Source organism: Lysinibacillus sp. UGB7, from assembly GCF_049058285.1.
In the GTDB taxonomy this organism is placed as follows: domain Bacteria; phylum Bacillota; class Bacilli; order Bacillales_A; family Planococcaceae; genus Lysinibacillus; species Lysinibacillus sphaericus_B.
This window is the reverse complement of record NZ_JBMGUV010000003.1, coordinates 230685-288355: the sequence shown is the minus strand read 5'-3', so window position 1 is coordinate 288355 and position 57671 is coordinate 230685. Positions and strand designations below refer to the sequence as shown.

The 57671-nt window shown below is 38.6% G+C and carries 53 protein-coding genes and 1 pseudogene (2 of these 54 cut by a window edge); 6 read left to right on the top strand and 48 right to left on the bottom strand.

Annotated elements, in window-relative coordinates; genetic code table 11:
- The 9 genes from ACOMCU_RS05250 to ACOMCU_RS05210 form a co-directional block, all read right to left on the bottom strand.
- On the bottom strand, positions 1-829 hold the 5' portion of the coding sequence (locus tag ACOMCU_RS05250; RefSeq protein WP_010858533.1) for an acyltransferase family protein. It extends 281 nt beyond the left edge of the window; only the first 829 of its 1110 coding nucleotides appear in the window; the start codon lies at positions 827-829; its stop codon lies beyond the left edge, outside the window.
- 91 nt (positions 830-920) lie between these two features.
- Positions 921-2426 carry a lipopolysaccharide biosynthesis protein gene (locus tag ACOMCU_RS05245; RefSeq protein ID WP_421049589.1) on the bottom strand — a complete coding sequence of 502 codons (1506 nt, stop codon included), beginning with the start codon at positions 2424-2426 and terminating at the stop codon, positions 921-923.
- Positions 2427-2446: 20 nt separating this feature from the next.
- Entirely contained in the window at positions 2447-3496 is a 1050-nt protein-coding gene (locus ACOMCU_RS05240) for a glycosyltransferase family 2 protein (RefSeq protein WP_421049588.1), read from the bottom strand.
- A gap of 4 nt (positions 3497-3500) precedes the next feature.
- Positions 3501-4847, bottom strand: a complete 1347-nt coding sequence (locus ACOMCU_RS05235; RefSeq protein WP_421049587.1) for a hypothetical protein — start codon at positions 4845-4847, stop codon at positions 3501-3503.
- On the bottom strand, positions 4844-6025 hold the full coding sequence (locus tag ACOMCU_RS05230) for a glycosyltransferase (RefSeq protein ID WP_421049586.1): 1182 nt from the start codon (positions 6023-6025) through the stop codon (positions 4844-4846). Before ACOMCU_RS05230 ends, ACOMCU_RS05235 begins: the two co-directional genes overlap by 4 nt.
- Positions 6026-6085: 60 nt before the next feature.
- Positions 6086-7204: a glycosyltransferase family 4 protein gene (locus ACOMCU_RS05225; RefSeq protein ID WP_010858528.1), complete on the bottom strand. Its 1119-nt coding sequence runs from the start codon at positions 7202-7204 to the stop codon at positions 6086-6088.
- A 94-nt stretch (positions 7205-7298) separates the two neighbouring features.
- Complete coding sequence (locus ACOMCU_RS05220) at positions 7299-8054, bottom strand: tyrosine-protein phosphatase (RefSeq protein WP_421049596.1); 756 nt, start codon at positions 8052-8054, stop codon at positions 7299-7301.
- 40 nt (positions 8055-8094) lie between these two features.
- Positions 8095-8799, bottom strand: a complete 705-nt coding sequence (locus ACOMCU_RS05215) for a CpsD/CapB family tyrosine-protein kinase (protein ID WP_421049585.1) — start codon at positions 8797-8799, stop codon at positions 8095-8097.
- 2 nt (positions 8800-8801) lie between these two features.
- Positions 8802-9524, bottom strand: coding sequence for a YveK family protein (locus tag ACOMCU_RS05210; protein ID WP_421049584.1), 723 nt, complete (start codon positions 9522-9524; stop codon positions 8802-8804).
- A 592-nt stretch (positions 9525-10116) separates the two neighbouring features.
- Between ACOMCU_RS05210 and ACOMCU_RS05205 the strand changes: the two genes are divergently transcribed.
- Positions 10117-10803, top strand: coding sequence for a diphthine--ammonia ligase (locus tag ACOMCU_RS05205; RefSeq protein WP_421049583.1), 687 nt, complete (start codon positions 10117-10119; stop codon positions 10801-10803).
- 303 nt (positions 10804-11106) lie between these two features.
- Here the strand turns inward: ACOMCU_RS05205 and rny are convergent, their stop codons facing one another.
- The 22 genes from rny to ACOMCU_RS05095 all read right to left on the bottom strand — a co-directional run bounded on the left by rny (position 11107) and on the right by ACOMCU_RS05095 (position 36780).
- Positions 11107-12666: a ribonuclease Y gene (gene rny / locus ACOMCU_RS05200; RefSeq protein WP_421049582.1), complete on the bottom strand. Its 1560-nt coding sequence runs from the start codon at positions 12664-12666 to the stop codon at positions 11107-11109.
- Between the two features lie 778 nt (positions 12667-13444).
- On the bottom strand, positions 13445-14512 hold the full coding sequence (gene recA, locus ACOMCU_RS05195) for a recombinase RecA (RefSeq protein WP_010858522.1): 1068 nt from the start codon (positions 14510-14512) through the stop codon (positions 13445-13447).
- 158 nt (positions 14513-14670) lie between these two features.
- Complete coding sequence (locus tag ACOMCU_RS05190; RefSeq protein WP_421049581.1) at positions 14671-15930, bottom strand: competence/damage-inducible protein A; 1260 nt, start codon at positions 15928-15930, stop codon at positions 14671-14673.
- A gap of 17 nt (positions 15931-15947) precedes the next feature.
- Positions 15948-16526, bottom strand: a complete 579-nt coding sequence (pgsA, locus tag ACOMCU_RS05185; RefSeq protein ID WP_010858520.1) for a CDP-diacylglycerol--glycerol-3-phosphate 3-phosphatidyltransferase — start codon at positions 16524-16526, stop codon at positions 15948-15950.
- A gap of 47 nt (positions 16527-16573) precedes the next feature.
- Entirely contained in the window at positions 16574-17479 is a 906-nt protein-coding gene (locus ACOMCU_RS05180; protein ID WP_421049580.1) for a helix-turn-helix domain-containing protein, read from the bottom strand.
- Positions 17480-17504: 25 nt separating this feature from the next.
- Positions 17505-18293: a DUF3388 domain-containing protein gene (locus ACOMCU_RS05175; RefSeq protein ID WP_010858518.1), complete on the bottom strand. Its 789-nt coding sequence runs from the start codon at positions 18291-18293 to the stop codon at positions 17505-17507.
- 226 nt (positions 18294-18519) lie between these two features.
- Positions 18520-18777 carry a DUF3243 domain-containing protein gene (locus ACOMCU_RS05170; RefSeq protein WP_010858517.1) on the bottom strand — a complete coding sequence of 86 codons (258 nt, stop codon included), beginning with the start codon at positions 18775-18777 and terminating at the stop codon, positions 18520-18522.
- 44 nt (positions 18778-18821) lie between these two features.
- On the bottom strand, positions 18822-19550 hold the full coding sequence (gene ymfI, locus ACOMCU_RS05165) for an elongation factor P 5-aminopentanone reductase (protein ID WP_010858516.1): 729 nt from the start codon (positions 19548-19550) through the stop codon (positions 18822-18824).
- A complete protein-coding gene (yfmH, locus tag ACOMCU_RS05160; protein WP_421049579.1) occupies positions 19547-20848 on the bottom strand; it encodes an EF-P 5-aminopentanol modification-associated protein YfmH in 1302 nt (433 codons plus the stop codon). Before yfmH ends, ymfI begins: the two co-directional genes overlap by 4 nt.
- A complete protein-coding gene (gene yfmF, locus ACOMCU_RS05155; protein WP_421049578.1) occupies positions 20845-22116 on the bottom strand; it encodes an EF-P 5-aminopentanol modification-associated protein YfmF in 1272 nt (423 codons plus the stop codon). Before yfmF ends, yfmH begins: the two co-directional genes overlap by 4 nt.
- A gap of 176 nt (positions 22117-22292) precedes the next feature.
- On the bottom strand, positions 22293-23252 hold the full coding sequence (locus ACOMCU_RS05150; protein ID WP_421049577.1) for an ABC transporter permease: 960 nt from the start codon (positions 23250-23252) through the stop codon (positions 22293-22295).
- A gap of 1 nt (position 23253) precedes the next feature.
- Positions 23254-24300, bottom strand: coding sequence for an ABC transporter permease (locus ACOMCU_RS05145; RefSeq protein WP_421049576.1), 1047 nt, complete (start codon positions 24298-24300; stop codon positions 23254-23256).
- Positions 24300-25841, bottom strand: coding sequence for an ABC transporter ATP-binding protein (locus tag ACOMCU_RS05140; RefSeq protein ID WP_421049575.1), 1542 nt, complete (start codon positions 25839-25841; stop codon positions 24300-24302). The genes ACOMCU_RS05145 and ACOMCU_RS05140 overlap by 1 nt, the downstream gene beginning before the upstream one ends.
- Positions 25842-26393: 552 nt before the next feature.
- On the bottom strand, positions 26394-27476 hold the full coding sequence (locus ACOMCU_RS05135; RefSeq protein ID WP_421049574.1) for a BMP family lipoprotein: 1083 nt from the start codon (positions 27474-27476) through the stop codon (positions 26394-26396).
- A 53-nt stretch (positions 27477-27529) separates the two neighbouring features.
- Positions 27530-28258, bottom strand: a complete 729-nt coding sequence (locus ACOMCU_RS05130; RefSeq protein WP_010858509.1) for a GntR family transcriptional regulator — start codon at positions 28256-28258, stop codon at positions 27530-27532.
- A gap of 199 nt (positions 28259-28457) precedes the next feature.
- Positions 28458-30752, bottom strand: coding sequence for a DNA translocase FtsK (locus ACOMCU_RS05125; protein WP_421049595.1), 2295 nt, complete (start codon positions 30750-30752; stop codon positions 28458-28460).
- A 275-nt stretch (positions 30753-31027) separates the two neighbouring features.
- Positions 31028-32695, bottom strand: coding sequence for a ribonuclease J (locus ACOMCU_RS05120; RefSeq protein WP_010858507.1), 1668 nt, complete (start codon positions 32693-32695; stop codon positions 31028-31030).
- 415 nt (positions 32696-33110) lie between these two features.
- Positions 33111-34010 carry a 4-hydroxy-tetrahydrodipicolinate synthase gene (gene dapA / locus ACOMCU_RS05115; RefSeq protein ID WP_010858506.1) on the bottom strand — a complete coding sequence of 300 codons (900 nt, stop codon included), beginning with the start codon at positions 34008-34010 and terminating at the stop codon, positions 33111-33113.
- A gap of 13 nt (positions 34011-34023) precedes the next feature.
- The gene (locus ACOMCU_RS05110) at positions 34024-35061 is read right to left on the bottom strand and encodes an aspartate-semialdehyde dehydrogenase (protein ID WP_421049573.1); all 1038 of its coding nucleotides are present in this window, start codon (positions 35059-35061) and stop codon (positions 34024-34026) included.
- Between the two features lie 82 nt (positions 35062-35143).
- The gene (locus ACOMCU_RS05105; RefSeq protein WP_010858504.1) at positions 35144-35734 is read right to left on the bottom strand and encodes a dipicolinate synthase subunit B; all 591 of its coding nucleotides are present in this window, start codon (positions 35732-35734) and stop codon (positions 35144-35146) included.
- Entirely contained in the window at positions 35728-36507 is a 780-nt protein-coding gene (locus tag ACOMCU_RS05100) for an NAD(P)-dependent oxidoreductase (RefSeq protein ID WP_010858503.1), read from the bottom strand. Before ACOMCU_RS05100 ends, ACOMCU_RS05105 begins: the two co-directional genes overlap by 7 nt.
- 9 nt (positions 36508-36516) lie before the next feature.
- Positions 36517-36780, bottom strand: coding sequence for a hypothetical protein (locus ACOMCU_RS05095; protein ID WP_010858502.1), 264 nt, complete (start codon positions 36778-36780; stop codon positions 36517-36519).
- A 210-nt stretch (positions 36781-36990) separates the two neighbouring features.
- On the opposite strand from ACOMCU_RS05095, the gene ACOMCU_RS05090 reads away from it, so the two are divergent.
- From ACOMCU_RS05090 to ACOMCU_RS05075, 4 genes are read left to right on the top strand one after another with little or no spacing between them, the layout of a single operon-like run.
- On the top strand, positions 36991-37368 hold the full coding sequence (locus ACOMCU_RS05090; protein ID WP_421049572.1) for a GntR family transcriptional regulator: 378 nt from the start codon (positions 36991-36993) through the stop codon (positions 37366-37368).
- Positions 37369-38214 carry an ABC transporter ATP-binding protein gene (locus tag ACOMCU_RS05085; RefSeq protein WP_421049571.1) on the top strand — a complete coding sequence of 282 codons (846 nt, stop codon included), beginning with the start codon at positions 37369-37371 and terminating at the stop codon, positions 38212-38214.
- A complete protein-coding gene (locus ACOMCU_RS05080) occupies positions 38214-38840 on the top strand; it encodes an ABC-2 transporter permease (protein WP_421049570.1) in 627 nt (208 codons plus the stop codon). The genes ACOMCU_RS05085 and ACOMCU_RS05080 overlap by 1 nt, the downstream gene beginning before the upstream one ends.
- A 6-nt stretch (positions 38841-38846) precedes the next feature.
- Positions 38847-39467: an ABC-2 transporter permease gene (locus ACOMCU_RS05075; protein ID WP_421049569.1), complete on the top strand. Its 621-nt coding sequence runs from the start codon at positions 38847-38849 to the stop codon at positions 39465-39467.
- A gap of 225 nt (positions 39468-39692) precedes the next feature.
- Here the strand turns inward: ACOMCU_RS05075 and ACOMCU_RS05070 are convergent, their stop codons facing one another.
- From ACOMCU_RS05070 to ACOMCU_RS05050, 5 genes are all read right to left on the bottom strand, one after another.
- Positions 39693-40184, bottom strand: coding sequence for a pyridoxamine 5'-phosphate oxidase family protein (locus ACOMCU_RS05070; protein ID WP_421049568.1), 492 nt, complete (start codon positions 40182-40184; stop codon positions 39693-39695).
- Positions 40185-40195: 11 nt separating this feature from the next.
- A complete protein-coding gene (locus ACOMCU_RS05065; protein WP_421049567.1) occupies positions 40196-40978 on the bottom strand; it encodes an ABC transporter ATP-binding protein in 783 nt (260 codons plus the stop codon).
- On the bottom strand, positions 40978-41967 hold the full coding sequence (locus tag ACOMCU_RS05060; RefSeq protein WP_010858495.1) for a FecCD family ABC transporter permease: 990 nt from the start codon (positions 41965-41967) through the stop codon (positions 40978-40980). The genes ACOMCU_RS05065 and ACOMCU_RS05060 overlap by 1 nt, the downstream gene beginning before the upstream one ends.
- Positions 41968-41982: 15 nt before the next feature.
- A complete protein-coding gene (locus ACOMCU_RS05055; protein WP_421049566.1) occupies positions 41983-42975 on the bottom strand; it encodes an ABC transporter substrate-binding protein in 993 nt (330 codons plus the stop codon).
- A gap of 156 nt (positions 42976-43131) precedes the next feature.
- Complete coding sequence (locus ACOMCU_RS05050; RefSeq protein WP_010858493.1) at positions 43132-44355, bottom strand: M16 family metallopeptidase; 1224 nt, start codon at positions 44353-44355, stop codon at positions 43132-43134.
- Between the two features lie 538 nt (positions 44356-44893).
- Here ACOMCU_RS05050 and ACOMCU_RS05045 point away from each other — a divergent pair.
- Positions 44894-45172, top strand: a pseudogene (locus ACOMCU_RS05045) (transposase); the annotation flags it as partial.
- Positions 45173-45295: 123 nt separating this feature from the next.
- On the opposite strand, the gene pnp reads toward ACOMCU_RS05045, so the two are convergent.
- From pnp to ACOMCU_RS04985, 12 genes are all read right to left on the bottom strand, one after another.
- Complete coding sequence (pnp, locus tag ACOMCU_RS05040) at positions 45296-47410, bottom strand: polyribonucleotide nucleotidyltransferase (protein ID WP_010858491.1); 2115 nt, start codon at positions 47408-47410, stop codon at positions 45296-45298.
- Positions 47411-47647: 237 nt separating this feature from the next.
- Positions 47648-47917: a 30S ribosomal protein S15 gene (rpsO, locus tag ACOMCU_RS05035; protein ID WP_010858490.1), complete on the bottom strand. Its 270-nt coding sequence runs from the start codon at positions 47915-47917 to the stop codon at positions 47648-47650.
- Between the two features lie 131 nt (positions 47918-48048).
- Complete coding sequence (gene ribF / locus ACOMCU_RS05030; RefSeq protein WP_421049565.1) at positions 48049-48999, bottom strand: riboflavin biosynthesis protein RibF; 951 nt, start codon at positions 48997-48999, stop codon at positions 48049-48051.
- A 13-nt stretch (positions 49000-49012) separates the two neighbouring features.
- The gene (truB, locus tag ACOMCU_RS05025; RefSeq protein WP_421049564.1) at positions 49013-49924 is read right to left on the bottom strand and encodes a tRNA pseudouridine(55) synthase TruB; all 912 of its coding nucleotides are present in this window, start codon (positions 49922-49924) and stop codon (positions 49013-49015) included.
- 224 nt (positions 49925-50148) lie between these two features.
- On the bottom strand, positions 50149-50490 hold the full coding sequence (gene rbfA / locus ACOMCU_RS05020; protein WP_010858487.1) for a 30S ribosome-binding factor RbfA: 342 nt from the start codon (positions 50488-50490) through the stop codon (positions 50149-50151).
- A 201-nt stretch (positions 50491-50691) separates the two neighbouring features.
- Entirely contained in the window at positions 50692-50970 is a 279-nt protein-coding gene (locus ACOMCU_RS05015) for a DUF503 domain-containing protein (RefSeq protein ID WP_010858486.1), read from the bottom strand.
- Complete coding sequence (gene infB, locus ACOMCU_RS05010; RefSeq protein WP_010858485.1) at positions 50970-53264, bottom strand: translation initiation factor IF-2; 2295 nt, start codon at positions 53262-53264, stop codon at positions 50970-50972. The genes ACOMCU_RS05015 and infB overlap by 1 nt, the downstream gene beginning before the upstream one ends.
- Positions 53265-53278: 14 nt before the next feature.
- Entirely contained in the window at positions 53279-53587 is a 309-nt protein-coding gene (locus ACOMCU_RS05005) for a YlxQ family RNA-binding protein (RefSeq protein ID WP_010858484.1), read from the bottom strand.
- Positions 53584-53862, bottom strand: a complete 279-nt coding sequence (gene rnpM / locus ACOMCU_RS05000) for an RNase P modulator RnpM (RefSeq protein WP_036129949.1) — start codon at positions 53860-53862, stop codon at positions 53584-53586. Before rnpM ends, ACOMCU_RS05005 begins: the two co-directional genes overlap by 4 nt.
- 199 nt (positions 53863-54061) lie before the next feature.
- Positions 54062-55201: a transcription termination factor NusA gene (gene nusA, locus ACOMCU_RS04995; RefSeq protein WP_010858482.1), complete on the bottom strand. Its 1140-nt coding sequence runs from the start codon at positions 55199-55201 to the stop codon at positions 54062-54064.
- A gap of 24 nt (positions 55202-55225) precedes the next feature.
- Positions 55226-55702, bottom strand: a complete 477-nt coding sequence (gene rimP, locus ACOMCU_RS04990; protein WP_219364767.1) for a ribosome maturation factor RimP — start codon at positions 55700-55702, stop codon at positions 55226-55228.
- Positions 55703-55944: 242 nt separating this feature from the next.
- Positions 55945-57671, bottom strand: the 3' end of a protein-coding gene (locus tag ACOMCU_RS04985; RefSeq protein ID WP_010858480.1) for a PolC-type DNA polymerase III. 2605 nt of this gene lie beyond the right edge of the window; the window shows 1727 of its 4332 coding nt (coding positions 2606-4332); its start codon lies off the right edge, out of view — the gene reads right to left on this strand; the stop codon is at positions 55945-55947.

The window sequence follows — 57671 nt, the reverse complement described above, 5'->3', positions numbered from 1 at the left end:
TTCTCTGCAATTTACTCGCAATAAAAAATAACAGGAAAGCGACGCTCAATGTATACAGTATGACATCTATTCTCTTTGAGTGAATTTCAGTGATAAAGCCCCAAAATTGGATAGCTAGTAAACTACTGAGTGTAAAAAGGAATCCAACGAAAAGTTGATAACGAAAACGATGTAACCATGATAGGAAAATTTCATAATTTCTGCCGCAATAGTAGGCTGTTACAAAATAAGCTATCCATGCAGGAAAGGGCATCCTATTTAAAACGCTCCACTCCAGTTCTGCATATGGCAAATAGGAAAAATACTCGTACAAATCCAAAAAATTAAAAAAAGCTAAGTAACCAAAATTTATAAGAAATGCTGTTAGAATCACTTTATAGGCGGGGTATTTTGATACAATATATTTTACAAATAAGGGATGTAAAAAATAAAATTGAAAAATGATAACGATAAAATAGCCGTGAAAATCACCTTCGAACAAATTTAGAAATACTTTTTTTTCGAATTCACCACTATTTGTTCCAATCGAATGAAGAGCTGCATCTAGAATACCTATAAATAGAAAAGGGATAAAAATATACTTAATACGTTTGTCATAAAATTTTTTGGGCAATTGATTCGGATAAGAATATGCAATCACGAACTCGGAGATAAAAATAAAGAGTGGTGTGCCGAACATTAATGCCAATTGGATAGACGTCAGTACAAATAATAATGGACTTTCCTCCATGTCATACATATCTAATGCTAAAGTGACTCCGTGCATTAACACAATTCCCAAACAGGCAACGCATCTTAGTAAAAATATTTCTTTAACCACTGGTTTCATTTTTCCCACCTGCCATTTCTAAGCAATCGATCTTGCAAGTCAATTATGCTTTTAGCTTATCGGTCATACGTAAACACATAGGAAAAACTTTTTAGTCGTTGGAAATTGTGCGCTTTACATGCAGCAAAATATCACGCATCATTTTAGGTTCAAGTAAAAAATTCCCTAAAAGAACAATGGTAATTGTCCATAAAGAAACACATGTAGCTGCTACTAACCAAGAACCTGCACCTGTAATATGGAGTTCAATAAATATAAACGGAGAGGCTGCGATGCATGCTAAAATCGTATTGCTGGAAATTTTTTTGACTGTAACCAGCGCTGAATGTTTCAATATTGCATTTGACGTATACAAAATTAAATCACAAGTACGATAGACATATGAACAGAGCGCCCCTATCAATACCCCCTCAACACCCAAAAACTGTACAAAAATAATGGACGTCACAAGGTTAATGACCGCTTCAATAATGGCACGGTTTTTTGTCTCTTTAAAATGGCCAGCTGAGTTTACTAACGTATTGGAAGGAATACGAATCGTATTGGCAACACCTACAATAACAAATAGTGTCGCTAACCACGGTCGTATATAATTAACGTCTTCAATACCCACTGTATAAATCGTCATAAACGGTAAAATTAAAATGGCTGTACATGTATAACAGAAAGCGACGACTGCATAAAAAATGTACTCAAAATATTGAAAATGTTTTTGCAGATCGCCCCTATCCTCTTTTACAAGAATGTCACCAAATGCTGCTAACATCGCCCCCGAAAAAGCTGAAACAAATAAAGTGACGGCATTAAACGCCATATTGTACACCGTAAATACACTAACCTCTTTAAGGCCCAGAAAAATTGTTATCAAAATAAACGGTGTATTAAAGACAACTAATGAAGCGATTTGATGAATTAAAGCATCCCATTTCGCTTTAATGGCAAGTGTATGAGGTTTTACCCTTATATTAAAATATGAATATTTTTTTTGGACATAGCTTCTTAAAAAAAGAATATCTAGTAATAACAGGACACTTGAACTAGCAACAACAACAACGATGGAAAAGCCAAGGACTATAAGCGTCAATGATAATATCGTACTGGCAATTAGCAAGATGGTTTGGATACGAAAAATAACGTAACTTTTTTGATCCGCCGTCAGTAACACTAAATATTTCCCTATATAAAAATACTCCCACATGGTACTGATCCCTAGAATAAGTACCATGTAAAAGGCTGTACGCGGATTCACCTCATCGCCTACCACTAAAGGATAGAAGATAGCTAAAATTACGACTAACACAGTAAAGAAATAACCTGAACGTCTATAAAAATGATTGGTAGCAGCGAGTATACCATTTATTTGGTCTTTGTCGCTCAAAGACAAAGGCTTATAAAGTGCTGCAATAGACGCATTGCCTACACCTGCCTCTACAATCTTTAAATAACTTAAAAATTGCTTTATGGAGGAAATAAGTCCATTTGAAGCGGAGCCATACGTCGTCATAAATAATCGAGGTAAAATGAAATTAATGGCTGCCGAAACAATTTGAAGCATTATATTTGACATTAAATTCAATATCACTTTTTTCGTTCTCATGTTGGCAAACACCTTATCCTTCAGGAACAGTAGGATCGAAACTTTCTACTCCGGCTCAACCAAATCAAACCATAGAGTAAAAGAATCTGTTGTTTCCTTAATAACCAAATATAAACCTTTGATTTGAACGGTATTTTATTCATGTGCACCGCCTGTAACGCCTTCTTCATTTCCGCATGAGCTAACATTTTATCGATAAAGATTTTTTTCTCACGCAAGCTCTTTTGATTGTGGCGACTACATTCATTATTAACGGCGGCAATCACTAAATACGTAAAATAATATTGTAATTGTTCAGCAAAATTAGGAACCAAATGTTCCGCATCTCGTTTTAAATCATTCAATCGTTTCCACAAAATCATTATTTTTTCAAAGAATTTCTCATCATAACTCGCTGTCATAGAAGAAGGAATTTGACGATAATGGTAGAGATACTTATTTTCTAATATGAATAGATTGTTCGCCTCGAGCAAGCATGGATACGTACAAGCAACATCTTCTCCCAAACAGATTCTATCATCCACATCAAATTGACATTTTTCTATAAGCACTCTTTTAAATAATTTATTGGAGACTGAAGGAAATAATCCAAATTGATAATATTCGCCTGAAAACAGCATAATTGGATATACCTCTTGTTTCATCCTATCCTTCCCATACAGTCCCGGCGCGACAATTTGCGTTCGTTTCACTTCTTGCTCTGGATAATTTTCAACAATATCACAAATGACGATGTCTACATCAAATTTACGTGCGGCGTCACATAATGATTTGTACATATCAACTTCAATCCAATCATCACTATCCACAAAACCAATATATTGCCCACTCGCGACACTTAGCCCCGCTTTTCGCGCACTGACAAGACCCCCATTATTTTTATGGATGACGATAACCCTTGCGTCCAGCTCCGCGTATTCCTCACACATTACGGAGCAATTATCCGTTGAACCATCATTTACCAAGATTAACTCGAAATCTACGAATTCCTGGTTCAATATACTCTCAATACATTCGCGTAAATAAGGCTCCACATTATAGATAGGCACAACAACGCTTAGAAATGGCATCGCCTCATCTCCCATTCATGCAAAGTTCCTGACTTTTACTCATGGTTAATGCAAACATGAGTAATAAAATATGATAAGGAAAATAATCCATTACAAAGGAATCAAGTCCAATATTCGCAATTAACATGATATAAAGGGGTAAGGCGTTGACTGAAAGTACTTGAAAGCTCGTATTATCTTTTATACCAACATTATTTTTTAGCACTTTATATAAACTAAAAATGTAAAGTAAAGCGAGTACTACGCCCAATAAACCTAAATAATAGGGTGTCGATAAGTACATCGTATGGGCCATTTTCACTTTCGAAAAAGTTGTCCCAAAGCCCGCTCCAAAAACAAATATTTTTGTATTTTGCAAAATTTCACTTGCAAACATCCCCCAACTACTCACGCGTCCAGTAGTAATGGCATCAGTAGATATGCCTGCTCCAAAAAATCGAATCCAATAAATTTCGAATAACCTTTCGTAAAAAAAAATGAGTGATGTCCCACAAATCACCAATATGAAAGAAGAAAACTTTATAGCCGTTTTAACATTATTTTTAATGAACACAATAAACGTCAGCAAAATTAATACGATTAATGTGATAATAAACATTTTAGAATAAGTCAGTACGCCAAATGCCGCTAAGATAATGATAAGAACAATCGACTTTTTCTCCTTTTTGCCATTGTGATTAAACAGTACTAATAAACAAGACATGGCTATTAATATTTGCAAACTAAAATAATTAGGATCTAAATCTAAGCCAGTAAATCTAGTACTTATTGTGCTCAGCGTCCTTATCGTATTCACAACCGTCATAGATTGAATAAAATTATCAATCGTTGGAATAGAAAAGCTTATTAAGCGAACTGTTGCAGCTGCAAGTAAGCCTAACACATAGATATACGTATATCTTCGGAAGTAGTCTTTATGGTTAATGGCCTGAATAGCAAAAAAGATTACACTATAATTCAACACAAAGCCCAATACTTCAATCAGATTACCGCCACTTAAAAGTGTTACACCAACAGCATAAAATACAAATAGCAAATAGGTTAACATGAGTCTTGTTGACATACCTTCGTTTTGCAAAATAATCGTCAAGATACTTAAAACTATATAGAAAAAACTGAGGACGACAAAAAGTGAATAGCTCGTTAAATCAAACTTAATGACATACACCCATGAAATAAAAAATAATAGATAGTCAATTCTATGCTGTTGCTTATCCCACAGCATTGCCGTAGACGTTAAAAGAAAAAAAATCCAAAGAAATAAATTGCTACCTGTGTACATTTTTAACACAACAAATATACTGGAAATAATACAGATGAGAATACTGAAATACTTATTTTTCAATATCATTTTGCATCAAACTCCAATACTAGTTGCTCGTGTGCTTTTCGATTTGTATATGGTTTTTCTTCGATAAACTTTTTCATTCTTTGAAGCCTGTCAGCATTTTCGATGACACCGGCAATGACCGGATAAAGATTTTCCAAATTCCCCCCCGTAATAAAGCCATTTTGGCCATCACTAATTAGTTCCCTCGCAGCGGCAAAATTGGTGGTAATAACTGGCGTTTCTAATATCAACGCTTCCCCTACCACCATTGGATAACCCTCATATGCCGAGGTTAGAATGAGCACATCACTTTGTTTTATATAAGGATATGGATTGTGTAATTCTCCTACAAATTCAACTACATCAGCTACACCTAATTCAAAGGCCAATCTTTTATTGTGCAGTAAATCTGGCCCATCACCTACAATTCTCCAGCGAAAATTACTAATTGACGCGTCCTTTAATAACTGACATAGCTGTGGAATAAAATCGAATCTTTTCGTGGCATTGTCAATCCTCCCGATAGATAATAAATCCATCGTGCCTTTTTCAAATGGTGTTTCGTGCAATGCCAGTTCTTTTATGTCTTCGATTGGGAAAAAATTATAGACCACTTGAATTTTGTCTTTATATTGCGGCAGAAAGTGCATTAAATTTTGCTTACATGCTACAGAAACACAAAACAATCGATCAAAATTTTTATAGGTTTTGACACATGCATTATAGTTAAAGTTGGCCTTAAGAGGATCCGTATGTATCCACGCGAACTTCCTATTTGCCCTTACAAATTTATCTACAAATAGATTAGTACCCTGGTTAAAATAATTGTGTGGCACGTCATTAAAATAAGAAATGGCAATATCATAAAGCCTTTCTTTGCGATGTGTTTTTAAGATTATTGCATAAAAATTGTTAGACCCAATTAATCGAACGGCAATCATACATAACATACGTAGCGTTAGATGCCACACATTTTGCCTCTTTTTCACTTCGGCAAAAGGAGTAGCGATTAGTTGTAACAGTAAATTTCCTGTACATACATTAACATTAGGGGGAATGTCCTTCATTAATTCACCTTCACTAAATGTAAATACATCTATTTCATATTGCTTATAGAGACTAACTTCTTTGAGTGTGTTAATTAATGCCTTCTGAATACCGCCCATCTGAAAATTTTGTGCAACAAATAATATCTTCATAGAGTCCCCCTAGCAATCCAATATTATTGTAAATTTTCATATAGTTTACAAGTAAATCTGTCATAAGTTGCTGTATAGATCCGTTAACCTCTTTTCCATTTGGCACCAACTATACTGTTTTTCATATAGTACTTTCATTTTATGCGCAATTACTGGCCACTCTGTTTTACGCATTACCAAGCTGTCTATGGCTTTTTGTAAACTCTCTCTATTAAAATCAATTAACTCTCCAAGATCGTTGTCAGCTACCACTTCAGACATTCCTGTATTTTTTGCCATTATCAAGGGCTTACCGAGCATTAATGCCTCATAAAACTTATTGGGCGCTGCATAATAATGATTCGAAAGCTCCGGATCATAGATAGCTGTCATGATGTCGCAACTATTTTCTAACGCTAATGTCTGTTCATAGGGTAACTTACCGTAAAATAGTATGTTATCGCACTCTTTTGAAATCTGCGCTAGTTCATCAGCCAATTCTCCAAACCCGCCAATATGTAATTCGTAGTTCAAGTTATTCTTAACTACATCCACTAATTCCTTAATAAGTCTCTCTCTAGCCAATATGCCCACATAAACTATTTTCACTTTGTGGGGATTTAACTTTAAGTCATCTTTTAGATTTACATAAAGTGGGGTATTATAAATAACTTCTACTTTTTTGGGCGATGATTTAGCAATCTGTTCTTTCCGTTTCTCTGTACAAATGATTACTGCGTCCACATTGTTCATTAGCACAATATCTATTTTCTCAACAATTTTTCCAATACTCTCAGGCCCATTAAATGGTGCTGTAATCGAATCGAAAACATCATAGATTACTTTTTTATGAAGTATTTTTCCACAAATCGTCCCTACTAGTGCCGTATCAAAGTCACAAGCATGGATAATGTCATAGGTATTTTTATTTCGAAGAAGCCATTGAATTAGTTTTATTTGAAATTTCAACAATGGAAAGAAATTTTTTTTAAAACCTCCACCATACGTAGCCGGCAACCCAAATCTTGTTATTTTAATGGCATGTCTACGTTCCAATAATTGCTCTTTCGCCTTATACTTATCGTCTCTATCCCACGCTAAAATTTGTACAGGCCAATTATTTTTCACAAGGCTGTCCGCTTCCTTTTCAACCCTTGGATCTGGAGCAACAGGATTACTTCTCATTAAAACCACTCGCACATTGACTATCCCCTTACATATTTAATGCCTGCTATAACATTTTCGCCTTTATTTGTTTTTTTGACGTCCATACACAGGACGTTTTTTTGTTCTTTCAAAAAAACTTCCATCTTTTTTTTGTGAAAGTATCTTCCGGCTCATAACATAGTAAAGGCTGGTTGTTTAGTATTCTTGTGTTATTTTCAAGGAAACAATCTACTGCATCTAATTCTTTTTGTTTTTCTAGAAAGCGGAGTCCCTTTTCAAATAATAAGGGACGTGTTTTTAAGTTATGCACATCCGAACCATAAGTATGAACAAGGTTCGAACGCACTAATGTTATGGAAAGCTTTTGAATGGTCTTTCCGAACATACCAGCTAAACTTCCTGCTGTTATTTGTGCGAGTGCTCCCTCGCGTATCAGCTGCTCTAAATGACCTGGATTTTCGGCAATAACTCTATTTCTCTCGGGATGTGCAATGATGGGGGTGATGTCTGCTGTTAGTAAGCCGTAAATGATATCTTTTGTATACTTGGGTATGAAATTAGATGGAAGCTCTAACAGTAAATAGTTTGAATGTGCTAATGTATGTAGTTGCTTTTTTTCACAAAGCGCTAGAACATCCCCTGACAAACGTACCTCGTGTCCTGGGTATAGTGTTAATGGTAAAGTACGCCTATCAATTTCCTTTTGTAATCGCTTAATTTGTTCATTCACTACCTCAAAAGGAACATGATAGAGCGGATGTAAAACATGTGAGGTTGAAATCATTCCTGAAATTCCTTGTGCAACAGCTTGGTCAAATATGCTGAGTGTCTCTTCCAAGCTTTCGGGCCCATCATCGACATTAAATAAAATATGACTATGCATATCAATCACTGCGTTTCACTTCCTTATCTCCATCCTATAGCTATCTATAATATTCTTCATAGTATTGACTCCGCGGTAATTTATAGTTATTTAATACGACCCCTAAAATATTTGCTTGTGAGGATTCAAGGCTAGCCTTTGCCTTGATAACACTAGTATTTTCCACAGCACCACTATTAACAATCAACAGTGTGCCATCACATTTATTGGATAAGATTTGTGCATCAGTCACTGATAAAATCGGTGGTGCATCGAAAATAATGATATCAAATTCCTTCTTTAATTCTTCCATCAAGCTATCCAGTTTTTTAGAAGCAAGTAACTCAGCTGGGTTCGGTGGGATTGGTCCGCTCGTCAAGACAAAAAGATTAGGAATATCTGTACTATTGACGACTTCTATCACACTCAATTGCCTTGTGAGTATATTGGACAGACCTTTTGCATTTTGCAATAAAAACGTATAATGCATTGTTGGCTTACGTAAATCTGCATCCACAATGACTATCCTTTTCCCTTCTTGTGCAAACACTACCCCTAAATTAGCTACATTTGTTGACTTTCCTTCACCTGGTGTGGCAGAGGTCACTAAAATTGTTTTTATATCTTTATCTGGCATCGAAAAAGTAATATTTGTACGGACTGTCCGAAATTGTTCGGAGACAATGGAATGACTATTTGCAACTGTTACAAGCTTCCGGGCCATTTTTACACGCTTTTTTCTTTGCGCCTTTTTTTGTTGAAACATCGCTACTCCCTCCTCATTTTATGGGTTCGAACCCTAGCACTTCTGTTGACATCACTAATTTGACTAATTAGGCCAATAATCGGTAATCCGATCGTGTCTTCAACATCTTGTTCCGTCTTTATTGTCGTATCGAGGCTTGCTACTAAGATTGTGAAACTAGCACTCAAGGTAAAAGCAATAAATGAGGCTGCCACAATATAGAGGGTTTGGTTCGGTGCTACTGGCTCAGGCTCTTCATCCAATTTTGCTACTGACAAAATATTTACATTATCAACAGTCATTAAGATTTGAATTTCCTCTTGAAATACGTCTGCTATCGTATTAGCAATGTCGACAGCTAGGTCCGCTTGCTTATCTTCGACGTTAATATTCACGACTTGTGAGTTATTGGCGCTAGTTACAGTAATTTGTTCCATTAATATTTCTGGCGTCATATCCAAATTCAAATTATTAATGACTTTAGATAAGATAGCTGGACTTTTAATGATGATATTATACGTATTAATTAATCGTAAATCTGTCTCAACCTGTTGTACCCCTATATATGGTTGCTCCGTGTTTTTTTGATTTACTAAAAGCTGGGTTTCTGCTTCATAAATAGGCTGTAAAATAAAATAACTAATAAAGGCTGTCACTAGAGCTACTAATAGTGTAAAACTCATTATAAAAAGCACATGTCTTCGTACTATTGTCAATACATCTTGTAATGTGATTGTCTCTTTCAACGTCCTTCACCCCTTATCAAAACATATGCTTGTTATTATAGGTCTCACTACTGAACTGTTGAATTATCAAAAGCATCATTCAAAAATTTTATGTGGCTGGCTCAATACGATTTTATTTACCAATATATTGTTGCTCACTTTTATTTATTCAAAGAAAAGAACATGTGGATCTAGCATGGCCATAAAGTTTGATTAAAAATCCCTCGCAAACCCCTATTTGCCGACACAAAAAAAGAATCCATTGTAAAAAATGTTGATTATTATGGATTCTTATCAGGCAGATTTAAGTTTAGTTTTTATGAAAAAGTTAAATCATTTTTAGCTGCTAAACTAAGCAATCGTCCAAATCACTATTGCAGTAATGATTTCCAGATACTCCATTTTATCTGTCGAATGCTGCAATTTCTTTGAGATGAACTTTTCTTTCATCAACCTTAGAATTTCACGTTTTTTGTATCGGAATGCATTAATATCCTATCTATAAGGTTCAATCGTGATAAAATCTAACAAATAGAGCTATGAAATCTCATATATGAAATAGCTAATAGCATGCATCAAGTAAAAGTCATAAATATAAAGGGGAAAGATATGAATGGCAGAATTAAAGGATTGGAAAAATAATGCTCACGGACATAAATTTATTGCTTCTTTTAGCGGAGGCAAGGATAGTGTCTTAGCGCTATATAAAGCACAGCAGGTTGGAGAAGCGATTGGCCTAATCGTTATGATGGAGGAAGAAGGGAAACGTTCCAGATCTCATGGAATGCCTCCAGAACTCATACGTGCCCAAGCTAAATCTATAGATTTGCCTGTCTATACTGCAGCTGCAAGCTGGACAGATTATGAAAAAGTATTTATGCGCCTTTTAGAAAAAGCTAAAATCCAAGGAGCAGAAGTGTTAGTAACAGGAGACTTAGATATGCCTGCTCATGGCTGTTGGCATGAAAAGGTTACAAAGAATGCCGGATTAAAGCTTGGAATGCCTTTATGGGAAATGAACCATCGTGAAACTGTCGAAGAGTTCATAAACCTAGGGTTTGTAACGCTCATTGTAACGGTTAATTTATCATTAGGCATGCGAGAGGACGATTTAGGACGAACGTTAACTCATGAATACGTGAAGGAGCTTGAAGCTCGTGGTATTGACCCCTGTGGAGAAGGTGGAGAGTTCCATACGACAGTAATAGATGGTCCCATTTTTAAACAACCTATTGCAGTTCGTAAATGCGAGATTATTAAAACCGGAGAATACGCTTTTTTACCCTTGGAACTAGATTAGCGGGCGGGCATGACAGTTTCCACCCAGCATTACAGGATCTCGCCTCTGAATTTTCAGGTTATGACTGTTTGGAGTTTTTAGGCTTTACGCTTTACAACTAAAAGTTTTTCTTACATTGAATGATGTTTGAGCCCATATCAACCTAAACGGTCCTATGTTAAAACAGCATTTTGATCAACATTACTATCTAATTTACAATAGACTTTTCACAGTTTAATTGATAGTTTCTGTCATCTATGATGTACTGTTTAATCACAAAGAGGCTTCCCTGACCTAAGTCAAGGGAAGCCTCTTAATTATTTATTATTTCGCATACTCCACAGCACGTGTTTCACGAATAACTGTTACTTTAATATGTCCTGGGTAGTCAAGCTCGTCTTCAATTCGCTTACGAATATCGCGAGCTAGACGATGTGAAGCTAAATCGTCAATTTTTTCAGGTTGTACGATAATACGAATTTCACGACCTGCTTGAATAGCATATGATTTTTCAACACCATCATAGCTTTCTGAAATCTCTTCTAATTTTTCAAGTCTTCGGATATAGTTTTCAAGTGTCTCACTACGAGCACCAGGACGCGCTGCTGATAATGCGTCAGCTGCAGCCACTAATACCGCAATAACAGAAGTTGCTTCTGTATCACCATGGTGAGAAGCGATACTGTTAATAACGACCGGATGTTCTTTGTATTTCTTGGCAAGCTCTACACCGATTTCGACGTGGCTACCTTCCACTTCATGGTCAATTGCCTTACCAATATCATGTAATAAGCCTGCACGACGAGCCAATGCTACATCTTCACCAAGTTCAGCTGCAAGTAAACCAGCTAAATGTGCAACTTCTACTGAGTGTTTTAGCACGTTTTGACCATAGCTTGTACGATACTTCATGCGCCCTAAAATCTTCATTAAGTCTGGATGTAGATTATGAATGCCAATTTCAAATGTCGTTTGTTCCCCTGTTTCGCGAATTTGTTCATCCACTTCACGGCGAGATTTTTCAACCATTTCCTCGATACGCGCAGGGTGAATACGTCCATCTTGTACAAGTTTTTCAAGTGCAAGTCGAGCTGTTTCACGACGTATTGGATCAAAGCCCGATAATATAACCGCTTCTGGTGTATCATCGATGATTAAGTCAATACCTGTTAACGTTTCTAGCGTACGGATATTTCGGCCCTCACGACCGATAATACGACCTTTCATCTCATCATTTGGCAAAGTCACGACAGAGACTGTTGTTTCTGCTACGTGGTCAGCTGCAAAACGCTGCAGTGCCAGTGATAAAATCTCACGTGCTTTTTTATCAGATTCTTCTTTTGCACGTGTTTCAGATTCTTTCGTCATCACAGCAATATCAGTTGCGAGCTCTTTTTCTACCTCACCTAAGATGATAGCCTTCGCCTCATCTCTTGTTAATGCAGAAATACGCTCTAACTCTGTTTTTTGTGCGGCGACGAGCTCGTCCACTTTGCTTTCCATCTGTTCAATATGCTGTTGTCTTTCGGCAAGAGCTTGTTCCTTACGCTCTAAGCCAGCTTCTCTCTTATTCAGAGCATCATCCTTGCGATCAAGATTCTCTTCTCTTTGCAATAAACGGTTCTCTTGTTTTTGAAGTTCTAAACGACGATCACGAATGTCATTTTCGGCTTCAGTGCGAAATTTGTGAGTTTCATCTTTGGCTTCAAGTAGTGCTTCTTTCTTTAATGCCTCCGCTTCTCGTTTTCCTTCTTCAACGATTGTTTCAGCAACATGTTTAGCACCAGTGATTTTTGAGTCATTCACTTTTTTCATGTAGATATAGCTAACAGCGGCACCAACGATGAGTCCAAGCAAAGCGGAGATGATAGTAATTCCATCCATATGAACACCTCCTCTTGCTATTTGGGTAATACAGTTTCAAGTCGGCGCATACATCCATTTCGCCTTGGCATAATTGCGTCCGGATTTTGAATTGTGCTCAGGTCTGCACGATGCAGATCAGTTAGCCGTTTTCGCAGGATACGAAGATTTTAGGCTAACACCCTTATATTCATTCCTTTCAAAATCCATGACATCCGCCGGAGGCTTTGGGCCAACATAATGTTGGTCACTCAGTCGTTGCCACAGAACGTGGCGTTCTTAGACTGAGTTCCTCTATTTCAGTAGGTGTTTAAACCCACTAAAAGGAACCACCACCGCATTCATCTCACCACCTTCATAGGTGGGAGTCTTACACTGAATGAAGATAAAATGTACTGCCTATTTCAAAGTCATAATTCAGAAATTATACATATTTAATTGTATATCTAGCTTTTAGCTCTGTCAAGGATAGACGGTCACCTGTTCGCCTCGAACAAGAAAAAAGTAAGTGATATCCATCAGGACAAATTATTACCTAATACTTTCGTGCTAGTTATAAACACAAGCATTGTTTTATATTTTTACATATCCAGTCCAAAGGCTTCACTTCTTAATTGCTCAATTGAGTGAGAGAACAGTGTACCATTTCATGCTACCCATCAAAGCGCTTTTTCAATGCAAAGTTCAACACGAATAAAAAGAAAATATCGCAAATTTCCACAAAAAATGACATGCTCTCTAGCCATTAAAGCAAAAAAATACATCGTTCTCACTCATTAGAGCGAGAACGATGTATTTTTTATTTCTCTTCTTCAAGAAGAAGCATTAACTCTTCATCCATTTCCTCATTTTCATCATGTGCTGCAATTGTATATGAGGATGCAGCAATACCGTAGGAAGCACGGATTTTATTAGCAATATCATCTAGAACGGCAGGATTTTCTTTCAAGTATTGTTTTGCATTTTCACGACCTTGTCCTAAACGCTCATCACCGTATGCATACCAAGAGCCGCTTTTTTGCACGATATCTAGCTCAACACCTAAATCGACTGTTTCGCCCTCTTTTGAAATTCCTTCACCGTACATAATATCAACTTCTGCTGTACGGAATGGTGGTGCTACTTTGTTTTTGACAATTTTAATTTTCGTACGGTTACCCATAATGTCATTGCCTTGTTTAATGGCTTCTGCACGACGTACTTCTAAACGAACTGAGCTATAGAACTTAAGTGCACGACCGCCAGGTGTTGTTTCTGGGTTCCCAAACATGACACCGATTTTTTCACGAATTTGGTTAATGAAGATGGCAATCGTTTTTGATTTATTGATAGCACCAGAAAGTTTACGTAACGCCTGAGACATTAAACGCGCTTGTAAACCAACGTGTGAATCACCCATATCTCCTTCTATTTCCGCTTTTGGCACTAATGCTGCTACTGAGTCAATAACGATAATCTCGATAGCGCCACTGCGTACTAATGCTTCTGCAATTTCCAGCGCTTGTTCTCCTGTATCTGGTTGTGATAATAATAACTCGTCAATGTTAACACCTAATTTTTGTGCGTAGATAGGATCTAAAGCATGTTCCGCATCGATAAAGGCAGCTTGCCCACCCGATGCTTGTACTTCTGCAATTGCATGTAGGGCTACTGTTGTTTTACCTGATGATTCTGGGCCATACACTTCGATGATACGTCCACGAGGATAACCACCAACACCTAATGCTGCATCAAGTGCTAGCGAACCACTTGAAGATGTTGCAATTTCTAAATCTGTTTTTTCGCCAAGCTTCATGATAGAACCTTTCCCAAAATTCTTTTCAATTTGCTTTAACGCCTGTTCTAAGGCAGCTTTACGATCACTCATTGTTTTTCCTCCTTCGAAACTGTTCACTGTTTTATCTATCTCTACTATACTTGTTTTTGAGAAAACACGCAAGAAAAAAGCGAACATTTATTCGATTTTTCTCCAAAATAAAAATTTGGGTATGTTTTCTCCACCCAAATTTCTATTTTAACTTCAATTTAGTAACGTTTCATAAAGCCTCGTTCTTCTAATAATTGCATTAAGTAATGGCATGTAAACTTCACCGCACGCAAACGATTTGTATTGCGCATACCCGATAAATGCAGTAAATACGTTATCGGTTCTTCGTCACCTATAGCAATTCCGATCCAAACCGTTCCTACTGGTTGGTGGTCATGTGCGGTAGGGCCAGCAGCACCAGTAAGACCAATACCAATAGTAGTGCCGAACTTTTCACGTACAGTACTAGCCATTGCTGCAGCACATTCGCTGCTAACAATGCCGTATGTATCTAATAATTCCTGTGAGATACCAAGTTGCTTGACCTTCGCTTCTTCTGTATACGTGACAATGCCACCAATAAGCGCAGTACCTACACCTGGTATTTCAGCCAGCTCCGACTGAAATAAACCTGCCGTTAAACTTTCAGCCGCAGAAATGGTTAAGTTATTGTCTAACAGCATCTCCACCGTCTTAGAGGCAAGGGAATCATCATCAATTCCATATTGATAGTCTCCAACTATTGCCTGGATTTCAGCCACTTTCGCTGCAATAAGCTGGCGGGCTTCATCCTCTGTTTCTGCCTTTGCTGTCACACGCAATGTGACTTCACCGTCAGAAGCGAGCGGTGCAACAGTTGGATTTGTCTGTGTATCTAGAATATCTTGCACACTTACCTCGAGCTCAGCTTCCCCGATGCCATAAAAGCGCATCACATGAGACACAATTACGCCACCGTCATTGAGCATTGCACCAAGTTTGGGTTTTGCTTCAAATTGGAACATTGGCTCAAGCTCTTTTGGAGGACCAGGAAGTAACATGTACGTACGTTCATTCTTCGTCAGAATCATACCAGGTGCCATACCATGATGGTTTGCCAGCACTTCACTACCAGCTAATACAAGCGCCTGTTTACGATTATTTTCCGTCATTGGTCGTCCTCGTTTGGCAAAAAACTGTTCGATATAGGACAGGGCTACTTCATCAAAAGTTAAATCGATACCTAGATGACGTGCAATGGTTTCCTTTGTTAAATCATCCTTTGTAGGACCAAGGCCACCTGAGAAAATAATTAAATCAGCACGCGATTCTGCTACCGCTATTGCCTGTTGCAATCTTTTTGAATTGTCTCCAACAACAGTATGGTAAAATACGTTAATCCCTAGCTCAGACAACTGACTTGAGATGAACTTCGCATTTGTATTTGTAATCTGTCCAAGCAATAACTCTGAGCCAACTGCAAGAATTTCAGCATTCATGATTCACAAGACCTTTCTTATTTAGACTCCAGCAGTACACGACGATTTAGATAGAAATAATCCCATCCTGACCAAAGTGTAAAGAACAATGCAATATATAACATAATTGTATCGAACGGGATACCGATAAGTGTAAAGATGGTATTGTGTAGAAGTGCAGCAGCAATAGCGACAATTTGCGCCCAAGTTTTAATTTTACCAAGTTGGTTCGCCGCTACGACCTCTCCTCCACCAGCCAAAATTAAGCGTAGACCAGTTACGGCAAACTCACGGCTTATAATTATTATGATCAACCAAGCCGATGCCATGTCAAGCTCTACCATTAATATAAATGCGGCTGATACAAGTAATTTGTCCGCTAGTGGGTCTAAAAATTTCCCAAACGTTGTCACAAGATTGTACTTACGCGCGTAAAAACCATCTACCCAATCGGTCGTTGAAGCAAAGATAAAAATAAGCGCTCCTACAAAATGATGGACTGGCATCTCTGCACCAAATAACGTCATTGTTCCCCAACCAAAATCAAACATCATAACAATAACAAAAAATGGAATAAGTAAAATTCGCGAGATGGTAATTTTATTTGGAATGTTCATTTTTCTAACACCTTTCATGAAGAAAGAAAGTAGTCATCACAAGACGACTACTGTTCTTTATTGAAATTGATGACGATGTTTTGCGTTACGATTTGCTGAGCATACGTTAAAAGCTCGTCATTAATATATATCTTAGCTTGTGTCGAATTACCAAGACGGATACGGGCATAATTTTGCGCCGTTGCGTCAAATTCTACTACTTCGCCTGCGTTATACACGCGTGTATCCGATAGCAATTCTTGTTGCTGTTGGTTACGAATACCGATAAATGTAGGACCTGCTACCTCAATGCGTACTTTAAATGTCTCTGAACCTGTCAATGTATAAGAAGTTGTCGCACCATCTGCTTCTATTGTACCCGTTGAAATGGTTTGCTTAACTTCTTCAACTTTATTTTCATCTGGTGTTTCTTCTTTTGAATCACCTTTTAAATCATCCTTATTGGCATTCTCTTGTTCTTTTTTGTCTTGTTCCTCTTTATCTTTTTCACTATCAATCGGTTTAACTTTTGTATCGTACTCCATCTCTGGTGACGTATCGTCAATAACAGGTGTCCCGGCATTATTTTTAGATTGCCATAATACCCAAATTGCAACAATAATAACGATAATAAATAAACCGACAATTATTTTGGGCATTGCTTCCATCATTTTATTAGATGGAACTTTCCTTCTGCTTGGACTTTGTGTCATCGATTGGCTTACTTGTTCGTTTTGCGTTCCTGGTAATTCACTCTTATAAGTTTCTAAAATATCCTCTGCATTTAAACCAACAGCCTCTGCATACTGCTTAATAAAAGCACGCACATAAAATGAACCAGGCATAATCGAATAATTGCCCTCTTCAATACCTACTAAATAACGCTTTTGAATTTTCGTTATCTCTTGTAAATCGTCTAAGCTGTAGCCTTTAGACAGTCTCGCCTCTTTCAGTCGAGTCCCTAATTCTGCCACTCATAACACCTACTTTAATATCAAATTAAAAATTAAATCCTCCAAATGAATCGGATTCGGACATCATATGATTTTTTTCCATTATTTCATAAGTAATTTCTTCATCTGGGTGGTGACGTAGTTCAATGATATAATCAAAATCCTCAATCTTATATTCTGAATGCTGAACAAACATATCTGGATGCTCTACGACCTTGACGGATGACATATTCATCATCTCACGTACTAGTTGCAAATGTCGCTCATCTGTCGAACGACGTGTTACAATGCCGTCTAATATAAAAATATTATTGTCACTGAATTCATCGCCAGCTAGCTTATTACGAACAGTTTGCTTGATCATTGTAGAAGATAAAAAAATCCATTTTTTATTGGCGCATACACTTGCCGCGACAATAGACTCAGTCTTACCAACACGAGGCATGCCACGTATTCCAATGAGTTTATGACCATCCTTCTTAAATAACTCTGCCATAAAGTCCACTAAAATACCAAGTTCATCTCGCACGAAGCGGAAGGTATTTTTTTCATCTGCATCTCGAGGAATATAATGACCGTGCCTAATGGCTAAGCGATCACGGAGTTTAGGTTGTCGAAATTTGGTAACGTGGATATGTTCCATTGTCGAAACAATTGTACGAAAACGCTCAATCGCCTCATCATTGTCTGTATGTACTAGCATACCACGACGGTCCTCATCGACACCATTTATTGAAATTATATTGACACGAAGCATCCCTAAAAGTGAAGCAATATCTCCTAATAATCCAGGGCGATTCACCTGAATCTCATATTCAAAGTACCAATCGCTCAAACTCACTCGTTCCCTTCCTATTAGTTAACGTAAAAAATCTTTTATAAGTTCCATCATAGCTGATTTTTTATGTAATGGAAAGTTCGAATACATGGAATTACAGCGTTATTTTAAAAAACTTACTATTTTTTTTCTGCTTACTCCAAATAGGCTTACATACGTTCCCTTTTCCTGACGGATATTAATTTTTGATATAGAAAAAAGAGGAGATAAACTCTCCTCTTTCTTATTGCACAGTTTTATTTTGAACAAGTTTTACGACACAATTCGCCAATGCTTGTTTCTCATCTTCAGAGGCAACGCCCCATAAATCCGACAGCACTCGCTCTTGCTCGTTTTTAGGATCGACATTTGTCGCCAAATAATCGCCGATTTGCATAGCTGCTTGTTGAATCATTTTTTTCGGCATACCACTTGATTCAGCCTGCATTACGTTTTGTCCTAAAAAAGATGTCCATTTTTGCCAGTTTTCTAAAATGGTCATAAGATCCTCCTCCTTTACACAGGTAGTATGTGCAAAAAAAAATCTTATATGTACCAGCCACCATTTAATCTTATTATTTGTCCTGTTACATAATCAGCCTTTCCTGAAAGATAGAAGCGAACCATTTCAGCTACATCAGTTGTTTTACCGACAGTACCAAGTGGAATTTCCTCTAATATAGTAGTTAGCTCCTCATCATTTAAATGACTGTTCATAGTAGTCTGGATAAAACCAGGAGCAATAGCATTCACACGAATATGCGACAATGCCGCTTCTTTCGCATAGGACTTCACAAAAGCATGTTGTGCACCTTTTACCGTCGCATAAAGTGTTTCACCAGCTGATCCTGCCTCGCCCCAGATGGAGCCAATAAAGAGCACATAACTACTAGCATGAGCACGTAACTTTGAGGATAATAACGCTGTTAAATGTATTGGATTTTGCACATGGACACGCCATAATGCGTCCATATCCTCCACTGTAGTATCTTCCAACAGTGCATAATGAGCTTGACCACTCGCAAAAACGATCGCCTGCACAGTGAAAATTTGTGAGGCAATCGTTTTTGCTGCTGTTATTTTTGAAAAATCCCCCTGCACAAGCATGAATTCCTGTGTAGGGAAATTTTCAGAAAGAGCATTAAATAAAGTTTGAGCTGCTTCCTTATTATTCGAATAATGCACATAGAGTGACCAACCGTCCTCTGCCAGGCTCTGACAGATGGCACGGCCAATCTCTCCTGAAGCACCTAATACAAGCGCAAATTTCTTCACTGTTCGCCCTTCTCTGTTGGTAGAACTTGGAATACTGTTTGTTGCGATTCACCTTGAATCGTTACAAATGCGGTAGTTAAATCTGCAATCGTTAATTCTTCTAGTACTGGTACAACATCAAATAAATTCATGTCGTTGAACGAGTAACGTGTGAATTGATTGGCAATAAACTCTATAGAGTTCAGTGCACGTAAGAAGAAACCGATTTTTTTTCTTTTAATGCGTTCTAAATCGGTACTTGCAAATTGAGCATTCCCCTCATATTTCGCTAACTCTGCTTTAATAGCCTGCTCTAATGCAGCTGGTTCTGTTGTATCAGACCCAATCATGGCAAAGCCAAAGCCATTTTCTAATGTAAAGTCAAATGCATACGATTCGTCAATTAGCCCTTCATCATAAACACGCTCATAAAAATTAGATGTACGTCCAAAGATAAGCTCTAAAGCAATTTGTACTGCAAGCTCATGCTTTAACATGTCGCGGCCAGAAAGCCCTGTCTCTTTTGCCTTTAAGCCAATATATAACTTTGGTTTTTGAACATCCATATGCAATGTACGTTCTTTTATGGCAACATCTGTCGGTTCTTCGTCAAAGAAACGTTGTATTGGCATTGGTTCAGGGAATTCTTTTTTGCCTTGATTTTCTCGAATGAATGCCATCATTTCCTCTGGGTCTACAGCTCCGATGGCAAATAACAACATGTTTGAAGGATGGTAAAAAGTATGATAGCACGTATATAAATGGTCTGCCGTAATACCGTCAATCGATTCGATAGTACCTGCAATGTCAATTTTCACAGGATGATTGTGATACATATTTTCAATTGTGCCGAAATACAATCGCCAGTCTGGTTGATCATCATACATCGTGATTTCCTGACCAATAATACCCTTTTCCTTATTGACCGTCGCTTCAGTAAAGTACGGCTCTTGCACAAAATTTAATAACGTTTCAGTGCTTTTATAAATATGGTCTGTTGATGAAAATAAATACGCTGTACGTGTAAAGGATGTAAAAGCATTTGCAGAAGCGCCATATTCACTAAATTTTTGGAATACGTCACCGTCTTCTTTTTCAAACATTTTGTGCTCTAAAAAGTGTGCGATGCCATCTGGCACAGAAATGCTTTCCGTTTCACCGATTGGCATAAATGTACGGTCAACAGAACCGTATTTTGTCGTGAATGTCACGAATGTTTTTGAGAAGCCCTTTTTTGGTAAAATATATACATCTAAGCCATTCTCTAGCTTTTCATAGTAAAGTGTTTCATCTAATTGTTTAAATTCAATTGTTTTCATTGTGCGGCTTGCTCCTTTCCACATAAGAAATAGACCGCTTCTAGCTGCACTTGTTTTGCCATTTCGACAACATCTTGCTTCGTAACAGCCTTCCATTTATTTGCCCAGGTTTCAAAAGAAAATTCCTCAGGTAAATCCTTGTATTGGTCGTAAATTTCTATTTGTCCACGTGCAGAATCTAGGGATTCCTTTAGCTGGTTTGTCAGCATCGCCTTTGTTTGCTCCAGCTCTAAATCAGAAATATCACCTGCCTGCATGACAGCAAGTTGCTCTTTAATAAGTGAAAAGGCTTTTTCTTCATTTTTAGCTTCAATGCCCGACACAACAAATAGCAAGCCATAATGCGATGCGTATGAACTAGATGCATAGTAAGCTAAACTTTCTTTTTCACGAACATTCATAAATAATTTGGCATGTGGATAACCACCGAATACGCCGTTAAAAATTTGCATTTTGGCAAAGTCTGCATCGCCAAATTTTACAGGTGTACTAAAACCAATATGCAATTTCCCTTGTTTCATGTCATGCTGCTCACGCACATAATCATTTTGTGGATGTTTTTGCGGCAATATAGCAGGAATTTCAACGGGTGTACGATCCTGAAATGGTAGGGCCTGTTTCAGCTTCGCTACCATTTCGTCTTCATTAATATCGCCGGCAACATAGATGTCAATTTTATCGTTTGCTAGCATGGATTGGTAAGCTGCGAATAAAGATGCCGACGTGATGCGCTCGATATCTTCTACCGTACCATTGGCAGAAATTGAAGCAGGCTCATTCGGACGTAAAATTTGTTGTAAACGTAGTTGTGCAAAACGAGATTTGTCATCAAAGATGGATTCAATTCGCTGGATGACCATTTTCTTTTCGCGTGCCACAATGGATTCTTTAAATAGAGCGTTTTCTAAATTCGGCTCAAAAATTGCTGTGTGCAGTAATCCGAGCACTTCATTTAAAACACTCGTATTAGCCAAATATTGATCATTCACGGCTTCTACATTCATCAACACGGTATGCTCATTCCCACGCTTAGACGTGTCAAAATACAACACTGTCCCGTATAAGTCGTCTAAAGAGCTGCGAAATGCAGCTGTAGTTGTATATTTTGCATTACTGTGTTGCAATACATTTGTTAACACCGTGCGTTCTGACGCACTTTCGGCCGTTAAAGGTCTTCTCCATTTAATTGAAAAATTTACGGTTTTAAATTGGGTCGTTTGTCGGATATGCAAATTGACACCTTTTGCAAAAGGTATTGTTTTAAACATATGAAACCCTCCTATCTTTCTTAATATAACAATGTACTACAAATACTATACATGTCTATTGTCTATAATTGCAAAAAGAATCCAAAGTATGTATATGAAAAGTGTAAAAAATAATTGCTGAGTAGAAAATATATAAGGAAAAAAGACTGAGCTTTTATCGCCCAGTCTTATACCTTTTAACGTTTACCTTTAATGTAAGGCTGTCCACTCGCTTTTGGTGCATTTGCTTTTCCGATAAATCCTGCTAATGCAAGGATAGTTAATATATACGGTAATATTTGTAGGTAAACTGCAGGAATATCTTGAATGTAAGGAATATGGTTCCCTGCAATACTTAACGTTTGCGCTAATCCAAAGAATAGTGCTGCACCTAGTGCACCAATTGGATGCCATTTCCCAAAAATCATTGCCGCAATCGCCATAAATCCTTGCCCAGCAATTGTTGCATGTGAGAAATCACCTGTAATTGTTTGCGCATATACTGCTCCACCAAGACCACCAAGTGCTCCTGAGATGACTACAGCGATATAGCGCATTTTATTAACGTTTACTCCCATCGTATCTGCTGCCATTGGGTACTCACCAACAGCACGTAAACGTAACCCAAAAGGTGTTTTATAAATGATAAACCATGCACCAATAGCTACTGCAAAAGCTAATATTGATGTACTGTAGACGTTTTGGAATAATAATGGACCGAAAAACGGAATATCCTGTAAATAAGGGATACCGAAACGGCCTATTGGTCGGGTAATCATATCTGTTTGACCTTTATCATAAATCATTTTTACTAAAAAAACGGTTACCGCTAAACCTAGTAAATTAATGGCAACCCCTGATACCGTTTGATCGGCACGAAAGGAAATGGAAGCAACAGCATGGAGAAGTGAGAAGATTCCCCCAATAATGACAGCTGCCAGCATTGCCACCCAAATTGTTGCTGCACCGAGTGTTGAAGCAAATTCTAAATTGACATAAATACCAACAAATGCACCAACAATCATTAAACCTTCTAGTCCGATGTTTACAACACCAGAACGTTCAGAGAATACACCACCGATTGCGGTGAAAATTAAAGGTGTTGCATAAAGAATCGCAGAAGGGATGATGAAATATAACATTTCTAAAAAGCTCATGTTATTGTCCCCCCTTTTTCTTGCTCAACTTTTGTAACCCTACTCGAATAATATAGCCTGATGCTACGAAGAAAATAATTAACGCGATAATAATAGAGACGATTTCCTCTGGAATACCTGCAGCATTTGGCATATTTAGCGCTCCGTATTTAAGTGAGCCGAATAATGAAGCCCCGAACACAACCCCTAGTGGCGTGTTGGCACCAAGTAAAGCAACGGCGATACCATCGAAACCTATACCTGTAAATCCTGTTTTAATAGAAGCATTTTGGAAAGTACCTAGCGCCTCCATCGCACCACCAAGACCAGCGAACATACCTGAAATCGTCATAGCTAAAATAATGTTTTTGTTAACGCTCATCCCAGCATATTCTGCAGCATGCTTGTTAAAGCCTACCGCTTTTAGCTCATATCCACGTGTTGTTTTTTCTAAAATGAACCACATAACAACTACCATTAACAGTGCAATAATGATCCCATAGTGAAGACTTGAATTGTCTGTAAGCTCTCTTAAAAACGGAGAACGTAAAGAAGCTGATTCATGAATTCGTTCTGTTTTAAAGCTGCCATCCGACAAATTATTAATCACTGCATTGGCAATATGAAGAGCAGCATAGTTTAACATAATTGTCGCGATTACTTCATGAACTTTAAATTTCGCTTTTAAGAAACCTGCAATAAAGGCCCAAAATGCACCTGCAGCTGCTGCGGCAAGTAACGCTAAAGGTAAGTGAATAATTTTAGGTAGCTCAAATGCATAGCCTACCCAAGCAGCTGCTAGCCAACCTAAAATGAGCTGACCTTCAACACCGATGTTGAATAAACCTGTGCGGAAGGCAAATGCCACAGCAAGACCAGACAACAGGTACGGTGTTATTTGACGGATTGTGTTCCCGATTGAATATGAATCTCCAAAAATACCTATCCAAAGAGCGATATAACCTTGAACTGGGTCATAGCCGCTGACTACCATCACGATAGCACCAACAATTAAACCGATAATGATTGAGATGATAGGAACGAGTATATTAATGACACGATTTGACATTAGTCGTTCCCCTCCTTACTCGTACTTTTTTTACTACTTTGTCCTGCCATTAATAGACCAAGTTCTTGCTCTGTTGTTTCTTTTGGATTGAGCTCGTCCACAATTTGACCGTCGTAGATAACTGCAATACGGTCTGAAACATTCATAACTTCATCTAATTCAAAGGAGATTAACAGTATTGCTTTTCCTTTATCACGTTGCTCGATAAGGCGGGAGTGAATAAATTCAATAGCACCTACGTCAAGACCACGTGTTGGTAGTGCGGCAATCAATAAATCTGGATTACGATTAATTTCACGACCGATAATCGCTTTTTGCTGGTTGCCACCTGAAAGGGCACGTGCTGGTGTCATTTCACCATTACCAGTACGTACATCATATTCGTCTATGATTTGACGTGCTTTTTCAGATACTTTCTTATAGTTCATGACAAAGCTCTTAGCGATTGGAGGCTGGTAATATGTTTGCAGTGCGATATTATGGCCAATTGGGAAATCTAATACTAGACCGTGCTTATGGCGGTCTTGTGGGATATGTCCAACGCCTTCCTCCGTAATTTTTCGGGGTTTCATATTTGTCATATCTTTGCCATTTAATTTAACGCTACCACTTTTTATCTTACGTAGACCAGTAATGGCTTCGATTAACTCGGATTGTCCGTTGCCATCGATACCCGCAATACCAACAATTTCACCTTTGCAAACTTTTAAGCTTAAGCCTTTAACTTTATCGATATTACGGTAGTCTGTAACGACTAAATTCTCGATCGTTAATACTTCCTCCGTAGGGTGTGCATCCGTTTTTACCGTTTTGAACTCCACCTGGCGACCGACCATTAATTCTGCTAATTGATTTGGGTTCGTTTCAGCCGTTACAACTGTGCCTACGCCTTCGCCTTTACGGATAATCGTTACACGGTCAGAAACTTCCATAATTTCTTTCAGCTTATGCGTAATTAAAATAATCGATTTTCCCTCTGCGATTAAGCGACGCATAATTTGGATAAGTTCTGTAATCTCTTGTGGTGTTAATGATGCGGTAGGTTCATCGAAGATTAAAATTTCCGCACCACGATATAATGTTTTTAAAATCTCAACACGTTGCTGCATGCCAACTGTGATGTCTTCGATTTTTGCATATGGATCTACATCTAGGCCATATTTCTCAGAAAGCGCTTGCACTTTCTTCGCAGCATCTTTAATATTGACAATCCCCATTTTAGTAGGTTCTGAACCTAAAATAATGTTTTCTGTTACTGTAAAATTTTCTACCAACATAAAGTGCTGATGCACCATGCCAATTCCTAAATCATTGGCAACATTCGGGTTTGTAATCTTTACAGCATTCCCACGAACACGAATCTCGCCCCCCTCTGGTTGGTATAAACCAAAAAGGACGTTCATTAAAGTCGATTTCCCGGCACCATTTTCACCTAGTAACGCGTGGATTTCGCCTTTTTCTAGTTGGAGGGTGATATTATTATTTGCTACGAAATCACCAAATTCTTTACGGATTCCAAGCATCTCAATCACATATTCCAATATAGTCACTCCCTTATTAGGCACTTTTGTAATATCAAGTTCGCCTTGGCGTATTTGAGTCCTGATTTTGAATTGTGATTAGGCCTGCACGATGCAGGTCAATTAGCCATAATCACATAGATGCGACGCAATACCAGCTAACATCCCCTTTATCATTTCTTCAAGATCTGTGACCTTCGCCAGAGGCTTATCTACGTTCAGCGGGGGTTAAATACCCAAAGAACAAAAAATTCATTCGCATGCATCTCTCATCTATAGAGGTAGGCGTCTTCTATAGCTGTCGCTACACTTTTGGTACATAACATATCTGCTGAATGAAGATAAATTAATACAGGAAAGGTCATCGTTAGAAACCTTTCTTCTATTAACTTGTTACCATCATTATCTTAAGCTAACGATATACTCATATGAAAATTCTACCCCTATATGGGAAATCATGTCGAAATATAAATTTAACCATATAGAGTATTAAAAATAGTCGAAATATAACGATAGATTGAAAAATCATCATAAGGGCCTGCAAAAAGCCCCTTATGATGATTGAGAGATGAATTATTTTTCCACTTTTTCTGGAACTACGATTTCACCGCTAGCAATTTTTTCTTTATATTCGTCAATAACTTTTTGTACATCTTCTGGAATCGCTCCACGAGAATCTGCAAGTTTCACTCCGTCTTCAGCTAAACCATAAACAAGAGTTTCTCCGCCTGGGAAGTCACCGTTTTTCGCTTTATTTGAAATATCTACTACTGCTGTGTTAACACCTTTTAACATAGAAGTCAAAGTTACGTTTGTTTTGTCGTCCACTTTACCTTCTTCGTATTGGTCAGCATCTACACCGATTACCCAAACATCTGCTTTAGGGTCTTTTGCTTTACGCTCTTTTGCCTCAGAGAACACACCTTTACCAGTTGCACCAGCAGCGTGGAAGATTACATCTACACCTGAAGAGTACATGCTATTTGCAGTAATTTTACCAAGATCTGCTTTATCAAAAGCTCCTGTATATTTTTGTTGAATTTCAATATCTGGGTTAACAGCTTTAGCACCTTCAACGAAACCAGCTTGGAAACGGTTGATTACTGGGATATCCATGCCTCCTACGAAACCGATTTTACCTGATTTTGACATTTTAGCAGCAGCAACACCAGCTAGGAATGCACCTTCTTGCTCTTTAAATTTTACTGATACGACGTTATCAGCAGCTACTTCTTCATCAACTATTACGAAATGGTTATCTGGGTTTTCAGTTGCAAGAGCTTCAATAGCGTCTTTCAACATATAGCCGATACCGTATATTAAGTTAAAATCACGACGTAATAATAGGTTTAAATTTGACTCATAGTCTGCGTCTGATTTTGATTGTAAGTAGTCGAAACCACCATCACCTCTTGATAGGCCATGTTCTTTACCGTAGGCTTGAACACCTTCCCATGCAGATTGGTTGAATGATTTGTCATCAACGCCACCTACGTCAGTAACCATTGCAATTGAGAACGCTTCTTCTGTGTTTGTATCTCCTGTTGAAGCATTGTCATTTTCTTTGCCTTTGTCTTCTTTCGTACCACATGCACCTAGAATCGCACTAGCAGCTAATACTGAAGATAATACTAAACCAAATTTACGTTTTTTCATTGTGTTAACCCCCCAAAGGTATTGTAATTAGCAGGAAAATATTTAGAAATGTTCTACACCCGTTTTCGTACTACGTGGAAGCTGAATTTATCAGCTCGGAAATAATTTTTTGAATACAACACTACTTGATCATGGTCATCGTAATGCAGCTGCTTCAATACTAAAAGTGCTGTTTCACGACCGCAATTTAAAATCGGTGATGCTTGTTCATGATACCCAACTGGATCAATGTAAGTCACAGCATAGGCAACGTGAATTTTACCCGATTGTTCAAGTGCAGAAAAAAGTGAAACTTCTTTTTTGTCTACAAAGTCAGTAGGCAGGAAGCTAGCTGGTAGTTTATCTATACAATAAACTACTGGTTCACCATCCGCTGTTCTGACACGTTCAATCGTGAGTATTTTATCTTCGCCATCACATTGGAAGCGTTTTAAATCTTCCTCAGAAGGTACGGTTTCAGTTGCTTTTAAAAAACGCGATCCTGGTTCCATCCCTGCCGTTTCGATCATAGAAGAAATACTGGATAAATGCTCGATGCCAGATGTAAACAACGGCTTGGGATTAACAAATGTACCAACCCCATGTCGACGCACAATCACATTTTCCTCTTCCAACAGTCGAAGCGCTTCTCTAAGTGTTGCTCGACTGACTCCTAGTGATTTCGATAATTCAAACTCTGAAGGCAATTTTTCATTTTCTTTGAAAACGCCGGTCTCAATATCAGATTTTAAACGATCAATTACTTGAAGATAGAGATGACGATGATCTGCTTTAATAGTCACATATATCACCACCAAAATCAGAGATCAGACATCTGATGTACAACATTCCTACTAATCGTTCATAAATATAACATTTTTGTAGAATGAAATAAACTGTTTTGAGAAAAATCTGTAATAGAATTCGCCCTTTGTCCTCAATTATCGCAAACAAATGGACAAAAATGTATATATCATCCAAAATTTAGTCTTACCACAAGCGTTAATTATCGTACTGGTGAATGAGTACCTGACGAGGTTTACTTCCCTCTGAAGGCCCGACAATACCACGTTGTTCCATCTGATCAACGATACGAGCTGCACGGGAATAGCCAATGCGGAAACGACGTTGCAGCATTGAGACTGAAGCCGTTTGCATTCCAACGACTAATTGTACAGCCTCATCAAAAAGTTCATCCGTTTCTTCTAAAACGGTTTCCTCTTCTGTTGGAATCATCTCTTCTTGATATTGTGCTTTTTGCTGTTCTATAACAAATTCTACGACTTCTTCTACCTCTTGATCTGATAAGAATGCACCTTGTACACGTTTCGGCTTAGAAGCACCTGCTGGTAAAAATAGCATGTCCCCTCGACCAAGTAATCGCTCTGCCCCCCCCATATCTAAAATGGTTCTAGAATCAATCGCTGATGATACCGCAAAGGCTATGCGAGAAGGAATATTAGCCTTAATAACCCCAGTCAATACGTCGACACTCGGTCTTTGTGTCGCGAGTATTAAATGGATACCTGCTGCACGAGCCATTTGAGCTAAACGTGTAATAGAATCCTCTACATCATTGGATGCAACCATCATTAAATCCGCTAACTCATCCACAATCACCACAATATATGGTAATTTAGGGTGCTTCTCAGCAGTTTGTTCATTTACTTTTTGTACATGACCGTTATATCCCTCTATATTACGAGTGCCCGTATGAGAAAATAAATCATAGCGACGTTCCATTTCTGATACCACTTTTTTTAGTGCCTGCGATGCCTTACGTGCATCTGTCACAACAGGTGCTAATAAATGTGGAATCCCGTTATAGACATTTAACTCCACCATTTTCGGATCAATCATCATCAGCTTTACCTCATGTGGTTTTGTTCGCATTAGTATGGATACGACAATGCCATTTATACACACACTTTTTCCACTACCAGTTGAACCAGCAACTAGTAAATGTGGCATTTTATTTAGCTCGGCTAACACAGCTTGTCCCGTAATATCACGACCAAACGCCACTTGAAGTAATGCATCTGGTTTTGCGCCATCTTTAGACTCCAGCACTTCCCTCAGTGTAACAATCGCTACCTCACTATTTGGCACTTCAATGCCAATGGCTGATTTCCCAGGAATCGGTGCTTCCATACGAATATCTTTGGCTGCCAATGCTAACGCAAGGTCATCTTGTAAGTTAACAATTTTACTTACCTTAACTCCAATATCGGGTAAAATTTCATATTTCGTCACAGCTGGCCCTAGATGAACTTGTGTCACCTTTGCTTTTACGCCAAAGCTCTGCAATGTTTGCTCAAGCTTTTTCGCATTTGCTTGAATCACTGAATATTCACCACTTTGGTCATGCTGTGGTGGCATTTTTAATAGATTAAACGATGGAAGCTGATAATCTGCATTTTCAATCGCAGCGGTGTCCTCAATATGAACATCATCTACCAACTCTCCTTCTTCTATGCCCACATTCTTAGGGGCCACAGACGTCTCCTGTCGTTCATGTGAAACATTTTGAGTAAAGGCTGAGATAATCGGCTCATGGGAAACTTCCTCTTCTACTTGTACTGTTTGACTATAATCCTCAGCTGCAATCTCATCCATGCTCTCTGCTCTTGTGCGACGATTCGTTTGTTTTTTCTTTGGTGCATTATTCTTCTTATCTTGCTGTTTTTTTTGCCATTTTCCAAAAAGAGCAGGCATTTTTTCCGCTAAATATGGAACAAGTGCTTTTCCAGTCACTAGAATCAATCCGATAAAGAAAATGACCCATGCGACAACCTTCGCACCTGTTGCCTCAAACAGCACATGAAGTCCACTAAAAAGCAATGCACCAACCATACCACCGCCAAGTGAATTACTACGATGTACCACGCCATCAGTATCAATTAATATTCGCCAAGACTCTCGTAGTACGGAGTCTGATAATAAACCACCTGATTTGGATAATTGCTCAAATAGAATGCTATGACTAAAAATTGTTAAACTCATAATAATAAGTAGCATGCCTAAAATCAGTCGGTCCTTCATGCTTACTTTTTTACGGCCAATCATTAGTATTAAAGCAATAAATACAAGCATAAACGGTACAGCAAAATGTAAATTACCTATAAAAAACATTGCAATTGTTTGGAGTATACGCCCGATCATGCCATATTCAAAAATCATAATGACCGCAAGTGCAATTAGGACGAGCCCTAAAATTTCAAACATAAGCGGGTGCATTTCTTTATTGTCTGCTGATGATTTCCCTTTAGTTACTTTTGTCTTTTTTCTTCTAGTCATTTTTTCACCTTCTTTTGCAATCCATTTTATATATGTAGCGAATGATATCATGTAGTACTCCTTTGTTTCAAAAAAAGGATTTTCCACCGTTACGTCGGCTAGAAAATCCTTTTTCATTCGCTACTTATCCTCAACATTCGCTATGCGTTTTCATGTCATAGGCCAACATGATGCTGGTGACTTAGGCATGACCACAAAAGTGGCATCTTAGCATAGGTTCATAAAGATATCGAGGGAAGGGTGAACAATACCCTTCAGTGTAGTTTTACTTTGTTTTAATACTCCATAATGATTGGGATAATCATTGGGCGGCGCTTTGTTTTTTGGAATAAATAAGTATTTAATGTATCACGAATTTCTTGTTTAATATTTGTCCATTCAAACGTTTCTTTACCAACGTATTTTTCTATCACATTCTTAGCAATTTCAGATGCTTCTACCATCAATGCTTCTGATTCACGAACATAAACGAAACCTCGCGATAAAATTTCTGGACCTGACGCGATTTTCTTTTGTGCACGGTTTAATGTTACCACGACAATGAAAATACCATCCTGTGATAATAATTTACGGTCACGAAGGACTATATTACCAACATCGCCTACCCCAATACCGTCAATTAAGACATTACCTGCTTGTACACGGCCGCTCATTCGCATTTTACCGTTTTTGTATTCGACAATATCCCCTTTATCAGCGATGAAAATTTGTGACTTTTGCATACCTAGTTGTTGTGCAAGCTTAGAGTGTGCAATAAGCATACGATATTCACCTTGTACAGGGATAAAATATTTCGGTTGCATCAAGTTAAGCATTAATTTTAAATCTTCTTGGCTACCATGACCTGAAACATGCACATTTTTACTAGATGTCAGAATTTCAGCTCCCGCTTTTGCAATCGAGTTCATCGTATTCGCCATTTGTACTTCCATACCAGGAGAAGGTGTGAACGTAATCAGCACTGTGTCATCCTTTTTAATCTTAATGTCTCTGTGATGCTTACGGACAATCTTTTCTAGGGCGTCTAGTGGCTCGCCTCTATTGCCAGTTGCAATAATAATAATTTCATCATCTTGATATTTTTGCATATCAGAGATTGGGATAATTGTGTCTTCTTCGAGTGTTAAATAGCCTAACTGCACACCTAAATCAACAGCTTTTTCTAAAGGCTTACCAACAATCGCCACTTTACGGAACGATTTTTGAGCTTGCGCGAATACTTGTTGAATACGAATAAAGTTTGATGCATACACAGCGACTAAAATACGTCCTGGTGCTGAATGGAATGTTTTTGATAATTGTTCTTCAATTACAATTTCAGATGTCGTATAACCTGGTCGTTCTGCTTCACACGATTCCGAAAGCAATATAAATACGCCTTCTTCCCCTAATTGAGCCATTTTTGCCAAATCTGGCTTGAACTTACCAGTTGCAGATTGATCGAATTTAAACTCTCCAGTATGAACGATTGCTCCTTCAGATGTATGGAACACTACCCCTAATGAATCGGGAATACTATGTGTTGTATGGAAGAATGTCACATACGTTGAGTTGAAATTCATACGGCTACGATTTGTTACTTCAAAGAACTTCACCTGATGTGGTGCAGGTAACTCCTTCAAATGTTCCTTCGCGAGTGCAATTGTTAGTTTAGACCCGTACACAGGGGCTTTCACTTTTTGTAAGATGTAAGCAATTGAGCCAATTGCATCCTCATGTCCGTGCGTTAAGAAAATTCCCTTCACACGCTCTTTGTTTTCTTCTAAATACGTAATATCAGGGATGACGATATCAATGCCCAGCATCTCGTCTTCTGGGAACATTAAACCACTATCAACTACAAATAGCTCTTCGTCAATTTCTACTACGTACATTGCTTTTCCAATTTCGCCCACGCCACCCAGTGGAATGATGCGAATTAATTCATTTTTCTTTTTTGTCAATTTGTTTCCTCCTAAAAGATATCCCGAACAGCAACCACTTAATTTTCATTATACGGTTTGCAAAGCTTTTGCACAAATTAAAAATACATGTTTCATGTTAGAAACATGTATTTTATTTCTACTAAAATTAAATTGAGGCAAGAGTTACCCATCGATTATAGGGACTAAGGAGGTAAAGACTAGATTGGATGAGGAAGTTAGTTGTTTATTGCCTTAGTGGTATTCGGGGCTGACTCTGTGTTTTGCTATCTTAGGAGCAGTGTAGGGGGGAACTGTCGAAGTGCGTGGTTACCCGAGCGGTTCTTCTCTTCAACAGAGCGTGGTATGTAGACTACATGCAAATGAAACTCTGAATCATTCAAATCTCCGCTCAAAAAAAAAGGCGTTGCTGATTTTCATCAGCGACGCCACACGGTTATCTAAAACGCTTTGCTTTTTCATGATACGTTTCCCAAATTTGGTCAAAGTTCGCTTTTTCTTCATCTGTCATCTCCACCATAGGTAGACGGACATTCAATGTGTCAAAGCCTAATTTTGTCATCGCATATTTAACAGGCGATGGATTCGGCTGTGCAAACAAAGCACGTACTAGTGGTAATAATGCTCGATGAATTTGGGCAGCTAGCTGATGATTTCCTTCTTTAAAAGCTTTAATCATTAACTGCATATCATTACCGACAACGTGAGATGCCACTGAAATAATGCCGGCCCCACCAATTGCAAGTAATGGTAATGTTAAACCATCATCTCCGCTATACACAAGGAAATCATCTGTAGCGTCAACGTTCTCAATAATATCGCCCATTTGGTCTAAATTTCCGCTCGCTTCTTTAATCCATGCGATATTCGGAATTTTACTTAATGCAACAGAAGTTTCATAGGCCACATTAATGCCTGTGCGACCTGGTACATTATAGAGCATCACTGGCAGCTTCGTTTCCTTGGCAATCGTTTCAAAGTGCGCAAAAATACCTCGTTGGTTTGGTTTATTATAATACGGTGCTACTAGCATAATGCCATCCGCACCGTTTTCTTCAGCTTTGTGTGTCATTGCAATAGAATATGCCGTTTCGTTATCCCCTGTACCTGCAATAACTGGTACACGACCGGCAACTTTTTCTACTGTAAATCGTACAACTTCAATTTTTTCTTCTGTGGTCATCGTTGGGTTTTCAGAGGTTGTGCCACAAGCAACAATACAATCAGTACCATTTCCTATTAAATGATTAATAATACGCTCTAGTTCTGGATAATTAATCGTGCCATCTTCCTTAAACGGCGTAATCATCGCCGTTCCAATTCGACCTATATTCATCCTTACACCCCTCTTATAGTAAGTTATCCTCAAGCATTGCTTCTGCAATTTGTATCGAGTTTAATGCAGCGCCTTTTAATAGATTATCTGATACGATCCATAGGTGGAATCCTTTTTCATTGTCTAAGTCTTGACGGATACGTCCTACAAAAGTAGCGTCTTCCCCTTCTGCATAAATTGGCATTGGGTAAGTTTGTGTTGCGATATCATCTTGTAATTCAATACCTGGTGCATTCCGTAATACTTCAAAAATTTCTTGAACCGTTGCCTCTTTTTCTACTTCAATATAAACAGATTCAGAGTGTCCCGAAACGACTGGCACACGTACGCAAGTTGCAGCTACTTTTAGCTCTGGTGCATGCATGATTTTCTTCGTTTCATTAATCATTTTCATTTCTTCGTATGTAAAGCCATTGTCTGTAAATTTATCGATTTGTGGAATGACATTACGAGCAATTGGGAAATGACGTTTGTCGCTACCAGATGGTAAAATATTTGCTTCTACTTCCTTACCTGCATCCCAGTTTGCGCTTTGTGCTTTTAATTCTTGAATCGCAGTAATACCTGCACCTGAAACTGCTTGATATGTCGATACTAATACCTTCGTTAAGCCAAATGCTGCACGAATTGGTTCAAGGGCCGCCACCATTTGAATTGTAGAGCAATTTGGATTTGCAATAATTCCTTTATGCTTAGTAAGATCGCCGCGATTTACCTCAGGTACAACTAGTGGTACCTCTGGATCCATACGGAAATGGCTCGTATTATCAATGACCACCGCACCTCGTTTTGCCGCTTCTGGCGCAAGCACCGCTGATACCGAACCACCCGCTGAGAATAAAGCGACATTGACGCCTTCGAAAGCTTCTGGTGTCGCTTCTTCAATTGTATATGTCTTACCATTAAATTCGATTGGTTTTCCTGCTGAACGTGCAGAAGCTAAAAACTTAATGTCACCAATAGGAAAATTTCGTGTTATTAGCTGCTCCATCATTTTAGACCCTACTGCTCCTGTTGCACCTACAACCGCAACTGTTAACTGCTTTGTCATCTGTCATCTCTCCTTGAATACAAGTTCCATAATGTGTGCTATTGTATCACAAAATTACTGAAAATTGTGTGTAATCAATGATTTATTTGAAATATTGTATCAACAGCGGTTGTAATTGCATTTTCTGCGTAATTGCTGCATAAACGGTATCTACCATTTTATCAAAATCAGCAATCAATGAGTTCGGTTTTCCATGTGGTGAATCCTGACCGAATGGAATAAAATATATATTTTTAGCATTGAGCAGTTTCATAATATTCATGCCATTTAAGCCGAGAGCATCATTGGTAGAGATGCCCAGGATGACAGGTGAGCCATTGCGTAAGGTTGCCTTTGCTGCCATTAACACTGGGCTGTCTGTGGCTGCGTTGGCAAATTTACTAATACTATTGCCTGTCATCGGTGCTATAACCATAGCATCCAGTGGATTTGATGGTCCAAATGGTTCCGCCTCTTTAATAGAAGTAATGACTTGTTGTCCTGTTAAAGCCTCGATTTTTTCAATCCACTCCTCACCTGTGCCGAAGCGTGTAGCTGCATGTAATACAGAGTGGGTAATAATCGGAATAACCGTCGCTCCTACATCGATAAAATTTTGAATTTTTGGCACAACATCTTCATACGTACAATGTGAAGCCGTTATACCTAATCCAATTCGTTTCCCCGTTAGCAATTTTCTTCCTCCTCTATTGCCTTGCACAATATTTCTGCGGCATCATGTGCAAAGTATTTCCCAGGTAATGATGGCAATAGTACATACGTTTGTAACTGATTAGCATCTATATCTAAACAGCCTGGCTCCGAAGCTAAATCATATAGTACTGCAGGTACATGATCTTGGAATGTTTCCGTAATCCACTTGGCCGGAATTGTATTAATAAATATGCTGTCATGGACTGACCATTTTCGATCATCTAAATTTGTCGCTTTGTAACCATAGGCCTTTGCTTCACTTACTTGCACAACCGACCTTGCTACAATGTGCACGTTAGCACCCATCTTAACGAGTAAAGACGCGAGCATTTTGGCTATGCGTCCGAAACCCGCGATAGTAAAGTTTTGTCCGTAAATACATTTTTGCTCTAAACCGTAAAACGTAGCGATAAATCCCTCTGCTGTTAAACGAGCATTTTGCCATATAAAAGACTCTTGCTGTAAATAGCAATTCGTTTCATTTTTTTCAAGCAAGTGCTTCCAATGCATCGTCAGTCGCCCCGTATAAAACTTAACTTGAGATATACCGTATAATTGTTCAACCTCAATCTTTAATGGAAGAATGGGTAGAATAATTTTATTGGGCTGGAACTCTAAAACCAGTTTATTTAACTCCTCATTCCAGACGGTTGTTCTTTTATAAAATACTGTACGTGATGGACTCCTCAACATTGTCGCTAATTCCTTTAATCTCGAGTCTTCTCCGATCACGAGCCATTTTTCGTTTTCCAAAAGCTCACCTCACTGTAAAAATTCTGACTGTACCGTCGTTGTTTTGTTAAATAAAATTCGATCTTCGCCAATTAGTATAATTTCATGCCATGGGATCATTTCACTAACTTTTACTTTCTTTTTTTGGAATGGCATCTTATCTTTAATAATCTCAAAACCATGGATTTTTCCTGTTTGTACATCTAATAGGCATTCTGTGTGTGCCAGTATGCCAAAATGTACCCCACCTTCAACCTGAATTAACTCTTTATCCACCATTTCTGATAGTAGCATGCCTCATCTCCCTCCTTGAGCCGTTATCCCAATATATGCCGAGTTTCTGCAATTCGTGCCCATCATTAAGAGTCTTCTAGGTTGCATCTTTCGCCCTGTCTGTATATAGTGTATATATACGGTTAAATATTTCGGCGTATGTCTTATGTGTCAAAAGTACAATGGCAACCATAAATACACCTGCGTCATTAAATCTGTGAGGTGAAAAAAGTGCATATTCATTTAAGTAACGCCAGCGATAAGCCAATTTACGAGCAAATTACGATGCAATTAAAAGAAGCAATCTTGGCCAATAAATTACAGGCCGGTGATGCATTACCTTCTATTCGTATGCTTGCGAAGGAGTTAAAAATTAGCGTGATGACAACGAAACGGGCCTATGCTGATTTAGAGCGAGATGGTTTTATAGAAACCGTCGCAGGCAAAGGGAGCTTTGTTACGGAGCGCAATCAAGATTTTCTTCGTGAGGAATTACTACGTCAGGTTGAAGAACATTTGCAAAAGGCCGTTAAAACAGCAAAAACAGCAGGGCTTACAAAAGAGGAAGTACTAGAGCTTCTAACATTAACTTTAGAGGAGGACAACTAAATGAATGCCATTGAAATTCATGATTTACATAAAAGCTTTGTTGGCTTTTCACTAAAAGATGTGAGTTTTTCTGTACCCCAAGGAACAGTCATGGGCTTTGTTGGAGAGAATGGTGCGGGCAAGTCAACAACGATTAAATGCATGTTAAATCTACTTAAAAAAGAATATGGCGAAATTTTGCTATTTGGCAAGGATGCTGTCGAACATGAAATTGCGATAAAAAACGACATCGGTGTCGTTTTTGACGATTTACATGTACCCGAGACGCTAAATGCGACGCAACTCGACAAATTTATGAAGAGAGTATTTAAAACGTGGGATTCGCCCTATTATTATGAGCGGCTAGCGCAATTTAAAGTGCCTGAGCGAAAAAGGATTAAAGAGTTATCCCGAGGAATGAGGATGAAGCTGTCAATTGCACTAGCCTTGTCACATCATCCAAAATTATTGATTTTAGATGAACCAACAAGTGGGCTCGATCCCATTATTCGTGAAGAAATTCTCGACTTGTTTTTAGATTTTATGCAGGATGAAACACATAGTATTTTATTTTCTTCACACATTACGAGTGATTTAGAAAAGATTGCGGATTATATTACATGTATCCATAATGGTGAAATTTTATTTAGTGAAAGTAAGGATGTAATGCTTTATGAATACGGCATTTTTAAAGGAAATAATGAGGAAGTAAGTGAATTACCTGAACATGCTGTTATCGGGAAGCGCAACGGTGCTTTTGGTGTTGAGGTACTTGTCCGTAAAAACGAAGTAAGTACGGCATTTAGTCTTGAAAAGCCGACTATTGAGGAAATTATGCTATTTTATGTGAAAGGTAGTGTTGTGTGATGACTGCACTGCTAGTGAAAGATTTAATGACTTTCCAGCGTCAATTGAAATCTCAGGCTATTTTTCTCATTGCCATTTTAATCATGTCTGTTTTCATGCAACAGGGTGCAATACTTTTTTCATTTATTGTCTTGATCGTAACCATTCAAGCTATAACTGCTCTCACATACGATGAGCTATGCAACTGGGATAAATATGCGAATACGCTTCCTATTTCAAAAGGCGAAATAGTGCTCAGCAAATATATACTAAGTATCATTTTGATGATCATTGGACTTGTGATTGCGTTACCTTTTGTCATACTTATTAATCGCTATACAAATAACATTTCGACAACCGATTTTTTTCTGATTTTCAGCCTAATTGTGACAGTTGCTTTTTGTATGCTGGCAATGTTATTACCAATATATATTAAATTCGGCTCAATCAAAGGAAGAATGGTTGTTATTGCATTATGCTTCATACCAGGCTTTTTACTAGGTCTATTAGAAGGATATGTGACCAATTTTTTCGTGATACTATCCAAACTGAAAGATTATAGCTACCTTGCACCTTTTGTTGGGCTTTTTATCTTATGGCTATCTTATCTTATTTCAACTGGTATTTATAAACGTAAAGATTTTTAGGAGGCGATGCGGATGAAAGCACTATTTTGGTATAGAATTTCGATGCAAAAATTCTCAATAGTTAGCATATTAATTATTTGTATTATTATTAATTTCATCAGTATACAATATTTTGATAGTTTTTCTATGCTGTTTTTCATCGTTATATTTTCACTTAATATTGTCAATAGTTTTTATGAGCAGGACAAGAAGGCCAACTGGGAACTATTTGTAAATAGCTTACCACTAGCAAAAAAAACACAGTTAAAAACTGATTTTCTATTTTGTTATTGTCAAATTTTACTTCTTTTTATTATTACTGCACCTTTTTATTTTATGCATATTACTATATACAGTAATTTTTCTGAGCATTTCGCTTTGTACTTCGCAAATATTAGTTGTGTGATTTTACTTATCTGTATACAATTTTACATACTACACGTTCAAGATACGAAGAGTATGAAAAATTTAAGGCTGTTTACGGCTGTTTTCCTTATTTTTCTAATCAACTATCCTATCCATTATTATCTATCGTTAGTGGCGGGAAATTTATTAGTGATCCTTGTTCCGACCATTATCAGCACTATGATTAGCATTTTTGTCTTTCGAAAATGTCTCGCTTTATTGGCAGCAAAGGAGATTTTTTGATAGAAACGACTACTTTACTATTTTTATTTGCAATAATGGTGTAAATTGTTATGCTCAATGATAGCGATTTATTGAAACACCTACATCTGTTGCTGTATACGATCTCAATAATCGTTGCAGAAAAACTACAAAAAAAATCAAAAGGTTTCGGGAATGATAGGCATTCCCGAAACCTTTTGTCTTCACATCTGTAGGTTAACTGGTAAAAATGAAAGCGTCAAATGTTTACTTATCAACGACTACATGTATTAACGTATCATTGACTAAATCGATATCAAATGCTTTACCAAAACCTACAACATAACGGCCTTCTATTGGTGTTAGCTCAAATAGTGAAAAATCAAGCGTACGTAACAGCTTCATCATTGGTGCGCTATGTACCTCATCGAATTTAGCAAACACTTCCTCATACCCTTCATTACCTAAATGCTTAGACGTACATTGCCAGCGCGCGCGCTCAGCAGCAAAGCTATTAGACGTCACAGCTTCATCTGCAACACATAATACATCGACAAATTGTGCCTGCTCGAGTAGCTGGAAATGCTCTGCGATACGACTAATATAAATATAAAACTTGCCGTTTATACGTACAAAAGGTGTCGTGCTACTAAATGGCTTTCCTTCACCGTTAACTAGACTTAACACACAACTTTTTTTCCCTTGAATAAACACTTCATAATCTTGTTTAATTTTTTCAATATCTATTGTCTTTTTCATGATAAAGCCTCCTAACATTTAATAGTACTTTTTAATTGAATACGTGGGGCTGAATCCCATTCAACATGTTGAATTTCTGCCTCCATTTTATAAATGGTCTGAATCATTTGTTCTGTCATGACATAATCTGGCGTCCCAATTTGTGCACGATAGCCATCTTTTACAACAACGATACGGTCACTATAACTAGAAGCCTGATTCAAATCATGGAGTACCATGACAACGGTCATTCCCATATCACGGTTCAACTCACGTACTAGCTCGAGCACCTCATGCTGATGCGCAATATCTAAATAGGTTGTCGGCTCATCTAGTAATAATATTTGTGGTCTTTGTGCCAGTGCCATTGCAATCCAAGCACGCTGTGATTCTCCGCCAGATAGTGCAGCAATCGATTGATCTTTGTAATGAGTGAGCTGTGTTTTTTCTAGGGCCCAATCGACAATCGCATAGTCTTCATCATCCAAACGTTCAAACCATTTTTTATGAGGATACCGTCCGTAACATACTAAATTACGTACTGTTATATCGGCTGGGGCTTGGTTGCGCTGACTCAATACACACATTTTCTTTGCAATTTCCTTTGATGACAATTGGCGCATATTTTCTCCGTCAAACGTAATAGTTCCCGCTTGATAAGGTAACATACGCGACACTGCCTTTAAAATCGTAGACTTTCCTGAGCCATTTGGACCGATGATGGACAATACCTCTCCCTTTTTGACATCAAATGAAAAATCATGGACAACTTCTTTGTGCTCATAGCAAACGGAAAGCTGCTCAATTTTTAACATTAAAACGCCCTCTTTCGCATTAAGTATAAAAAGTATGGACCACCGATAACCGCCATTAATATACCCGCTGGAATATCCAATGGCGCAAATAAAGTCCGACCACCCGTATCAGCTAGCAGTAATACAATAGCCCCCATTGCCATACTCATTGGCAACATATATTTATAGTCCGAGCCGACAAGTAATCGTGCCATATGCGGAACGATTAAGCCGACAAACCCAATCATGCCAATCGCTGCCACAGAAATGGCTGCTAAAAAAACAGCTAAGATAGATAAAAGTATTCGAATACGCGTGACATTTTCACCTAAGTTCACAGCGACTTGATCGCCCAAACGAATAATGTTAGCCTTGCGGATTGCAAAAATCGATAAAATCCAACCGATAATGGCGTACATATAAATCATTTGCAATGATGCATAACCTTTTGCTGCTAAGCTACCATTCAGCCATTGCACCGCTGAAGGTAAACGGTCGCTATATATAATGGAAAGGAAACCTATTACCCCACCGCATAAAGCGTTGACTGCAACCCCTGATAAGATAATCGTTATTGGCGTGATGCCAGTCCGTCGCCAAGCAAGTGCGTAGACAATTGTAGCGGCTAGTAATCCGCCGACAAATGCTGCTAGCGGGATTAAATGTGTGTACTCAGGATTGGCTAACATAATGAGTAGAACAAATGCTGCAGCTCCACTCGTTACACCAGTAAGTCCGGGATCTGCAAGTGGATTGCCCATCACTGCTTGTAGCAAAGCACCTGAGATAGCAATATTGGCGCCAATAATAAGTGCCAATAAAACACGGGGCAGACGAATATCCCAAATAATCGTTGTATAGACCCCTTCTTCACGTCCATTAAAAATGGTCTTTAAAATATCTGGAACGGCAATATGCACACTGCCTAGTCCTATTGCTACTATCGCAGCTATCAGTGTGAGCGCAAAAGTTATAATAACAATTGTGCGACTTCTTGTTGTACGAATCATGTGAAGCACCTCACGCTATTCAAGGAAATAATCAGCAATTGTTGTTAACGCTGTATCGACATTTGTAATAGATGTTACACCAAATATACTATAATCTAGTATATGAATTTTATCGTTTTTATAGGCTGATAATTGTGTCCAAGCACTATTTTTAGCCACTTCTTGTTTGAACTTATCTTCATTTGCTCCGTGATCCCCTGACGCCAATACAAAAATCATATCTGGATCAGCGACAACAATATCTTCCAAGTTAATTGCTGAGTATGTGGATTCCGTTTTTAAGACTGACTTAGCTATATTATTTGCACCTAGTTGTTCTACTAAACTTCCTAAATACGATTTATCGTTCATAACCATGAAGTCATCCGATGTTCCAATCACCAACATAACTGACGGCAGTTCTTTGCCTTGCGCAAGCTTCGCTAATTCTTGTTCCTTTTCTACAATATTTTGTAGTACTTCATTCATTTTTTCTTCTTTGCCAAAGTACGTGCCTAATACTTTAAAGCTTAGTTTTAAATCTTCAAACGAATCTGTCGGTAAATAAGCCGCTTGTAAATTCATTCCTTGTAACGTTTTATCCAGTGAATCTTGTAATGAGGATGCACCAAGAATCAAATCTGTTTGTAAACTTGAAATGACCTCTAAATCAGGTGCCATCGGTGAGCCGATACGTGTAATCGCATCAAAATCTGCTGGAATCGGATTTGTAGATGTCGGAACTCCTACAGGTTTAATATCCAACAAATGCAGCATTTCTGTTAAAGGAACAGACGTCGTTGCAATTTTATCTGGAACCGTAACTGGAAAAGCATCTAGTAATTCTTGGAATTTTCCTTCATCAATACCATCTGCCAATACATCGCTTTCTGTAGCTGCCGTATCTGCCCCTTGTCCCTGCACCTCCACTTCAACGGAATCTTCACTCTTAACTTTTTCCTGTTGTTCTGCACATCCAAAAAGTGCTAATGATAACGTTATCAAACCTAGACAAGCAAACTTCTTCATTTATAAATATCCTCCCAACAGATGATAATGATTTTCAATATCATTTATGCTAACAAAGTTTATTGAGAATATCAATAGTTAATTGAGAAAGTCTTTTTCTATGAAAGGAAAAAAAAGAATCATTCACCTTTAGCTTAGTGAATGATTCTGCATTATTTATAAATCAGGGCCGATTATTGAAATGGCTGGTTCTGATTTTAATATTTTGGCTATTAAACGATCTACCGATGCCATTGATACAGCATCAATAGAAGCTAAAACTTCATCTACCGAACGATGTCTTCGATGCACAAGTTCACTTGTCCCGTTGCGGTTCATACGTGCGCCTGTTCCTTCTAGACCTAAGACAAAACTACCTTTTAGCTGTTCTTTTGCATTATCGAGTTCTTCCTCTGTGACACCACCTGCTACGATATCAAGCATTGTTGCATCGATTGTATGTTGTAGCTGGGGTAATTGCTGACGGCTTGTACTACCGTATATCGTAAATGCACCAACGTCTGCATAACAGGATTGATAAGAGAATATTGTATAGGCTAGGCCGCGCTCTTCACGCACCTCTTGAAACAGGCGAGAGCTCATATTGCCACCAATAATATTATTAAGTGCAATAAAGCTATACATGTCTGGGTCTTTTACACCAATAGCTGGATAAGACAGTGCTAAATGCGCCTGCTCCGTGTCACGTGCTTTCACAACTTCGCCTGCATGAAACTGAGGTTTTGTAAGAATTGGCGCTACGGCAAGTGGTGATGCCTGATAATGCCCAAACAAGTTCTCAATAGTTGCCAAAAGTTCTGCTGAAATGTTTCCAGCAATTGAAATAACGACAGATTGCGGTCCATAATGTTTTGCCATATAGTTGCGAATCATGTCAGCTGTAAACGTTTGTAATGTTGCTGCAGTGCCTAAAATTGGGCGACCGAGCGCATCGTTTGGATACATGACTTCCCATAGCTTTTCATGGACATCGTCATCAGGAGCATCTTCACTCATTAAAATTTCTTCTAGTACCACTTGACGTTCCTTCTCTAATTCTTCTTTGGCAAACGTCGAGTTAAAGAACATATCCGCTAATATTGTCATCGCAAGCGCTGCATGATGGTCTAATACTTTTGCATAATAGCACGTATTTTCCTTGGATGTGAAGGCATTTAACTCTCCACCGATACGATCAAATTCTTCGGCAATTTGACGTGCCGAACGCGTCTTTGTCCCTTTAAATAACATATGCTCAATAAAATGTGTAATACCGTTTTCCTCTGGTAACTCGTATCGTGAGCCAGCATCCACAAAAATGCCAAGTGCCACAGAGCGCACATGGTCAATTTGCTCCGATACAATACGAACACCGTTGTGACATGTATGTACTTGAACCAAACAATCTCCCCCATTAGCAATATTATATATGTTAGTCTGTTATTATATCTCAAAAAAGAGATTGGGACAAAACAACTCACTTCAAAAATGAAAAGCCTCGAAAATTTTACGATTAGTAAAATCTTCGAGGCTTTGTTTTTTAGTCTACTTCGTAGCCGTTGTTATCCGCTACGGCGGACGCTTTCCACGGGCACGACTCCAGCCTTCTCCCTCGCTTCGCTCAGTCCGGGTGCTTCCGCTCGTGCGTGCTGTTCCCACTGGAGTCGCCGCCTTCGCTCCGAACAACTAATGAAACACTTCTATTTCAATTAAATCTATTCATAATTTTAGGCATAAAAAAAGGACATCTTCTGATAAAATTTAAGTACCCCTACAAAAATTAACATAGAAAGAACTTATGTTTAAAGATTATAACATGAATCAACTCATTTTACCGCTAGATTTAGAAGTGAAATTACAAGAAAAACGATACCGCCTTTTCTATCCACCATTTAGTCAAAGTAATCCGATTTAAGCTTTCGTTCCTTTCATCCATCACGCAGGTTGTCCATTGCGTAAGTTTTGTACAAAAGCACAAGAAGGCACGAATCGAAAGCTCATGGTCAATGAGAAATGGGAAGAGCAAAAAGAATATGTAAGAGCGAAGCTTTCAGAAGAAGAAACGGCTATGATTTACCGTCAACGCAAAGTTGACGTGGTGCCAGTTTTCGGATTCTTGAAAGCTAATTTAGGTTTCACACGATTTTCTGTCCGTGGAAAATCGAAAGCTGAGAACGAAATCGGCCTCGCACTAATGGCCGTGAATAGAAGAAAATATGCGGTACGAGGATAATCCTCCACTACATCTAGTCAAAAACAAACGCAAAAATCGAGATTGCATCATGCAATCTCGATTTTTTACGTGAACTGAAACTATTTATGTCCCAGCCTCTTCACTTTATTATTTATCTTGTTCAGCGCGTTCTTTTTCCTCTTGTACAACCACTTTACGAGATAGGTTCACACGACCTTGCTTGTCGATTTCAATCACTTTTACAAGTAATTGATCGCCAAGTTTTAGTACGTCCTCAACTTGTTTTGTGCGTTCTTCTTGAATCTCTGAGATGTGTAGTAAGCCATCTTTACCAGCGAAGATTTCACAGAATGCACCGAATTTTTCAATACGTTTTACTGTCGATAAGTAGTACTCGCCCACTTTTGCTTCACGTACGATGTCTTCAATAATTTGTTTTGCACGTGCATTCATGTCTTCATCTGCAGAAGAGATGTAAATTGTACCATCTTGCTCTGTATCAATTTTCACGCCAGTTTCTTCAATAATTTTATTAATTTGTTTACCACCAGGTCCGATTACATCACGGATTTTATCAGGATTGATTTTCACAATCACAATTTTTGGCGCATAAGCAGATAATTTTGCACGTGGCTCTGCAAGTGTTGCAAGCATTGATTCTAGAATATGCATACGACCAATTTTAGCTTGTGTTAACGCTTCTTCTAAAATATTACGTGATAAACCGTCAATTTTAATATCCATTTGAAGGGCAGTTACACCTTTTGCAGTACCCGCTACTTTAAAGTCCATGTCTCCAAGATGATCTTCCATCCCTTGAATGTCTGTTAGGATTGAATAATGCTCACCTTTTTTAATAAGACCCATTGCGATACCAGCAACTGGTGCTTTTAATGGCACACCTGCATCCATCATTGCTAAAGTTGAAGCACAGATAGAAGCTTGAGATGTTGAACCGTTTGATTCCAGTACCTCAGATACACAACGAATTGTGTATGGGAATGCATTTTCATCTGGTAAAACTGCTAATAATGCACGTTCACCTAAAGCACCGTGACCAATTTCACGACGACCTGGTCCACGAATTGGGCCAGTTTCCCCTACTGAGAATTGAGGGAAATTGTAGTGATGCATGAAGCGTTTAGATTCTTCTATACCTAAGCCATCGATAATTTGTACGTCGCCAAGCGCGCCTAATGTACAAATTGAAAGGGCTTGTGTTTGTCCACGTGTGAATAGTGCCGAACCATGTGTACGTTGTAGTAAACCAGTTTCAGAAGAAAGTGCACGAATTTCGTCTAATTTACGACCGTCTGGACGAATTTTATCTTCAGTAATTTGACGACGTACTTCGTCTTTCACCATTTTATCTAAAATTGTGTGTACTTGTTTCATCGTTATATCATCAGCTTCTTGTTCTTCATAAGAAGCAACAATGCGTTCTTTTACAGTTCGAATCGCTTCTTCACGTGCATGTTTTTCAACTGTTTGAATTGCATCATGCATTTCTGTTTCACATGCAGCTTTAATATCAGCTTGAATCGCTTCGTCGATTTCGAATAAAGTAATTTCTTTTTTCTCTTTACCAACCTCAGCTACAATTTGCTCTTGGAAAGCGATAATTTTTTTAATTTCATCATGACCAAACATAATTGCCTCAAGCATAATTTCTTCAGGCACTTCTAGAGCGCCTGCTTCAACCATGTTGATAGCGTCCTTGTTACCTGCCACTGTTAAGTGTACAGTTGAATATTTCGATTGTTCGACAGTTGGGTTCACAACGAATTCACCGTCGATATAACCAACTTGAACGCCTGCGATTGGTCCGTCAAACGGAATATCCGAAATCGCTAAAGCTAAAGATGAACCGATCATTGCAGCCATTTCTGCCGTACAATCTGAATCATTTGACATAACCATAGAAATAACTTGTACTTCATTACGGAAACCATCTGGGAACATTGGACGAATTGGACGGTCGATTAAACGGCTCGTTAAAATTGCATTCTCAGAAGGACGGCCTTCACGTTTGATAAAGCCACCAGGGATTTTACCCGCTGCATATAAACGTTCCTCATAATTTACTGTTAATGGGAAGAAATCAAGTGGTTTTGGTGATTTTGACATTGTTGCTGTTGCTAGTACAGAAGTATCTCCATAACGCACTAATGCAGCTCCATTTGCTTGTTTAGCTAACTGTCCAACTTCAATAATTAGTGGACGGCCAGCCCATTCGTAGGAATAGACTTTCTTTTCGTTCATTCAATGAACCCCTCTCTATTATAAAAACACTTACTCGTCTGTATGTACTAATAGTAAGTGTACCAAAAATGCTTGTTCTATGCTAAATATTTCATTAAATAATCATACATTTAAATTTAGTTATTGCCAATTTATTTAGGATTTATTTCTTTTTGGTTTAAGTGGCTTTATTTTAAGGTGTATAAAGTTTTAAAACATAAAGAAAAAGCGGGAATAATCCCGCTTTTCGATTGTCAATTAGCGACGTAAGCCTAAACGATTGATTAGTTCACGGTAACGTTGAACGTCAGTTTCACGAAGATATTTAAGTAAGTGACGACGACGACCTACCATTTTAAGAAGACCACGTTCTGAGTGGAAATCTTTTTTGTGTGTACGTAAGTGCGTGTTTAAAGCGTTGATTTCCGCTGTTAAAACTGCAACTTGTACTTCTGGAGAACCAGTATCACTTTCGTGTGTACGGTACTCAGCGATAATTTCGTTTTTACGTTCTTGTGTAATAGCCATTTTATTGACCTCCTAAATAATTGTTAATCCCCACTAGCACAGTAAACGTTGGAGTCATCGATATACCGAGCTAAGGTTAAGCACTTTATGCACTTATGAATGTTACCATAAAACAATAGACCAGGCAAGCATTAACGCAGAGCCTCAAAATATTGAATTGTTTCCTGTTTGTCTTTTTCGATCTGTATTTTCAATGATTCTATTCCATCGAATTTTCGCTCGCTACGAATTCGTTTATACCAAGTGACATGTACTTCTTCACCGTAAATATTTTTTTCGAAGTTTAAAATATGTACCTCGATAGATAGTTGCTTGTCATTTGGGTCTTTGAACGTTGGTTTATAGCCTACGTTGCAAACACCATCATACCATTTATTTTGGACAAGGAGACGTACAGCATATACACCACTTGCTGGAATAAATGCGCCCTCTAATGCTTGGACATTCGCAGTAGGAAAGCCAATCGTGCGTCCGCGCTTATCACCATGAACAACCATTCCCGTTACTTCGAAAGGTCGTCCTAATAGCGTACGCGCTGCTTCCATATCGCCCTCTTGCAATAACTTGCGAATACGAGTGGAGCTAATTTTTTCTAGCTCATCTGCCTTCTTGTCAACAACTGTCACGCCATAATCCCCATCACTTAATGCACGCATATCTTCCATAGTGCCTTTGCCAAATGCACCAAATGAAAAATCAAAGCCAGCAGTCACATGCTGAATATTCAATGAACGGATAAAAGTATCCACAAAATCAGCTGGAGACAGCTTTGCAAAATCCGACGTAAAATGCACTACAAATACTTTATCAACACCTTTTTCTTCAAATAATTGTAATTTTTGTTGTAGTAATGTAATGTAAAATACCTTTTCATTACGTCCACCTAGCACCAAGGAAGGATGTGGATCAAATGTCATAACGGCAGTTGGAATTTGTCGCTTGTTCCCTTCATTCTTTGCTGCTTCAATAACTGACTGATGTCCAATATGCACGCCATCAAAGAAACCAATGGCCAAAGAATACGGTTGCATACTTTCTCGTTGCTGTAATTGATGTGGGTATTTTAAATGAATGACCTCCATACAAAAAATCCTCCTACTCTATCGTCGGGAACATTTTATGTGGCTTCATAAACCCTTCCTTTGTCGGATGAGCTTGATATACCGCAAATGCTTTCCCATTAATCCCAAACACAATTTTATCATGTATCTTTAATAATGCATCTGCTGGAAGCACTTGTCCATTGAAAATTTCTTTTTCAATAGCAGGCGATATCTCAATATATGGGTAATCTGATAGTGCATGCTCAACAGGTAAAATACAAGTATTGACTTGTTCTGCTTCCATTAGCTCTGCTACTTGTGCCAATGTAAAACAATTGTCTTGTGTAAATGTGCCTGACGCTGTACGAACGAGTTCTTTCATATGGGCTGGATACCCAAGTGCCTCGCCAATTTGAACCGATAAAGTGCGTATATATGTGCCCTTGCTACAGGCTATACGGACAGGGAAAGTTATTTCTTGTCCTTCGTAAAAATCCGCATTATCTAGTAGCTCTAAGGCATGAATTGTCACCTGACGGGTTGGTCTCTCGACAGTTTCTCCCTTACGTGCATATTCATATAAGCGCTTACCATTCACTTTAACAGCCGAAAACATCGGTGGTGTTTGATTAATAACCCCTGTTAAGGAAGCTAATACTTCGAGCAGTTTAGCACGTGTAAACGACTTATTTGTGTTATCTTCCTCAACTGTTTCCCCTTCTGCATCCTCTGTTGTTGTTGTCCGTCCAATCGAAATAACCGCTTCATATGTCTTGCCCGCATCTGTTAAATATTCTGCAATACGAGTTGCCTGGCCAATGCAAATAGGTAGGACACCCTCCACACCAGGATCCAGAGTCCCTGTATGGCCAACCTTTTTTGTACGTAATATCTTTCGTAATTTAAATACGCAATCATGGCTCGTCATGCCACGTTCCTTCCAAAGCGGTAAAATACCGTTCATATAAATCCCCCAAATTCAAATTTACCTTCGTGTATTTGTACTAACATACAGAAAAAAGCCTGCCTGCATGGACATGCATGTGGCAGACTTTTTTATTTTCTATTCTTGTAGGCCTTAGCTCGTTCCCTTAGCGGTCGTAAAGCATCGGGTGAAAGTGTAAGTATCCCTCTCACTTTGGGCTCTTCAACGCTTGTCGGGGATAGTAGAGCGCTTAAGCACATTGGTTATTCTTTGTGTAAATCACGTAGTAATGAATCAATTCGGTTCCCATATTCAATCGATGAATCAAACTCAAAGATTAACTCAGGTGTTCGACGTAAACGGATACGTGAACCGATTTCTGAACGAATGAAACCGGAAGCTTTTACTAATGCTTTTAGTGTTTCCTCTCGTTCGCGTTCATTGCCTAGAGAAGTGATATAAATTGTTGCTTGTTGTAAATCACCTGTTACGTCAACGCCTGTAACAGTTACGAAGCCAACACGTGGATCTTTAACTTTACGGCCAATAATCTCACCAAGTTCTTTTTTCATTTGCTCAGCAACACGATTTGAGCGTAGAGACATAGTTCGTCACCTCAATTTCGATGTCCAGATTGTTACACTACTTGCTTGGGTTCTACTCTTGCTAACACGTCCTCAACGGTGAAACATATAGAGGAGTAGCAAGATTGAATGATCCAAGCACATGTTATACACGGATAGAGACATAGCTGCTAACAGTACTATGTCTCTCGCGTACAAATAAGCGCAAAAACCCTTCCCTACTTATAAATAGTCTCGCCACACATTTAGCTGCTCCCAAGACGGATTTGACTGCAAATAATGGAGTGCATGATTGATTTCACGCTCAGCTGCATCTTTCGAAGAAGAAACAGCAACAAGCGCTAATTTTGTTCGCTGCCATACATTTTGATGGTCAATTTCCGCAATGGACACATTAAATTTCTGCTTTGTGCGGGTAATCATACGCTGTAAGACAGCGCGTTTTTCCTTTAACGAATGGGCAGTTTGAATGATGAATTCAACCTCTGCATAGACAATCATTATGAACGTTTAATTTCTTCCATAATGTAAGCTTCAATAATGTCGCCTTCTTTAATATCATTGAAGTTTGTAATTGTAATACCACATTCGTAACCTCTTGCCACTTCTTTTACTTCATCTTTGAAGCGTTTTAATGTATCTAGTTCACCTTCGAAAATCACGACGTTGTCACGGATGACGCGTACGCCAGAATCGCGAGTTACTTTACCTTCTGTTATATAAGAACCGGCAATTGTACCAACTTTTGATACTTTAATCGTTTGACGAACTTCCGCCTGACCAATAATTTTTTCTTCAAATTCTGGATCAAGCATACCTTTCATCGCTTGCTCGATTTCTTCGATTACTTTGTAGATAACGCGGTGTAAACGAATGTCTACGCCTTCTTCTTCAGCTGCACGTTTTGCATTGACATCAGGACGTACGTTGAAGCCAATAACAATGGCATTTGATGCTGCCGCAAGAGAAATATCTGATTCTGTAATTGCCCCAGCACCAGTATGAATAATTTTCACGTTAACGCCTTCGACATCAATTTTCATAAGTGATGCAGCCATTGCTTCTACTGTACCCTGTACGTCAGCTTTAACGATTAAGTTAAGTTCTTTCATTTCGCCTTGGCTCATTTGTTCAAACAAGTTATCCAGCGTGACACGTTGCTTTTCAGAACGTTGTGCTTGAATCGCTGTCATTGCACGTGTTTCCCCAACTTGGCGTGCTGTTTTTTCGTCTTCGAATACAACGAAGCGGTCACCAGCTTGTGGTACATCGCTTAAACCTGTAATTTCTACTGGTGTTGATGGACCAGCCTCTTTGACACGACGGCCTTTATCATTGACCATTGCACGTACACGACCATATGCATGGCCAACTACGATTGGATCTCCAACTTTTAATGTGCCATCTTGTACTAAAAGCGTCGCTACTGAACCACGGCCTTTATCAAGCTGTGCTTCGATCACTGTACCAAGTGCTAAACGGTCAGGATTTGCTTTTAACTCGCCAACCTCAGCTACAAGTAATACCATTTCTAATAATGTATCGATACCTTCACCTTTTAATGCTGAGATTGGTACGAAAATTGTTTCGCCACCCCAAGCTTCAGGTACTAAACCATGTTCTGTTAATTCTTGCATAACGCGGTCAGGGTTTGCTGAAGGTTTATCCATCTTATTAACCGCTACAATAATTGGCACTTCTGCCGCTTTTGCATGGTTGATGGCTTCAACGGTTTGAGGCATTACACCATCATCCGCAGCTACCACTAAAATTGTTAAGTCCGTTACTTTCGCACCACGTGCACGCATCGTTGTGAAAGCAGCATGTCCAGGTGTATCTAGGAATGTAATTTTCTTATCGCCTTCAGTTACTTGGTAAGCACCGATATGTTGCGTAATACCACCCGCTTCTACAGCTGTAACTTTTGTATGACGGATAGAATCTAGTAACGTTGTTTTACCATGGTCAACGTGACCCATAATTGTTACTACAGGAGGACGTTCTGATAATTCTGCTTCATTTACTTCCTCTGTTTGTTCGAAGTGCGTTTCTAAATCCGTAATATCTATACGAATTTCTTCTTCTACTTCTACACCATAGTCTGTACAAATTAACTCGATTGCATCCTTATCTAATTCTTGGTTAATTGTCGCCATTACACCAAGCATGAATAATTTTTTAATGATTTCAGATGGCTCACGGTGCAGCTTTTTAGCTAATTCTGCGACAGAAAGAGATTCAACAAATGTAATTTTTTCTGGTAATTCTTTTTGTTTCACTGGTAATGTAGGCTGATGCGTTTTTGGATGACGGCGTTTACCGCCGTGAATTCCTGGTTTTGGACGTTGGTTGTAGCCGCCGCCTCTTCGGTTATTATTATTGTTGTTGTTATTATTATTTTGTGTCATATTTCGATTTTGATTACCTTTAGTATTCTTAGATTTTTCGTTAGACGAATTTTGGTTTTGGTACGATTGTTGAGATTGTTGCTGAGTGTTCGTTCTTGGTTTAGAGGTAACAGATTGCTGCTTTTGTCCCTCTTGTTTTTTCACCGATTGTTGTGGTCTTTGTTGCCCATTAGATTGTGATCGTTGTGATGCATTTTGAGTAGGTTGTTGCGCTTGTTTTTTCTCAGTTGCTGGTTTAAATGATTGGTTTAACTTTGTCACTGTGTCGTTTTCCAACATAGACATATGATTGGTTACACTCACATTTAATTTATTTAGCGCTTCAATAACCTCTTTACTCGACTTATTCACTTGTTTCGCATATTCATGAACTCTGATTTTGGTCATCTGCTCACCCCCGATTATTTTTCGTTGAGTAGACTAGACAATTTGCTTGCAAAACCTTTATCGGTAATAGCTAGAGCCACTCGGGCTTCTTTACCTGTAGCATGTCCTAGATCATAACGATCGCCAACTACATGATACTCAACGTTGTAATACGTGCATTTATCTTGAATTTTTTTGCTAGAGTTTTTAGAAGCATCGTTTGCAAGCAGTACTATCTTAGCATTACCATTGCGGACTTCCTTTACTACTAACTCTTCTCCTGAAATGACTTTACGGGCTCTTGCCGCGATGCCAAGCAAATTAAACACTGCTTGATTTGTCATAGTATTGACTCCCTACGAATAATCGTTAGTAGTTCTTCGTAGACTTCTTCAGGAATTTTTACATCAAGTTGGTGCCCTAAAACATTTTTCTTGCGTGCGATGTCAATCGCTTGTTCTGACTTTGAAACATAGGCGCCACGTCCAGGCTTTTTCCCCGAGACATCAACGCTTACTTCGCCCTCTTTCGAACGAACAACCCGAATCATTTCTTTTTTTGGTAGCATTTCTCCAGTGGCTACACATTTTCGAAGAGGCACTTTTTTATTAACCACCATAAGAATCACCTTTCCTCTCTGAAGCTTCGTAAGAGGTGGACTAACCATAATATAACTAAAACTAACTGCTTCAGCGTAGTTTCGGATTTGGCATCGTCATGCCAAATCCAAGACATGTGCCGGTGACTATGACTTTATGCAGTCGACGCTAGGCGTCCACAGCATGAAGTCAGTTGACTAGTCACACGGGCTTTCTTACTTATTCTTCGTCGTCTTGATATAAGTCAACTGCTACATCTTCGTAGTCGCTTTCCACATCTTCCGCAGGTACAAAAGTGCTTGTTGCAGATGGGTAAATACCTAACTCACGTGCATCTGTTTCACTTTTAATATCAATTTTCCAACCAGTTAGTTTCGCAGCTAATCGAGCATTTTGACCGCGTTTACCGATTGCTAAAGACAATTGATAGTCTGGCACGACAACAGTTGTTGACTTTTCTTCTTCATTCACTTGCACATCTAATACTTTTGAAGGACTAAGAGCATTTGCTACAAATACAACAGGATCTTCTGACCATTCAACAATATCAATTTTCTCACCGTTTAATTCATTGACAATTGTTTGTACACGCGCACCTTTGGCACCAACACAAGAACCAACCGGATCGACTTCCTCATTATGAGCAAAGACAGAGATTTTAGAACGATCGCCAGCCTCACGTGCAATGGATTTGATTTCGACAATACCCTCATAAATTTCAGGTACTTCCATTTCAAATAAACGACGTAGTAAGCCAGGGTGTGTACGCGATACAATGACTTGTGGTCCACGCGTCGTACGTTCAACTTTCGTAATGTATACTTTAATACGATCATGTGGATGATACGTTTCACCTTGAATTTGTTCGTTTTGTGGTAACGCTGCTTCGACTTTACCTAGCCCAACATAAATATTACGCGCATCTAGACGTTCAACAACACCTGTGACAATATCATCCTCACGATCCACATACTGCTCATAAATTAAGCCTCGCTCTGCCTCACGTACACGTTGTGTAACAACCTGTTTCGCTGTTTGTGCTGCGATTCGGCCAAAATTACGAGGCGTTACTTCTTGCTCTACGATATCCTCTAATTGATATGCTGGATTAATGGCCTTTGCATCTTCTAATGAAATTTGTAAGCGATCGTCATCTACTTCTTCCACAACATCTTTTCGTGAAAATACACGAATTGAGCCCTTATCTAAATTTAAATCTACTCGGACATTTTGAGCTTGGTTAAAGTTGCGTTTGTATGCTGTTACTAATGCCGCCTCAATCGCTTCGATTAACACATCTCTTGAAATTCCTTTTTGTTCTTCTAGCGCAGTTAGCGCATCTAACAAATCACTACTCATTTTGTTTTCACTCCTAAATATGCATTATGCTGTGAAATCGATGGCAAGTCGTGCCAAAGCGATTTTTTCCTGTTCAATTGTTACTGTAATTTTTCGCGTTTTAATACGTACTTCCATCACTATTGTATGATTATCGTATGACGTTAAGTAGCCTTGGAATTCCTTCATGTCCTTGATGGGCTCATAGGTTTTTACATAAATAAATTTACCAATCGCTTTTTCAAAATCAGCATCTTTTTTCAATGGACGTTCTGCACCTGGTGAAGATACTTCTAAATAATAGTTTTGTGTAATCGGATCTTTTTCATCCAACAGTAAACTAAGTCGTTCACTAACTTGAGCACATTGGTCAATGTCAATTCCACCCTCAGGTGTATCCACATAAACACGTAAAAACCAGTTACGTCCTTCTTTTACGAACTCGACATCCACTAACTCAAGATTTAACTCTTCAACAATTGGCATGGCAAGTTCTTCAATAACAGATGGTACTTTGCTCATTGTTTCCTCCTGCATTTATCAATTTCTGGCGTAATAAAACAGAAATTCCACCATTTGCTTTGGTGAAATTTGACGGTCTTACCTGCTGTTAGTCAAAAAATTTGTTTTGCTACGATATAACAACAGAAAAGAGCGGGAAGGACCCACTCTTTTGCTGGAAAACTATCAACAAATTATTACCATAAGGATAGCACAATTCACATTACATTGCAAATTTCCTTATTTAGGACAATAAAGTATCGTTAAAATAATGACAGTTGGTTCGCGTCTGGCATCCCTTCCAAACACCCTAATTGATCCATATACTCAATAAGTGTTTTTGACACTCGACCGCGTTGCTGTAAATCTTCCTTCGATAAAAACTCTCCATCTTCACGAGCAGCTACAATTGTTTTTGCAACGTTCGTACCAAGACCAGGAATCGCATCAAAAGGTGGAATCAAGGCATTACCATCAATTATGAACTCACTAGCTTGGGAACGATACAAGTCAACCTTTTTGAAACTCATACCACGTTCACACATTTCAAGCGCAAGTTCCATGACCGTTAGTAAGTTTTTCTCTTTAGTTGAAGCATCTAAGCCCTTCATATTGATTTCATCAATTTTCGCACGAATCATTTGTGACCCCTGTGTCATCGAAATTAAATCAAAATCATCTGCTCGCACTGTGAAGTACGCTGCATAATAGAGAATCGGGAAATGAACCTTAAACCAAGCTATCCGTACCGCCATTAAGACATAAGCGGCGGCATGGGCCTTTGGGAACATGTATTTAATTTTTTTACATGATTCGATATACCAGCCTGGCACTTTATTTGCGAGCATCTCGGCTTCAAATTCCCCCGATAACCCTTTCCCTTTACGAACGGATTCCATAATTTTAAAGGCCAACGATGGTTCAAGCCCTTGATAGATTAAATAGACCATAATGTCATCACGACAGCCTATTACTTCTTTCAGTACACAAGTGCCATTTTGAATGAGCTCTTGTGCGTTACCCAGCCAAACGTCCGTTCCATGAGAGAGTCCTGATATTTGCACAAGCTCTGAGAACGTAGATGGTTTTGTGTCCTCTAGCATTTGACGCACGAAACGTGTACCAAACTCTGGAATTCCAAGTGTTCCTGTCTTACAACCAATTTGTTTCTCAGTAACACCCAAGGATTCAGGCGAACTAAAAATTTTCATCACGACCGGATCATCTGTTGGAATGGTTTTTGGGTCAATACCCGATAAATCCTGCAACATCCGAATAACGGTTGGATCATCGTGCCCGAGTATATCGAGCTTTAAAATATTATCGTGAATGGAGTGGAAATCAAAGTGTGTTGTACGCCACTCTGAATCTTGTGCATCTGCTGGAAACTGCACTGGTGAGAAATCATAAATATCCATATAATCTGGTACTACGATGATACCACCTGGGTGTTGCCCTGTCGTACGTTTTACTCCTGTACAGCCTTGAACTAAACGATCTACCTCAGCACCACGAAAGTGTAGATTATGATCGTTTGCATAGCCTTTTACGTAGCCATAAGCTGTCTTCTCCGCAACTGTACCGATTGTCCCTGCACGGAATACATAATCTTCTCCAAACAATACCTTTGTATAGTTATGTGCTTGCGGTTGATATTCCCCTGAGAAGTTCAAATCAATATCAGGGACTTTATCTCCTTTGAAGCCTAGGAAAGTTTCGAATGGAATATCTTGACCGTCCTTTTTATACGCTGTGCCACATTCCGTACAGTCCTTATTTGGCAAATCATAGCCTGAGCTAACCGAACCATCATCAAAAAACTCCACATGCTTACAATTTGGACAAATATAATGAGGTGGCAGTGGATTTACTTCGGTAATTTCCATAAAAGTAGCGACAAGGGAAGAACCAACCGAACCACGAGACCCTACTAAATAGCCATCTGCTAATGACTTTTTCACAAGCTTCGCGGAAATTAAATAGATAACAC

What these genes read in the sequence shown, in the direction of transcription:
- recA (WP_010858522.1), bottom strand. Translation starts at nt 14,512, where the DNA reads ATGAGTGATCGTAAAGCTGCCTTAGAACAGGCGTTAAAGCAAATTGAA.
- ACOMCU_RS05235 (WP_421049587.1), bottom strand. Translation starts at nt 4,847, where the DNA reads ATGATATTGAAAAATAAGTATTTCAGTATTCTCATCTGTATTATTTCC.
- truB (WP_421049564.1), bottom strand. Translation starts at nt 49,924, where the DNA reads ATGAACGGTATTTTACCGCTTTGGAAGGAACGTGGCATGACGAGCCAT.
- ACOMCU_RS05170 (WP_010858517.1), bottom strand. Translation starts at nt 18,777, where the DNA reads ATGACCATTTTAGAAAACTGGCAAAAATGGACATCTTTTTTAGGACAA.
- ACOMCU_RS05245 (WP_421049589.1), bottom strand. Translation starts at nt 2,426, where the DNA reads ATGAGAACGAAAAAAGTGATATTGAATTTAATGTCAAATATAATGCTT.
- ACOMCU_RS05215 (WP_421049585.1), bottom strand. Translation starts at nt 8,799, where the DNA reads ATGTTTCAACAAAAAAAGGCGCAAAGAAAAAAGCGTGTAAAAATGGCC.
- ACOMCU_RS05075 (WP_421049569.1), top strand. Translation starts at nt 38,847, where the DNA reads ATGCGGATGAAAGCACTATTTTGGTATAGAATTTCGATGCAAAAATTC.
- ACOMCU_RS05060 (WP_010858495.1), bottom strand. Translation starts at nt 41,967, where the DNA reads ATGATTCGTACAACAAGAAGTCGCACAATTGTTATTATAACTTTTGCG.
- ACOMCU_RS05070 (WP_421049568.1), bottom strand. Translation starts at nt 40,184, where the DNA reads ATGAAAAAGACAATAGATATTGAAAAAATTAAACAAGATTATGAAGTG.
- ACOMCU_RS05005 (WP_010858484.1), bottom strand. Translation starts at nt 53,587, where the DNA reads ATGACAAATCAAGCAGTGTTTAATTTGCTTGGCATCGCGGCAAGAGCC.
- ribF (WP_421049565.1), bottom strand. Translation starts at nt 48,999, where the DNA reads ATGGAGGTCATTCATTTAAAATACCCACATCAATTACAGCAACGAGAA.
- pnp (WP_010858491.1), bottom strand. Translation starts at nt 47,410, where the DNA reads ATGAACGAAAAGAAAGTCTATTCCTACGAATGGGCTGGCCGTCCACTA.
- ACOMCU_RS05065 (WP_421049567.1), bottom strand. Translation starts at nt 40,978, where the DNA reads ATGTTAAAAATTGAGCAGCTTTCCGTTTGCTATGAGCACAAAGAAGTT.
- dapA (WP_010858506.1), bottom strand. Translation starts at nt 34,010, where the DNA reads ATGAATATAGGTCGAATTGGAACGGCGATGATTACGCCGTTTAAGGAA.
- ACOMCU_RS05190 (WP_421049581.1), bottom strand. Translation starts at nt 15,930, where the DNA reads ATGAATGCTGAAATTCTTGCAGTTGGCTCAGAGTTATTGCTTGGACAG.
- ACOMCU_RS05125 (WP_421049595.1), bottom strand. Translation starts at nt 30,752, where the DNA reads ATGACTAGAAGAAAAAAGACAAAAGTAACTAAAGGGAAATCATCAGCA.
- rnpM (WP_036129949.1), bottom strand. Translation starts at nt 53,862, where the DNA reads ATGGTGGTTAATAAAAAAGTGCCTCTTCGAAAATGTGTAGCCACTGGA.
- yfmF (WP_421049578.1), bottom strand. Translation starts at nt 22,116, where the DNA reads ATGTTTAAAACAATACCTTTTGCAAAAGGTGTCAATTTGCATATCCGA.
- ACOMCU_RS05240 (WP_421049588.1), bottom strand. Translation starts at nt 3,496, where the DNA reads ATGCCATTTCTAAGCGTTGTTGTGCCTATCTATAATGTGGAGCCTTAT.
- rbfA (WP_010858487.1), bottom strand. Translation starts at nt 50,490, where the DNA reads ATGTCTCTACGCTCAAATCGTGTTGCTGAGCAAATGAAAAAAGAACTT.
- yfmH (WP_421049579.1), bottom strand. Translation starts at nt 20,848, where the DNA reads ATGAAAACAATTGAATTTAAACAATTAGATGAAACACTTTACTATGAA.
- ACOMCU_RS05080 (WP_421049570.1), top strand. Translation starts at nt 38,214, where the DNA reads ATGACTGCACTGCTAGTGAAAGATTTAATGACTTTCCAGCGTCAATTG.
- ACOMCU_RS05220 (WP_421049596.1), bottom strand. Translation starts at nt 8,054, where the DNA reads ATGCATAGTCATATTTTATTTAATGTCGATGATGGGCCCGAAAGCTTG.
- ACOMCU_RS05230 (WP_421049586.1), bottom strand. Translation starts at nt 6,025, where the DNA reads ATGAAGATATTATTTGTTGCACAAAATTTTCAGATGGGCGGTATTCAG.
- pgsA (WP_010858520.1), bottom strand. Translation starts at nt 16,526, where the DNA reads ATGAACATTCCAAATAAAATTACCATCTCGCGAATTTTACTTATTCCA.
- ACOMCU_RS05015 (WP_010858486.1), bottom strand. Translation starts at nt 50,970, where the DNA reads ATGATTGTCTATGCAGAGGTTGAATTCATCATTCAAACTGCCCATTCG.
- ACOMCU_RS05205 (WP_421049583.1), top strand. Translation starts at nt 10,117, where the DNA reads ATGGCAGAATTAAAGGATTGGAAAAATAATGCTCACGGACATAAATTT.
- ACOMCU_RS05145 (WP_421049576.1), bottom strand. Translation starts at nt 24,300, where the DNA reads ATGTCAAATCGTGTCATTAATATACTCGTTCCTATCATCTCAATCATT.
- ACOMCU_RS05150 (WP_421049577.1), bottom strand. Translation starts at nt 23,252, where the DNA reads ATGAGCTTTTTAGAAATGTTATATTTCATCATCCCTTCTGCGATTCTT.
- ACOMCU_RS05085 (WP_421049571.1), top strand. Translation starts at nt 37,369, where the DNA reads ATGAATGCCATTGAAATTCATGATTTACATAAAAGCTTTGTTGGCTTT.
- ACOMCU_RS05055 (WP_421049566.1), bottom strand. Translation starts at nt 42,975, where the DNA reads ATGAAGAAGTTTGCTTGTCTAGGTTTGATAACGTTATCATTAGCACTT.
- ACOMCU_RS05095 (WP_010858502.1), bottom strand. Translation starts at nt 36,780, where the DNA reads ATGCTACTATCAGAAATGGTGGATAAAGAGTTAATTCAGGTTGAAGGT.
- ACOMCU_RS05110 (WP_421049573.1), bottom strand. Translation starts at nt 35,061, where the DNA reads ATGACAAAGCAGTTAACAGTTGCGGTTGTAGGTGCAACAGGAGCAGTA.
- nusA (WP_010858482.1), bottom strand. Translation starts at nt 55,201, where the DNA reads ATGAGTAGTGATTTGTTAGATGCGCTAACTGCGCTAGAAGAACAAAAA.
- rimP (WP_219364767.1), bottom strand. Translation starts at nt 55,702, where the DNA reads ATGAGCAAAGTACCATCTGTTATTGAAGAACTTGCCATGCCAATTGTT.
- rpsO (WP_010858490.1), bottom strand. Translation starts at nt 47,917, where the DNA reads ATGGCTATTACACAAGAACGTAAAAACGAAATTATCGCTGAGTACCGT.
- infB (WP_010858485.1), bottom strand. Translation starts at nt 53,264, where the DNA reads ATGACCAAAATCAGAGTTCATGAATATGCGAAACAAGTGAATAAGTCG.
- ACOMCU_RS05135 (WP_421049574.1), bottom strand. Translation starts at nt 27,476, where the DNA reads ATGAAAAAACGTAAATTTGGTTTAGTATTATCTTCAGTATTAGCTGCT.
- rny (WP_421049582.1), bottom strand. Translation starts at nt 12,666, where the DNA reads ATGGATGGAATTACTATCATCTCCGCTTTGCTTGGACTCATCGTTGGT.